This window comes from Aliidiomarina quisquiliarum, assembly GCF_023922585.1.
Taxonomy (GTDB): domain Bacteria; phylum Pseudomonadota; class Gammaproteobacteria; order Enterobacterales; family Alteromonadaceae; genus Aliidiomarina; species Aliidiomarina quisquiliarum.
Genome location: NZ_JAMFTN010000051.1, coordinates 1 through 57671 on the forward strand (window position 1 = coordinate 1; position 57671 = coordinate 57671).

The following is a 57671-nucleotide window of genomic DNA, read 5'->3' on the forward strand; positions in this document are numbered from 1 at the left end:
CGGTGTCGTACCTATGCGTGTTGTTTATACGCCCACCCGTACGGCGGTGCCGTACCTACGCGTGTTGTTTATACGCCCACCCGTAGGTCATGCATGGCATGACGAAGCATTGCCTGCCGCAACAACGCCGCCTTTTTTATTAACGGGTGCCGAATATTTTGTCGCCGGCGTCGCCGAGGCCGGGAATAATATATCCATTTTTATCGAGATGCGAGTCGAGGGCGGCGGTGTATATTTCTACCTCGGGGTGCTCTTGGTGTACATTGGCCACGCCTTCAGGGGCAGCTACAAGTACCAGTACTTTAATTTGGGTACAGCCTCTTGCTTTTAACATATCTAGTGTTGCGTTCATGGTGCCACCTGTGGCCAGCATGGGGTCGATCACTAAGGCTATGCGCTCTTCCATGTTGCCTGCAAACTTTTCGAAGTAGGCTACGGGTTGCAGGGTTTCTTCGTCACGGTACAGCCCTACTACGCTTACCCGAGCGCTAGGGATAAGCGTAAGCACGCCGTCGAGCATACCAATACCAGCCCGAAGAATGGGTACAACGGTAATTTTTTTACCTTTCAAGGTTTTTACTTCAATAGTGCTATTGCTCCAGCTTTTAATTTCTTTAGTAACCAACGGCATATTTTTGGTGGCTTCATAGGTAAGTAGGTTGCCAAGTTCATTGGCAAGTTCACGAAAGGCCTTGGTGCTAATATCTGCCTCGCGCATAAGGCCTACTTTATGCTGAATAAGTGGGTGGTCGATGACGTGAAGAGCCATGGTTTTCTCCGTTAGTAGTCGTATTGTCTTCGCTCATTATAGCGCTGTGCTACCATGAGTCACTGCTTTCCTATAGAATGACGCGTTTCTTATATAACATCCAATACGTCATCAGTGCGTTTTAAGCCCGTAGAGGAGAATGACATGTCTGCAGAAAAGCCGCAGCAACGCCCTAATATTGAACCACAACGTGGTTGGTTTACTCGTTTTTTAGACACGGTAGAGTGGTTAGGAAATTTATTGCCGCACCCTGTAACCTTGTTTGCAATTTTTGCCCTTACGGTTGTGTTGGCAAGTGGCTTGGCGGGTTACTTCAACGTAAACGTGCTTGATCCACGGCCAGGCTCTTTAGGCGAAGAAATTTATGTAAATAGCCTGCTAAGTGGTGATGGTTTACGCTGGATGGTGTCGAACCTGGTGAAAAACTTTACCGGTTTCCCTCCTTTGGGTGTGGTGCTGGTAGCTATTTTGGGTGTAGGTATTGCCGAGCGTAGTGGCCTGCTTGAAGCCATGATGCGCGGTATGGTAATGAATGCTTCGCCTCGCATGGTTACGGTAACCATTGTGTTTGCTGGTGTTATTTCCAATACAGCTTCTGAATTAGGCTATGTGGTGCTTATACCATTAGCTGCACTTATTTTTCATTCTTTAGGGCGACACCCACTAGCAGGGCTTGCGGCGGCTTTTGCGGGGGTTTCTGCTGGTTATAGTGCAAACCTATTCATAGGTACAGTAGACCCATTGCTAGCCGGCTTTACCACCTCTGCGGCGCAAATAATTGACCCAGACTACGTTGTTGGCCCAGAAATGAATTGGTACTTCATGTTTGTGAGTACATTCTTAATTGCAGCCATGGGGGCGTTCATAACAGAAAAAATTGTCGAGCCTAAACTGGGTAAATATAACCCCGACGATATGGACCCCGATGCAGATCTCGACAGCGACGTGTCGATGGATAAGCTAACCAAAGTAGAGCGTAAAGGCTTAATTATGGCGGGCTTAACCTTCGTGGCGTTGTTAGCTGTGCTAGCTATTACCATAGTGCCTGAAGGTGGCGTACTGCGTAACCAAGAAACCGGTGGTATTGCCCGCTCACCTTTCTTGAATGGTATTGTGGTATTTATTTTTATTACCTTTGCTATTCCAGGCTTTGTGTATGGCTTTGTTACCAAAACCATGACCAACGACCGCGACGTTATTAACGCTATGGCAGCCAGCATGAGTTCAATGGGGCTGTATATTGTGCTGGTATTCTTTGCTGCACAGTTTGTGGCATTTTTCGATTGGACTAACTTCGGCACCATTTTGGCAGTAAATGGAGCGAACTTTTTGCAGTTCATTAACCTAACTGGGCCTGAAGTGTTCGTGTTCTTTATTTTAATGTGTGGCTTCGTTAACCTAATGCTGGGCTCGGCGTCGGCGCAATGGGCGGTTACAGCACCCATTTTTGTACCCATGCTGATGCTGGTTGGCTATTCGCCAGAATTAATTCAAGCGGCCTACCGAATTGGCGACTCGGTAACCAATATTATTACACCAATGATGAGTTACTTTGGTTTAATACTAGCCGTTGCTGCGCGCTACCAAAAGAACTTAGGTATTGGCACCTTGATTGCAATTATGCTGCCCTACAGCATGGTATTTATGGTGGGCTGGACCCTGTTGTTCTATGTGTTTGTGTTTGTATTAGGTTTACCCGTAGGGCCTGGTGCGGAAACTTATTATAGTTTGCCGCCTGCACCATAGGCTTTACTTGCACCGCATGCATAAAAAAGGCAGTATTTAACTGCCTTTTTTTTGCCTAGCTTATAAGAGCTCAAGGGGGACCGTTGCGACTCAGTTTATTTTTGTGCCTTGCTGTCTTGCTCACACCATCGGTTGCTTATACTTTTGCAGCACAGCCGGTATACGTAGCTGTTTACGAATTTCCACCTTATTACTCGTCGCGCAGTTCGGTACATATTACCGGTAAGCTCGTTGAGGTATTAAATAAACAGCAAAATGACTATCAGTTTATTCTACGCGAAGTGCGGCCGGCAGAGCGCTATGGGGCAATAGCTGCAGGTGGTTGCTGCGACGTGATATTTTTCGAGTCGGAATTATGGGGCTGGCAAGAGTCGAACGATTACCATTGGGGTAGAGGTTTAACAGCCAGTGCAGAGCGGTTTTATGTTATGCGCGAAGCACTTGCAGCGGGCAAAGTTAATTTTGATCTTTTAGCAGCAAACCGCATTGGTGGCGTGCATGGTTATAACTATAACTTTGTCGATAACGTTACCAACGCTGAAGTGTTGGAAGAGCGGTTTAAAGTTTATACCGCCGATAGCCCCATGTCGGTATTGCATATGTTGGTGGGGAACCGTGTTGATATAGGAATTCTTAATGACGACTTTGTTGCTTGGGTGCGGCATTTAGAGTTTCCGGCCGTCGACGCCATTGTGGGCTCTGAATTTGTTGACCAGTTTTTTGTTACTCGGGTGGTGGTGAATGCGCAAGGGAAGTTGCCAGCCAGCTTCATTAACAACCAGCTGCAAGAATTAACAGAAAATGGCGGCTTAGAAGCAATTTTGAGTCAATTTGGCATTGCTAGCCTAATTTATAAAGGCACTAGCACCGAAGCAAGTGCTAACTAGCTATACACCGACAAGCCAAGCTCTTCTGCCACTTGGCGGATCATAAACATACCGCGATAGCTGTTGCCATAACTATTTAGCTTAGGGCTCCAAGCACAAATCACACCATAGTCGGGCACCACGGCCACTAAACCGCCGCCCACCCCGCCTTTTGCTGGTAAACCAACGGTAAAGGCAAATTCACCCGATTGATCATACATGCCGCTGGTCGACATCATGGCGTTAATGCGCCGAGTTGACCGTGGATCGCAAATAACTTCACCGGTACCTGGCTGCACGCCACGATTAGCTAAAAAGCCAAGGGAACGAGCAAGATCTACACAGCTCATGCTAATAGCACATTGGTAGAAGTAATGATCGAGCACATCAACTACGTTGGCTTCAATATTATTAAAGCTTTTCATTAAATACGCTAAAGCCGCATTGCGGGCACCGTGTTCGCGCTCCGACTCCCACACCACTTCATCGACAAAAATAATGGGGTTTTGCGCCAAGTTACGAATGAATTGGGTTAAGGCGGCGCGGCTAGACGAATAATGGCTTACCAAGGTGTCGGCTACCACAATTGCACCAGCATTAATAAAGGGGTTGCGTGGAATGCCGTGTTCCCATTCTAATTGCACAATAGAATTAAAGGCATGGCCCGAAGGCTCCATGCGCACACGGTTCCACAATTGGTCACCCACCCGCTCCATGGCAAGAGTTAAACCAAATATTTTAGAAATACTTTGAATTGAAAAAGGTATTTGGGCGTCGCCGGCAATATGTACTTTGCCGTCTAGTTCGGCCACAGCAATGCCCAAATGGTTCGGGTCAACCTTGGCTAGGGCCGGTATATAATTAGCCACAGCGCCTTCATTGGGCAAGGCCTGGGTGCGCTGCAGTATTTCTTGCAACAGTTCGGCCGTATGTTTCGGGCGCTGAGGTATACCTTCCATTGTTTAACGCTGCTCCAACAAAGGTTTTAAAAATTTAGCCGTGTACGAACCCGCGTGCTCGCTCACATGCTCTGGAGTACCTTCTACTAGAATTTCACCGCCACCGCTACCTCCTTCTGGGCCTAAGTCTATAATCCAGTCGGCGGTTTTTATTACGTCGAGGTTATGTTCAATAATTACAATGGTATTGCCGTGGTCACGTAAGCGGTGCAATACCGCCAATAACTGCTTAATGTCGTGAAAATGTAAACCAGTGGTAGGCTCGTCTAAAATATATAAGGTTTTACCCGTGTCGCGTTTAGAAAGCTCACGGGCTAGTTTAACTCGCTGTGCTTCACCACCCGACAAGGTGGTTGCCGACTGGCCCAACCGAATATAGGAAAGGCCTACGTCCATAAGGGTTTGCAACTTACGGGCAATGGCAGGCACGGCATCGAAAAATTCACGGGCGTCTTCTACGGTTAGCTCTAATACTTGATCAATGCTTTTGTTTTTATACAACACTTCTAAGGTTTCACGGTTGTAACGTTTGCCTTTACAAATGTCGCAGGGCACATACACGTCGGGTAAAAAGTGCATTTCTACTTTTATCATGCCGTCGCCTTGGCACGCTTCACAGCGCCCGCCCTTTACGTTAAAGCTAAAGCGGCCAGGTTTGTAACCTCGCGCGCGCGACTCGGGAACAGCGGCAAACAGTTCTCGAATAGGGGTAAAAATTCCCGTATAGGTAGCAGGGTTCGAGCGTGGTGTGCGGCCAATAGGGCTTTGATCAATATCTACTACTTTGTCTAAAAACTCTAAACCACGAATAGCTTTGTAAGGCGCTACTTTGTCGTGGGTGGCATGGTTTAGTTCTATTTGCGCTAAGGGCCACAAGGTGTCGTTAATTAAAGTAGACTTGCCCGAGCCAGAAACACCAGTTACACAGGTCATTAAACCAGTTGGTATGCGCAAGTTTACTTGTTTTAAGTTGTTACCACTGGCGCCGTCTATTTCTACCCAGTTGAGACCAGGGGCGTGGCGCTGTGCAGGAATGGCAATGCTTTTCTTACCCGACAAGTAGTCGCCAGTAAGCGAGCCTTCAGTAGCAATAATGTCGGCCATGGTGCCTTCAGCCACAATTTCACCGCCGTGCACACCAGCGCCAGGGCCAATATCAATTACGTGGTCGGCAGCACGAATGGCGTCTTCGTCGTGTTCAACCACCAGCACTGTATTACCTAAATCGCGTAGGTGTATTAAGGTTTCAAGCAGGCGCGCATTGTCGCGTTGGTGCAAGCCTATGGAAGGCTCGTCGAGTACGTACATAACCCCAACTAGGCCAGCGCCAATTTGGCTGGCTAAGCGAATACGCTGGGCTTCACCACCTGATAAGGTTTCAGCACTGCGGTTTAAAGTTAAATAATTTAGCCCCACGTTTACTAAAAAAGTAAGGCGGTCGTTAATTTCTTTTAGTATTTTTTCAGCAATTTGCGCCCGCTGACCTTCCAGCTTAATGTTTTGGAAAAACGCTAACGCGTCGCCAATTGAACGTTCAACCACAGCAGGTAAGGTCGTGTCGGCCACAAATACGTTACGCGACTCTTGGCGTAAGCGCGTGCCTGCACAGCCACGGCATGGCTGGGTAGCTAAGTACTTCGACAATTCGTCGCGTACCGCTGTAGAGTCGGTTTCGCGGTAACGGCGTTGCATGTTCGGTAAAATACCTTCAAAGGCATGGTTACGTATAACCGTGTCGCCGCGGTCGTTCACGTAAGCAAATTTAATTTCTTCCGTGCCACTACCGTTTAAAATCTTGTCGGTTATGTCGTCGTCAAGCTGTTTAAAAGGAATGTTTAAATCGAAGTTGTAGTGTTTGGCTAACGACAGCAACATTTGGTAATAGTAAAAATTACGCTTGTCCCAGCCACGAATAGCGCCACCGGTTAAGCTTAATTCGTTATTGGTAACTACTTTAGCGGCATCAAAGTATTGCTCTACGCCTAAGCCGTCACAGGTTTGGCAGGCACCCGCTGGGTTATTAAAAGAAAACATGCGCGGCTCAAGCTCTTGCATGCTAAAGCCACAATGGGGGCAGGCAAAATTAGCCGAAAATAGCAGGGTGCTAAAGCTGCTTTCGTCGTCCATGGGGGCCACCATGGTAATGCCACCACTTAGTTCAAGTGCCGTTTCAAATGACTCGGCTAAACGTTGTTGAATGTCTGGGCGTACTTTCAAGCGGTCGACTACCACTTCAATGTCATGCTTTTTATGTAGTTCTAACGCTGGTGGGTCATTTAAGTCGCACACGTTACCGTCGATACGGGCGCGTAAAAAGCCTTTCGCCGCCAGGGTTTCAAGGGTTTTTTGGTGTTCACCTTTACGGCCTTGTACCACAGGGGCCAGCAGCATAATTTTACTGCCTTCGGGCAAAGCCAATACTTGGTCAACCATTTGGCTAATGGTTTGTGCGGCCAAAGCCACATGGTGAGTAGGGCAACGTGGTTCGCCTACGCGGGCAAACATAAGCCGTAGGTAGTCGTAAATTTCAGTAATGGTACCCACTGTTGAGCGTGGGTTGTGCGAAGTCGACTTCTGTTCAATAGAAATAGCCGGCGACAAACCTTCAATGCTGTCAACGTCGGGCTTTTCCATTAGGCTTAAAAATTGCCGCGCATAAGCAGAAAGCGACTCAACATAGCGGCGTTGACCTTCTGCGTATAAGGTGTCAAAGGCAAGCGACGACTTACCTGAACCCGACAAGCCGGTAATTACCACAAGTTTGTCGCGTGGAATTTCAAGGCTAATGTTTTTTAGGTTGTGGGTGCGAGCACCGCGTACATCTATTGTCTTCATGGCGTCCTTATTACAACTGGCGCGAAAAATGATCGGGTATTATCGCATAAAAAACAGCGAACCACGAAGTGTTGGTTCAGCTTACGAGTTACAGCAATTTCTGTTAGAATAGCGGCCTTTCATAGAATCTAATTTTTGGGCTTATGCAGTCGTCAAAATTAAATAACACAGAAAAAAAATCAGCCTCCGCATTAGCCGCTATATTTGGCTTACGTATGTTGGGGCTGTTTTTGATCATGCCCGTGTTAGCTATTTATGGTCAAAGCTACCCCGACTACACTCCCATGCTGGTTGGTTTAGCCATTGGTGCTTATGGTTTAACCCAAGCGTTGTTGCAAATACCCATGGGCATGCTGTCCGACCGCTGGGGCCGCAAGCCTATTATTCTTGGTGGTTTAGCTATTTTTGCCATTGGTAGTGTGGTGGCCGCTATGGCCGACACCTTGGCCTGGGTAGTTGTTGGCCGAGTGATACAAGGGGCTGGTGCTATTGCAGGAGCAGTATTGGCGTTAGCCGCCGACAGTGCCCGAGTAGACCAACGACCCAAGGTTATGGCCATTATAGGCATGGGTATTGGCTTAAGTTTTGTTTTGGCCTTAGTAATTGCGCCTGTGCTAGGTGCGGTGGTGGGTATTTCAGGGTTGTTTTGGCTTACGGCCATTTTAACCGCTGCTTCTATGGTTGCGGTGGTTACTATTTTACCAGTACCACAACAGCGCGTGCCGGCGCGCGATATTTTGCCCGTACCAGAAGAAATGAAGCGTTTGTTTAAAAACCTACAACTGCAGCGGCTTAATGTTGGTGTATTGGTGCTGCATTTAGTACTTACCGCTTGGTTTGTTACCCTGCCCAGCCAGTTAGTGGCGGCAGGTTTAAGTGCCGAAAATCATAGTTGGTTGTATTTACCCACTTTATTACTTTCATTTACGGTTATGGTGCCCCTTATGCTGTGGGCCATACGTAAAGACAAAATATTAACAGGGCTGCGTTTTGCCATTGTATTACTGGCCGTGGGTATACTGGTTATAGCGGTATTTTCTCAGCAATTAACTGCACTTATTTTTGCCGTATGGTTGTTTTTTATTGGCTTTAATTACCTTGAAGCAAACTTGCCGTCGTTACTCAGCCAGCACGCACCCGCTGGAAACAAAGGCTCTGCGAGTGGAATTTATACCACCTTCCAGTTTACCGGAGCGTTTTTAGGCGGCACTTTAGGGGGCATTATTGCCCAACTCTGGGGTGCACAAGCGGTTATGTTTTTCTGTGTGGGGCTGCTAGTATGTTGGTTACTGTTCACCATCGGTATGCAAAAGGTTGATAGCACCAGCCGGGTAACACTACAGTTAGGGCAAATTAGCGTGGCACAAGCGGGTGAGTTGGCAACAATACTTACCCAGCAGCCGGGTATTGAAGAAGCGGTGGTTATTGCCGAAGAGCGCGCCGTTTATTTGAAAGTAAACAAAGAAAGCTATGAGTCAGCTGCAGTGGCGGCGCTTGTGGCTGAGTATGAATAAAGACAACAGGAGAGAACCATGTCGCGCGGAATAAATAAAGTTATATTAATTGGTAATTTAGGGGCCGACCCTGAAGTGCGTTACACCCAAAATAGTACCGCCATTGCCAATTTAAGCATTGCTACTAGCGAGTCTTGGAAAGACAAACAAACCGGCGAGCAGCGCGAGCAAACAGAGTGGCACCGAGTAGTATGTTATCGCCGCTTAGCAGAAATTGCAGGTGAATACTTGAAGAAAGGCTCTAAAGTTTATGTTGAAGGCAAGCTGCAAACGAGAAAATGGCAAGGCCAAGACGGCGTTGATCGTTACACCACAGAAATAGTGTGTAATGAAATGCAAATGCTTGATAGCCGCGGTGGCGGTGGTGGCTATGGTGGTGGTCAGCAGCAGTCTGCTGCTCAAGGTGGTTACGGCGGCGGCCAAGGCCAACAGCAGCAAGGCGGTTACGGCCAGCCAGCGCCACAGGCACAACCAGCCCAACAGGGTGGTTACGGCCAGCCGGCACCACAACAAGGTGGTGGTTACGGTGGTCAAGGCCAAGCAGCTCCGCAACAGCCTGCTCCAGCGCCGCAGCCAATGGCCCCAGACTCAGACTTTGACGACGACATTCCGTTTTGAATGATATAGAACTATAAGTGTTAAGAACTTAGTTTATTTAAACTCCTAATAATACTGTTTTATAAAAACATTTTTGAAATCGATGCCCTTTATGTGTGTAAACATGTAAGGGGCTTTTTTTATTTGACTTTCGGCTGCATCGATATAAAATCGTATAAAGTAAAATATGTAAAGATAGGGTTTTGTCTAGTATTACTTTGTAAACAAGGGCGGCACGATGCATGTAAAAGTTGTGACTCATAAAACGGGCGAACAAATACCAATCATGCTGGACGCACACGGTATGCCGATCACTTTGCCGAATGAGTTTGTTTTATCCAGAAGAGCACTGAGTACCAATACTCTTGTTAGAAACTTGAGAGAGCTGTCAGTGTTGTATGACTGGTTAGAAGTTTCTGGTTGTGACCTGTCGACAAAGTTACTAGCTCAAAACTCATTCAATGAAGCTGAGTTAAAAGGTGGCTTAATAGAGTCTTTAAGAGTTGATAAGGTTAGCGGTCGAGTAAAAGCGATATCACCAAACACGTTTAATCAGCGATTAACAACGGTCCGCCAGTTTTTTGGTTGGTATATGGATGTGTTGACAAGTCAGTTATCAATGTCCTCTTCTGATTACGAGCGTTTAAGAGAGCGGAAAACGTTCATTCTAAAAATTCTTGATAGCAGTTTTATGTCTGCTACACCAGCTCGAACCAGTGTTCGTAAAGGCTTGAACGATAACGAAGTAGACTTCTTGCTTGAGGTACTTGACCCAGACAATGAAAATGCATTTGGGCGCGCACCGGCAGTAAGATTCAGAAATTATGTATCAGTTGGACTCATGTTGTTTTGTGGCTTAAGACCGGGTGAACTACTTAGTCTCAGAGTAGAAGACATTCAGGTTGGGGCGATATCCTCCATTAAAGTTGAACGTAGGCCACCCGACTTGGCAGATACACGCCGACCTAAACCGCAAATTAAGCGAAACGGAAGGGTTATACCAGTCGATAATCGACGGTTTGCTGTCGCATTAAATGAGTACGTCACCACTTGGCGCGAGGAGCTCGAAAGCAAAAGTGATGTGGAATCACAATATCTAATATTAAGTGATGAAGGCGCTCCTTTGTCACAATCTTCAGTTACCCAGTTTTTTCAGCTTCTTCGCGCACAATATGCAAAGCATTTACCTGAAAATTTCACCGCCAAGTCTCTTAGGCATACGTTCTCTTCTCGTATTGAAAGAGCATTACGCAGTACTGGCATGGATGAACAACGACGCAGAGAAGCTTTGGCGTTGTTGAGAGGCGATAGTAGTTTAGCGTCCCAAGATACTTACATCGCCCAAGAAATCGAGCAACAGGCTCTCAAGTCGTTAAAACATTATCAGGCTGCAGTTATTTCAGGGAGTAAACTCTAATGGAATTAGCGTTACTGAACACAACCGACGATAGTCAGACGCAGCCTGAACAAGAGTCTTTAATCACTCGTGAAGGTAAAGAAGTCGATATTTCCGGTGATATTTGGCGGTTACCTTATTCTGCACGAGATAACGCAACGCTAAATTTTGAGAAAGTCGTCAATAATCAGGTAAAAGCAGCTCTTAAAATTCATATCGCTGATCGGGTTCGAAGAATATCAACACATGCGGGTTATGCAGCCTATCAGGATATTTGGAGGGAAGTCTTAAGGCATTGGGAATCTAATACCTCTGACTCTGATATTGATTCATATCTAATTAGTTTATTTGAAAGCGCCATCAATCGCGCACGTAAGCGTAAGCGGCTATGGGCGATGTACAGACCCATACAGTGGTATCTTTGGTGTGCTGAAAACTTACCAGATACGGTATTCTCAGAAGTGTATGCGCAAGAGCTTGAGGCGATCGAACTGCCGGGAAATCCAAAGGGTGAAGCCGTACGAATGGAAGATCCCGAGAGTGGGCCTCTTCATAAGAGTTTGGAGCTTCCTCTTCTTATCAATACACTTAAATCAGATGAAGGGAAATCCTTTGAATGTTTGCAACAAAAAGTTGTGGTTGCGCTTTCTATAGCCTTTGGTCGAAATCCGGCTAACTTAACTTTTTTGCGCGAGTCCGATTTGTTTCGGCTTACATCGAATCACGAAGATCCTTGCTACATCATTCGTATGCCAAGAATTAAAAAGCGATTTGTGAATCCGAGGGACGATCTTCTTGATGAGTACCTTGATCCGTATTTTGGATCTATGGTTGAACAACTAATCGAACTTAATCAGGCACTGCCTCTAAGCGTCGGGGAAAAGGCTTTTATCAAGCCGGAAGAGCGACCACTCCTGATTAATAAAAATGGTAATAAAGCTGCAGTTTTATCTGGCGATATTGATAACGCATTTAACTTTACAAGCAGAGATATATCGCGCTTACTCAATGCGTTTGTGCGGCGTCATAATATCATTTCACCCGTTACAGGTGCGCTTCTACGTATTACCCCTCGAAGACTGCGGTATACACTGGCCACAGGTTTGGCCGCTGAGGGAATTAGCAAGCGTGAGCTTGCGAGGATTCTTGATCATACGGATACCCAGCATGTGCAGGTCTATTTTGAAATGGCTGGCAGAATTGTCGAGCACCTTGATAAGGCAACCACAAAAGCCTTTTCGAATTACCTAAACTTTTTCAAAGGGAAAGTCGTCGATAGCGATATGGAGGCGGTCAATGGTGATCGTGACGACAAGCACCTAATCTTCGTTGACGAACAAAATCCGACAGTACATGCCGATATCGGCGTTTGTGGAGAGTCTAGCGTTTGCCACCTAGACCCGCCATATTCTTGCTATTTATGCCCTAAATTTCAGCCCTATCGACATGCCGACCATGAGCAGGTGTTGGATTGCCTATTGGCGAGTCGGAAAGAGCGACTTGAAAAATACGAAAATTCTCGCCTAGGGATTCAACTCGACGAAGTGATATCGGCGGTAGCACAAGTTGTGAAAATCTGCGAAGAGGGCCAAGAGCATGTCTGACGGTCGCTCGCAACGCAAAGCTAAAGTTATTCCCTTTATTGATCGATTAGAACGGGATCGGAATGCAAATTTACAAGCCCTAGTTAGCAAAGCCCAGCTTTTGAAGTTAGATGGTTTCGAGTCGGTTAAATGGCATGAATCGAATTGGAAGATAACATCTGGCAGACTTGTGAAGCTGACTGGAAAAAATATTAAAGCCGCGACTTTTGCCTTTACCTTATCACCAAAATTAGGCGCCGAGCCTCTAGTGGACAGTTGGAGTGAAGTTTGTAAGGCATTATTCGTTTTAAGGTTTCATAGGAAACATCAGTCAACGCCCAATCAGCGTAACTTCATAACAGCAGTCGGTTATGTTGCCGCGGCAGCAACCCAATTGGGCCAGAAGCTACTCAATCTGACTCCCGAAGCACTTGATAATGCATGCGCGTTAATTTCAAAACATTATCGCGAGACGACGGCATATAACCTCCATAAACATGTTGCAGAGTTTGCAGCACATTGCGATGCCAACGGTTTGTGCCGAGTTCTGTTGCAATTTAAATACGCGCGAATGAAGCGTCCAGCGAGCACGGGCGGTTTAAGCTACAAGCGGCTTGATGATCCAGAGGTTCTTGAGACCAAATCGGACAAACTGGTTGATCCAAAAGTATTCCGTGTAATAGGAGAGCTTTATCAAAATGTACCGAAAAGTCATAAATACCGGCTGTATGTTTTGTTACTGACTTTGCTTGCTTGCACGGGGCGACGGTTTAGTGAGGTTTCACTTTTACCAAATCAAACGCTATCTGTTGATGACGAAGGGAACGGTTATATCGAGTACTTCCCGCGTAAAGCAAGTCGAGGAGAGGTATTCACTCCGAAACGCAAATTGTACCTACCGTCAGAGGTGAAACCTATCGTTGAAGAAGTGCTCAACGAATTAGCAGATCTCACCGCTGCGGCTCGCGAGACGGCAGAAGAGATGCATAAAACACGTGGGCCGAATTTACGCTTTTTGGAGCAAATTCCGAGTGAACAGCGGCTCTATGCTAGCGATCTAAAGGAATTGGAGATTAGTGACGCAGCATTAATTTCAACGGGTTGGCTTCGCAATCAAAACCTCGCTTGGCCAGACATCGATGCGTTAACCAAACAAGAAAAACGCCCACGAAATCCAATTCATTTCACAACTAAGGAAGGTTTGAAAAAATACTGCGCTCGTGACTTTTCAGACGCCTGTCTATCAGCCATTCATACCGACCAATTTGGTAAAGAATATTACCTGAAGGATTTACTATTTCTCCGTCCGCTCGGCCTTTCGAGTGGCACTTATGCTCATTGGCTTGCTACCAGTTGCAGTCAGTCAATGTTTTCGACATTCCTTCGTTATTTTCCTGACCTCGCCGCAGAATACGCATCTGCTAGCGTCGAGGTGGATTTCACCAGTCATCATTTTCGACACACTCTCAATAACTTACTTGATGAAGGAGGTCTGAGTGATCTGCTGCAGACCGAATGGTTTGGTAGAACGAATCCACGCGACACAAAAGCGTATCAGCATACGTCACGAGAAAAGAGAGCCCTTATGTTACGCCAAGACATCAAGAAAGGGCTCGTGGGCGGACAAATAGCGGACCAGATTCAAGCAGTTCCGGTTGACGTTCAGGATGCCTTCCTCAAAGCAAGGGTGCAGGCGGTGCATGATGTCGGCACTGGTATTTGTATTCATAATTTCTCGCAAACGCCTTGTGAGCGTCATTTGCAATGTTCAGCAGACTGCAAGGATTATGTGTGGGCGAAAGGCGATGCTGGTCGATTAGAAGACTTAAAACGGCAATATGCACTCACGGCAATTGCTCGCAAGAGCGCTGAGCAGCAAATGGGTAGTCAAAAGCCAAAGAGAAGTGCCGACTGGCTTGCGCACAATGATAAAAAACTTAAAACCCTAAAAACCCAATTAACGGACAATGGGGTTGAGCATTTTGACCCTGAGCAATATCTAATAGAGGTGCATCATGGCTAAGCGTTTCAGACGTATGTCGGATAGTGATATTAATACCATTGTGGCGGATTTAGATCGTTGGGCTTTGGGAGAACTTGGTTCAAAGTTAACTTGGGCAGTGCTGGAAGAGCGTTTCGGGTTTAGTCGCCAATCACTTCAAGCAAAATCAGAAATTAAAGCAGCCTATGACAACGCCAAAAGAGCATTGTCAGGTGGCTTGGTTAAAACAAAAGAACAAGCAACCAAAGAGGCCGAAGAGCTACATGTGGAGCTAGCACGCCTTAGAACAGAACTCGAAGCATATAAGCAACGTGAAGAGCTATGGCAGCGCCGGTGGCAGCAAATTGCCTTTCATGTGCGGCAGAAAGGTATACAAATGGCTAGTGTCGATAAAGCGCCACCTGACGGCGCAGATTTGCCGTCAAACACCGAGTCAGCCAAAATACTGAAAATGTTTGATAAGGAAATACCGCCTTCGGGGCGTATTTAGCGAAAAGCTAACTCTACTTGATGGATTGGAGACAAAATGAACTTGATTGAAGAGCTGTCAGGTGATGCTGAAGTGTTATTTGGCGACGAATCTTATAACGCATCGGTTAGGGTGTCTGCGCGTATTGATCAAGTATATGATTTCCATATCTTAGTTGACGGGTTGCCTGAGTTTTTAGCGTTCAGGTTAGCAGCCGAAGACTCAAGCTTCGTTGCTAGGCTTGGTTTTGAAAGGGAAGTCGAGCTTCGAGCTTATAAGTTAAAGGGTGGTGTTCTTTGGTGTAAGCCTATAAAGGCAGAGATAGAGTTAATTACAGGGAATTCCCCCAGTATTGTCAAAGTTCATGCAAACTTGGTGAATTTTAAGTTTCAATTAAGCCAAGGCGCTGGTGAAAATTACTCAGTTCGTGATTCTCGAAGTGTTGCTCGTTATGGGTCTACTAAATTTTCTCTGCGCTCGGCTAGCATTGAAATCCGATGCACTGAACAGACCAAGTTAGCGCGGGAAAAGCTTAATCAAGATGGTGGGTTCGCTATTACTCACAACATAGTGATTAATTTTAATAACGCCAAAGGGGTGCAGATTGATGAGTTAAAACGAATCCTTTTGGATATTCATCGTGTTTTGGCATTTGCAAACGGTGCGTGGGTGGGTATCCATTTAGTTCGAGGCTTCAACAACGAAATCAATTTAAGTTACCTGTCACTTACCAACTCACTATGTACTCGGCATCAAGGCCGCTTTGGTTGGTTTGATGCACATCATGGACACGTATTGGCATCAGTTGGTCCAAAGTTAGTCGGAGCGTTTGATAACTCAAATTCAGCAGACACTTTTGATCGCGCTTTATACTGGTATATCCGTGCAAATAACTCCGCTGGAGTAGGTATTGATACGGGAATTATTTTAGCTACAACAGCATTGGAACTCTTAGCTAAATTTGTGAAACAAAAGAACACGCTAAAAATTCAGAGTACGGGAGAGCATAAACATCCTAGTTTAGGGGATAAAATCCGCGCTGCGGCGTTGCATCTCAAAATCCCCACACTGATTGGAGAGAGTACCTGTCCTGAATTCTGGGCAATAAAGACCGATGGACTGTGGTCTGACATCCCAGAAGCTATAGCCAAATATCGTAACGACTTAGTGCACCCCAAAGCGAGGATAAAATCACAGAACCAACACGCGCTTACTATTGAGATGTGGCGATTATCTGTTTGGTATCTGGAGCTCTTTATGTTGCGCTTGATTGGATATCAGAATGTCTATTCAAACAGGCTAACGGCTAAATGGCTTGGTGAGGTCGAGCATGTCCCATGGGCCGGTAGCAAATCATCCTAGCAACTAATTTGCATTCTATTGCTATCGCAAGGAAATTTAGCTAGTTTAGCTAAATTATAAAAATCAGCCGTGGCAAGTATCCAAATGAACGAGCAAGAAATCTACACACAAATCAAAAAAGCCCTGCAAGAGGCACCTCGCAAGCAATACACCGCTGAGCTGCATTTGCAAATGATCAAATACGCTGATGAGCTGAAGAACATCACAGCCAAAGAGTTTTGTGAAGGGGTAAGCCTGCGAAGCAGCTTTGGCACCGAATTTAGCAAAATGCGCAATCTGACTCAGCGCTTGAAAGCGGCCGGGCTCGATACAAACAAGCTATAACTACTCAAATTTAAACGTGCCGGGCTAATACTCGGTACTGAAAGGAAACAACCATGGCCATTAAGAAAACCGAACTCTACTCCTCCCTTTGGGCCAGCTGCGATGAGCTGCGTGGCGGTATGGATGCCAGCCAGTACAAAGACTATGTGCTGACCATGCTGTTTATTAAATACGTATCCGATAAGTATAAAAATGATCCCTACGGCATGATTGTAGTGCCGCAAGGTGCCAGTTTTGACGATATGGTTGCGCTGAAAGGCGACAAAGAAATTGGTGACAAAATCAACAAAGTCATCAGTGCGCTGGCCGAAGAAAACGACCTCAAAGGTGTCATCGACGTTGCCGATTTTAACGATGAAGACAAGCTTGGCAAAGGTAAAGAGATGGTTGACCGGCTAGGTAAGCTAATCGGCATTTTTGAAGGGCTAAACCTTGGCGATAACCGCGCCGATGGCGATGACCTACTGGGTGATGCCTACGAATACCTAATGCGCCACTTTGCTACTGAATCGGGCAAGTCCAAAGGACAGTTTTATACCCCATCGGAAGTGTCACGCATCCTTTCTAAAGTGATTGGTATTGATAGTAATACTCCGCAAGATGCCACCGTCTACGACCCCACCTGTGGTTCTGGCTCGCTGTTGCTAAAAGCCAGTGATGAAGCGCCGCGTGGTTTGAGTATTTTTGGCCAAGAGATGGATAACGCCACCAGCGCATTGGCGCGCATGAACATGATCCTGCACAACAACGCCACCGCCAAAATCTGGAAAGGCAACACCATTGCTGACCCGCAATGGAAAGAGGCAAACGGCCAACTTAAGACTTTTGATTTCGCCGTGGCCAACCCACCGTTTTCCAACAAAAACTGGACCAGCGGCATTAACCCGAACGACGACGAGTTTGGCCGTTTCAGTTGGGGCATTCCGCCGGAGAAAAACGGTGACTACGCCTTTTTACTGCACATCATTAAAAGCCTAAAAAGCACCGGTAAAGGCGCGGTTATTCTGCCTCACGGCGTATTGTTCCGTGGCAATGCCGAAGCCCGTATTCGTGAAAACCTCATCAAGCAAGGTTACATCAAAGGCATAATCGGTTTACCGGCCAACCTGTTTTACGGCACCGGCATTCCTGCCTGTATTATCGTGATTGATAAAGAGCACGCGCAGCAAAGAGCCCTCAGCGCCACTGGCGAAGCCAGTGATACAGAGAGTGGCATTTTTATGGTCGATGCCAGCAAAGGCTTTGCCAAAGACGGCAATAAAAACCGCCTGCGTGCGCAGGATATTCATAAAATCGTCGATGTTTTTACCAAGCAGCTAGAACTGCCGCGCTACTCGCGTATGGTGCCGCTCAGTGAAATCGCCGGTAACGACTACAACCTCAATATTCCGCGTTATATCGACTCCAGCGAACCGGAAGACCTGCACGATTTAAGCGCCCATCTGCAAGGCGGTATTCCAAACCGCGATATTGATGCGTTAGAACGTTACTGGCAAGTATTCCCCAGTATTCGAGCGACTTTGTTTGAACCTGCCCGTGAGGGTTATAGCAAAGCCTTGGTCAAAGCCTCCGAGGTGAAAAGCACCATCCTGAACCATAACGAGTTCAAAACCTTCGCCGCACAAAGCCTAGTGCCCTTTACAGAATGGGCGCAGCGTTCAAACCTCCACGCCATAGCGCAAGATGAACCGCCAAAACAGATTATTCATCGTATCAGCGAAGACCTGTTGCAAAGCTATGCCCAAACGCCACTGCTGAGTAAATACGATATTTACCAGATCCTGATGGACTACTGGGAAGAGGTGATGCAAGACGATGTGTATGTAGTGGTGCAAGACGGCTGGCAAGCAGGCAAAGTGCTGCGTGAGTTAGTCGTCAAAAAAGGTGAGAAGCTCAAAGAATCGCCCGATTTAGTGATTGGCAAAGCCAAATACAAAGCCGAACTGATACCACCGGCGTTGATCGTCGCGCGCTTTTTTGCCGCTGAACAAGCCAAAGTGGATAACCTGCAAAGCGCGCTGGATAGCGCCAGCCAAGAGCTTGAAACCTACCTTGAAGAAAACTCGGGCGACGAAGGCTTACTCAACGATGCGCTGAACGACAAAGACAAAGTCACCAAAGCCACAGTCACGGCACGTTTGAAACTCGCCACCGATCCCGATGAAAAAGCCGCGCTAAAACAAGCCAAAAAGCTGTTTGATCTTGAGGCCGATGCTAAAAAAGCCCTAAAAGAAGCGCAAGAAGCCCTCGATTTAGCGGTATTTAAGCAATACCCCAAACTTAGCATCGATGAGATCAAATCTCTGATTGTTGACGACAAATGGCTGGCAACACTGCAAAGCAATATCGTCGCTGAAATCGAGCGCGTCACCCAGCAACTGGCGAATCGTGTCAAAGAACTGGAAGAGCGCTACAGCGAGCCACTGCCTGCCCTTACCCAATCAGTAGAAAACTTGAGCGATAAAGTCGCAGGTCACTTAAAAGCCATGGGCTTGGAGTGGACAGTATGACAAATTTTTCGGGAAAACCTCTTTCTCCAAAAACAGGGAACGCCGCTTGCGGCGGCCCGCAGGGCGGAGGCATGGATAGCCGACGTAATGGAGTAGCTGAAGTCAGTTCGAAGTATCTGGCAGAAGCGGCTTCGAATGCAATTCCTGTTGGTTATAAACAAACGGAAGTTGGGCTTATTCCTGAGGATTGGGATGTTTTGTCAGTCGATGAATGTTCAATCAAAGTTGGTAGTGGTAAGACCCCAACTGGTGGAGCATCAGTGTATGTTGACTGTGGCCGTCCATTTATTCGTAGCCAGAATGTTGGTTGGGGTAAATTGGACCTGTCAGATGTTGCATTTATCACTGATGAAATTCATCTGACTTTTACTGGTTCCGAGATTCAAGAGCATGATGTTTTACTAAACATCACTGGAGCATCAATTGGTCGATGTGCCAAAGCTGACAAGCGAATATCTGGTGGAAATGTTAACCAGCATGTCTGCATAGTCAGAACAGACTTTACGAAGCTGATTCCTAAGTTACTGGTTGAGCTAATTAACTCATCCATCGGTCAAAATCAAATAGATAGTTATCAAGCTGGAGGGAATAGAGAAGGACTTAATTTTTCTCAAGTTCGTCAGTTACGTTTTGCGATATCCAAAAATGAAAAAGAACAAACCGCCATTGCCAATGCCCTATCCGATGTCGATGCCCTAATCATCGAGCTGGAAAAACTGATTGCAAAAAAACAGGCCATCAAAACCGCCACCATGCAACAACTCCTCACCGGCCGCACCCGCCTGCCGCAGTTCGCCCTGCGTGAAGATGGTACGAAAAAAGGTACAAAGAAAAGTGAGTTGGGCGAAGTACCTGAGGATTGGGAGGTTGTTGAGTTTTCAAGTATTGTTTGGTTTCAGGAAGGTCCTGGAGTTCGGCAGTATCAGTTTACAAGCTCTGGCATAAAACTTCTAAATGGTACGAACATTGAGAATGGATCGTTGTTACTAGAAAAAACCCAGCGATTTATTTCCGAAAAATTGGCTTATGGACAGTATTCACACTTCATGATAGATGCTGGAGATATTCTTATTGCGTGCTCTGGAGTGACAATTGCAAGGTTCGACGAGAAAGTAACAGTTGCTGGAGATGGAGATTTACCTTTGTGCTTAAACACAAGCACCATGAGATTTAAAATTCGCTCTGATAATACAGACAAGTTTTTCATTAAGAATTTTTTGAAAAGCTCATTTTTTAAAGATCAAATTGGTGGTAAAGCAACGGGGTCAGCTCAACTTAATTTTGGGCCGTATCATGTTAATCAGGTAAAAATCTCTGTACCAAACAAAAAGGAACAAACCGCCATCGCCACCATCCTCTCCGATATGGATGCAGAGATTCAGGTGCTGGAACAACGCCTTGGTAAAACCCGCCAAATCAAACAAGGCATGATGCAAGAGCTACTGACTGGTAAAACGCGGTTAATCAAGCCATCAAAGGAGGTTATTCATGAGTGAATCTGTATTTGCATACGGAAGCCGCTGGTTAAAGGCAGACTTCCACCTCCATACGCGCGCTGATAAAGAGTTTACTTATACTGGTGAAGAAAATGACTATGCTAACCAGTATGTTGCGGCGCTTACGAAGGCTGGCATTGGTCTTGGGGTTATCACCAACCACAATAAATTTGATGCAGATGAATTTAAAGCGTTACGCAAGAAAGCCAAAAAATCAGGCATTGGTTTGTTGCCGGGCATTGAGTTATCCATCAAAGATGGTCAGGCTGGTGTGCATACTTTGGTGGTATTTTCCGATGAATGGTTTAACAACAAAGAACAGACTAACCATATTCAAACGTTCCTCAGCCTGACTTTTGCGGGTATTGCGAACTTCGAAGATGAAAATGCGCGTTCGAACCATGATATTGTAGAGACAGTTCGAGAGTTAGATAAATTTCACAAAGATTACTTTCTCATTTTTGCTCATGTGGAAGCTCCAAAGGGCTTATGGAAAGAACTCGCGCCTGGTCGAATAAAAGATTTGTTTGATAATGCGACAGTACGAAGTAGAACCTTGGCATTCCAAAAAGTACGCACCCGTGACGAGCGAGCAAAAATCCAGCAGGCATTAGGTAATTTATATCCGGCTGAAGTGGAAGGTTGTGATGCCAAGAACCTTGCGGACATGTCGGCCCGTAAAGAGGCAAGCTACTTAAAGCTTGGCTCATTCAGCTTTGAGGCGGTGAAGTTTGCGTTGCGCGATAAAGCTTCCAGAGTCCGTGCAGAGTTACCTAGCTATAAGCATTCTTATATTCAAAAAATCGGCTTTGAAGGGGCTGGTACTTTAGGTGGCACGGAAATTTGTCTTTCGCCGGAGCTTAATACCCTGATCGGTATCCGTGGCAGTGGCAAATCATCTGTGTTGGAAGGGGTGCGTTACGCGCTGAATATTCCCTTTGGTGATAAATCGTCGGATGTGGAATACAAAGAGGGACTGGTAAAGCACTTACTGCGTAGTGGTGGCAAAATTACCATCGACGCCATTGACCGCCGTGGTCAGCCCTATCAAATCCGCCGCATTTTGGGTGAACGCCCCGATGTGTATGTGAATGGTCAGTTACAACCGGGCGTGTCGGTGCGTGAAACGGTATTGCATCAGCCGATTTACTTTGGCCAGAAAGACCTTTCCAGCACGGGCGCTGGCTTTGAAAAAGATTTGATTGAAAAGCTGCTTGGCGAAGCGCTGGTGCCCGTTCGACAAAAAATTGAGCAGGGCCGGCAGCGGGTGGTGGATGCGATTAATCAGATTAAGCGTCTTACCCGAGCGGCAACGCAAAAGCAAGAATGGTTGCAGAAAAAGCAAGATGCTGAATTTAAGCTCAAGTTCTATCAGCAACACGGTGTTGAAACTAAGCTACAAAAGCAAATTGATTTTGAGCGCGATGAGCGCAAAGCACAGCAAGTCATTCAAGGTGCTGAGCATTATCTTTCTGAGCTCAATAGTTTTGTCGCCAGTTTTGAAGATGAGCTAAAAAACCAGGCTTTGTATAAATCTGCCCAGAATCAGATATTTTTTGATGACTTTTTTGCGACCTACCAGCAGTTGATTACTGGCTTTGATGGCATCAAGCAAACAGTGCTCAAGGGTCACAATACGGTTGCTGTATTACAGCAGAAGCTGGCTAGCTTTGTGCAGCAAAAGCAGGCGCTAAAAGAAGAGTTTGCCGAGATTGAACGCAAACTGGCCACCGAGCTTAAGCAAGCCGGTGCACAGGCAATTAGCCCGCAAGAGTTTAAGCAGCTTAAAAGCCTATTAGACCAAGCCGATCAAATGTTAGCCGTACTCGCCAAAAGCGAGCAGCAGTATGCAGATTTGAATCAATCCCTAGAGCGTGAATTAGCGCAGCTTAATAATCTATGGTTGGAGGAGTACCGCGCCATTGAGCAGGTACTGAACAAAATCAATCGAGTTGATTCGCCCCTTAAAATTGTGCCGCAATTTAAAGCGAATAAGGCTGCCATGCTTAAGCACATTCAAGATTTGTATCGCGGGAGCCGTATTCGTGAAGCAACCTTGCAAAGTGTGGTGGATGAATACAGTGATTTCGCATCGGCCTATCGCGACGTTGAAAAACTGAAAAGTACGCTTAGCGGATCTTTTGATACCTTCTGGCAGTATTTTGAAGACAACCTAGAAGCCTTGTTAACCTGGCAAGTGCCGAATGTATTTACTATCGAGTATCACGGCAAAGCACTGGCGCACCACTCGTTGGGGCAACGGGCATCGGCGTTGATGCTGTTTGTGTTAAGTCAGCAAGAAAACGACGTGGTGATCATTGATCAGCCAGAAGATGATTTGGACAACCAAACCATCTATGACGATGTCATCAAGCTGATTAGAGAGCTTAAGCCTTCTACCCAGTTTATCTTTGCGACACACAACGCCAATATTCCGGTGCTGGGTGATGCCGAACAGGTGATTGCCTGTGAGTATCAAGATGACCATATCGCGTTAGTTAACGGTAGCATTGACTGTGCTGACGTTCAGCAACGCATTGTAAGTATTATGGAAGGTGGTGCCGAAGCCTTCGAGAAACGTAAGCAGGTATATGAAGCATGGAAACCGAAGAACTCTTAGCCATTATTGCACGTGATGAAGATAGTCGACATCAGTTTAAAGCCGATGTTAATAACGCCTCATCTTTGGGGGCTGAGATGGTCGCATTTTCCAATAGTGCCGGAGGGCTAATCCTAATTGGCGTTAAGAATGAAGATGGTTCGCGGTCTGGATTAACTAGAGATGATATAGGTCGAATCAATCAAATCGTCGCTAATGCGGCGACAAATAATGTCCGCCCCCCTATAAACCCAGTGACAGAAAATATCCTGCTACCTGATGGGTTAGTAATAGTTGTTCATATAGAACAAGGTATTAGCAAACCTTATATGGATACTCAGGGGTTTGTTTGGGTTAAAAATGGATCAGATAAACGTAGAGTAACTGCACGCGAAGAACTCCAAAGAATGTTTCAAGAAGCTGCACTGATACATGCTGATGAGACCCCTGTAGGCGGAAGTTCAGTTGCAGACATTGACCAAGAGTTTTTTGATGCATTTTTCGAGAGGGAATATGGCGAACGAGTTGAAGACCAAGACGTATCTCGCGTTCAACTGCTTGAAAACATGAATTTGGCAAAGAACGGGCAGCTTAATATCTGCGGCACTTTGCTGTTTGCTTCAAGACCCCAAATACGCCTCCCTGTTTTTATTGTAAAAGTGGTGGCTTTTCCGGGTGTTGATATCGAAGACGAGCACTATATCGACAGCCAGGATATTAACGGCAAGCTATCGGATGTATTCCAAAAGGTTCTGGGTTTTGTGTTGGCTAACATTCGCTATGTACAGAATGAACAAGGCTTCAACTCGGTAGGTGAGCCTGAAATTCCGCGAATCGTGCTTGAAGAGCTTATTGCCAATGCGCTTATTCATCGCGATTACTTTGTATCCGCGCCGATTAAGGTTTTAGTGTTTGCAGATCGAATTGAAATCGTGAGCCCCGGTCACTTGCCTAATAATTTAACAATAGAAAATATCAAAATGGGTAACTCGAATGTTAGAAACCCAATTTTGGCCTCGTTTGCTCCAAAAGTGTTGCCATATCGGGGCTTGGGGAGCGGCATAAAACGAGCGATAAAAGCGTATCCAGACATTGAGTTTGTTGACGACAGGGCTGGAAATACATTTAAAGCCATTATCAAGAGACGCATAGAATAAGGACGTTAAAATGAGTAACGTTGGTCAGCGTGAGCGCGCTACCCAAAATCGTATTGTTCAGTTTTTTCAAACAGACTTAGATTATCGCTATTTAGGCGATTGGCAGGATCGCGCTAATAATAAAAATATTGAAGTGGATATCCTCGTTAATTGGCTAAAAAAACGCGGTGTTAGCGAGGCGTTGATCAATCGTGCTATTCGCCAATTGGATACGGCAGCGGCACTGGGCGAAGGTAAAAAGCTCTATTACGCCAACAAAGAGGTTTATCGCTTGCTGCGTTACGGCGTGAAAGATAAAGAAGGCGCAGGTCACTTAAACGAAACTGTATGGCTGATTGACTGGAAAAACCCAGAAGCAAACGATTTTGCCATTGCCGAAGAAGTCTCTATCAAGGGTGAAAACAAAAAGCGCCCAGATATAGTGTTGTATGTCAATGGTATCGCGCTTGGTGTGATTGAGTTAAAACGCTCTTCGGTGTCTGTCTCCGAAGGTATTCGCCAGAGCCTCGATAACCAGAAGAAAGATTTTATCCGAAACTTCTTTACCACTATGCAATTAGTGATGGCGGGTAACGACACGCAAGGCTTGCGTTACGGCACCATTGAAACCCCGGAGAAGTATTATCTTGAATGGAAAGAAGAGATAGAGAACGGGTATAGCCATAAGATCGACTTTCACCTGAGCCGCGTATGCAATAAAGCGCGTTTTTTACAGATCATCCACGATTTTATTGTTTTCGATGCGGGTATTAAAAAGACCTGTCGCCACAATCAATTCTTTGGTATTGAAGCGGCAAAACGCCATATCGCAAGGCGAGAAGGCGGCATTATTTGGCATACGCAAGGTTCTGGCAAAAGCCTCACTATGGTATGGCTGGCCAAATGGATACGTGAGAATGTCAAAGACGCTCGTGTATTGATTGTGACCGATCGCACTGAGCTGGATGAGCAGATTGAAAAAGTGTTCACTGGTGTTGAGGAAGATATTTATCGCACCAAAAGCGGTGCCGATTTGGTGGCGACGCTCAATCAGCCCAACCCTTGGTTGGTATGCTCTTTAGTCCATAAATTTGGTCGGCAGTCTGATTCGGAAAACGATACCGCGACGGATGAGTTTATTGCCGAGTTAAAGAAATCCCGACCATCGGACTTTAAAGCCAAAGGCGACCTATTCGTATTTGTTGATGAATGCCACCGTACTCAATCGGGCAAGTTGCACGAAGCGATGAAGGCCATCCTGCGAGAAGCCATGTTTGTCGGCTTCACCGGCACCCCCTTGATGAAGAAAGACAAGAAAAAATCGGTTGAGGTATTTGGCCCTTACATTCATACCTATAAATTTGATGAAGCCGTGGCCGATGGTGTTGTGCTCGATTTACGCTACGAAGCACGAGACATTGACCAAAACGTCACGTCGCAGAAAAAGGTCGATGAATGGTTTGAAGCCAAAACTCGCGGTTTATCTCGCTTGGCTAAAACTCAGTTGAAACAGAAATGGGGCACCATGCAAAAGGTGCTGTCCAGTAAATCGCGTTTGCAGCAGATTGTGAATGATATCTTGCTGGATATGGACACTAAGCCACGCCTGATGGATGGCTACGGCAATGCCATGTTGGTCTGCTCTAGTGTCTATCAAGCTTGTAAAGCTTATGAAATGTTCAGCCAAACAGATTTAGCCGGTAAGGTGGCTATTGTCACCAGTTTTCAGCCGACTGCTGCGAGCATTAAAGGGGAAGAAACCGGTGAGGGTTTAACGGAAAAGCTCTTTAAGTACGATATTTACCGCAAGATGCTTGCGGATTACTTCGAGCAACCGGAAGACAAGGCCGCTAACCGAGTTGAAGAGTTTGAAAAAGAAGTTAAAAAGCAATTTATTGATGAGCCAGGACAAATGCGCTTACTGATCGTGGTCGATAAGTTGCTGACTGGCTTCGACGCCCCTTCGGCTACCTATTTGTATATCGACAAACAGATGGCTGATCACAACCTGTTTCAGGCCATTTGCCGCGTGAACCGCTTGGATGGCGATGATAAAGAATACGGTTACATCATTGATTACAAAGATCTGTTCCGCTCGTTGGATAAAGCGATTTCTGATTATACTCAAGGCGCATTTGATGGTTATGACAAGGAAGACGTTGCAGGGCTGCTGAAAGATCGTTTAGAGCAAGCCAAGCTCGATTTGGATAATGCGCTGGAAATGGTGCGCGCCTTGTGTGAGCCGGTAAAAGCGCCACGCAACACGGAAGACTACATTTATTATTTTTGTGGTAAGTCAGGTCTGAACCAAGACGAGCTCACCGAGAAAGAAGCACTGCGTTTAACGCTTTATCAGAACGTTGCCAAACTGCTGCGTGCGTTCGCCAATATCGCCAATGAAATGCCTGATGTAGGCTATTCTGCGCAAGATGTAGACTTGATAAGAGCAGAAGTTGCTCATTTTGAAAAAGTCCGTGACGAAGTAAAACTGGCCAGTGGCGATTTGGTAGAAATGAAACGCTTTGAGCCTGCCATGCGCCATTTGTTAGATATGTATATTCGTGCGGATGACAGCGAAGTACTGATGGATTTTGAAGAGCTAGGGCTAATTGAGCTCATTGTCGAAAAAGGTGCTGATGCCATAGAGGCTTTGCCTGAAAGTATTCGTAAGAATCAGGAAGCCATGGCCGAAACCATCGAAAATAACGTGCGTAAAACCATCGTTGATGAAAACCCGGTTAACCCTAAGTATTACGAGCAAATGTCGGTGTTATTGGATGAGCTGATCGAGCTTCGTCGCCAAAAAGCGATTGAATATCAAGAGTATCTGGAAAAAATCCGCGAGCTATCTCGTAAGGTTATACGTCCGGAGCAGACAGCGGCTAACTATCCGCCATCGATGGACTCTAATCCAAAACGCGCGTTTTACGATAATTTTGGTCAAGATGAAGTGCTGGCTACCAAAATAGATAGTGCCATTCGTTATACCAAAAAAGCGGATTGGGTGGGAGATCGATTTAAGGAGCGAGAAATTGCCAATGCGGTGCGAGAAGAAACGACGGGGTATGATGTGGATATTCAAAGCGTGATGGAACTGGCTAAAGCACAAAAAGAGTACCATTGATGCCTAAGGTAGAAATTGGTTCTATTGCGATGCAGTTAAATCGTAAGGCAATTAAAAACCTTCATATCAGCGTGTTGCCACCTGATGGGCGTGTGCGTGTTTCTGCTCCTGAATCTATGACAGAAACCGCAATCCGTATGGCAGTGATCAGCCGCATTCCTTGGATCAAGAAACAGCAGAGTGATTTTGCCAAACAACCTCGCCAATCTGATCGAGAAATGGTTAGCGGTGAATCTCATTACCTGTGGGGCAGGCGTTATCGTCTGAATCTTATTGAGCGTTCCGGAAAGCATGAAATCAAGCTAGGTCGTGGTCGATTGCATTTATATGTCAATCCCGCAACAACGCTTGAGAACAAGGCACTGGTACTGAACTCATATTATCGAGATGCACTTAAAGCGCGAATCGCTGAGTTATTGTCTGTTTGGGAAGATAAGATCGGCGTTAAAGCTGCCGATTGGGGAATTAAAAAGATGAAAACCAAGTGGGGCAGCTGCAACACGCAGGCCAAGCGTATTTGGCTGAATTTAGAACTTGCTAAAAAGCCACCGGAGTGTTTGGAGTACATCCTAGTGCATGAATTGGTGCACTTGCTTGAGCGTAATCACAATGAACGCTTCAAGGGGTATATGGACAAGCTACTTCCCGATTGGCGAGAGCGCCGTGATTTGTTGAATCGGATGCCCTTGGCGCACAACGATTGGGTGTACTAGGAAAATTATGCAGAGTTTGCATGGTTAGCCTGATTATGTATGTGGCGCGTAATTTGAGATAAACTTGATAGTAAAAGCGGGAAATGGATTTCATTTCTCCGATATTTTGCTCAGGTGCTGTCGCTAAAAGTGTCAAGATTCTATCTTTACGCTTGGCGGCCAATACTCCCGCAGTACCTGCCCATAAAATAGCCAATATTGGGATCAACTTAACAGTTTTGGCTTTGTTTATTATAAAAGCCAGCATTTTCAATTAGTTGAGTGGTTTGCTCCCTTGTTTATGTGAACTACCGTTTTAGTAAACCTTTAAAAACAACCCAACCCATGATCTAGATCAATAAAACGGTAACTCATAAGCCAAAGCCCTTGTAATCAAGGGCTTTGTTGTTAACGTCGAGTATCACTAATAACCTCTGTTTCTCGCCTTAAAGCTTAAGCTCGAATGACTATAATTATAGTTATTTCATTACCGTTAAATGCCACTATAATAATGAGTTAGATAATACTTTACCTTTGGGTAATGTAATAGGCGTATACTTAGGCGTTATTACGCTCTTAATAATGGGTGTCTATGAAGCGTTACTTATTGATTTTATTAATTTTTTTAATTGGTTCGGCGGCAGTTTTTGTCAGCTCTTGCTCACCACGGCAAGAACCATTTCATATTGGCAGCGGGCCATATTTAGGTTACCAACCCTTTTTTCTTTCCGATGAACTTTTTCTTTGTAAAAACTGCCCTCCACCAGGTAAGTTCATTGATGGCAGCCCTTACCAAATTAGCCTATTACCCTCGACCTTGTCGGCTATTCGATTATTTCAAGCTGGCGAATTAGACGGTGTTATTCTTACTTTAGACGCAGCAGTGGCGTTTCAGCAGCAAACCACAGTAGACGTTTGTATTGCTGAAGTAATGAGCCATTCAAAAAATGCCGACGCTCTTATTGTCGGCGCCAACTTTGACCCCACCCAACCCATTGTGGTTGGCTATGAACAAACCCCTTTCGGGGCTTATTTGTTGTCGCAAGCGGTGGAAGCTTTAGGTTGGCGGCCAGAATTAATTGAAGTGCGTTATGTAACCCCTAAGGCGCAAGTGGCGGCTCTTATGAATCAGGAAATTAACGCACTTATTACCTACGAACCCTATATAACGGAATTATTAGCATTAAATAACCAAGTAGCATTTAGCAGCAAACAAATGCCAGTAAAAATTTTAGACGTGCTGATCGTTACTCGTGCTGCCTATGAAAAACAAACACCGCTGGTTAAATGGATAACTACTGACTTTTGGGAAGCGGGAGTGCAGGCACTAAAAGCGGGCGAGCCAGAAACAATGGCGCTACTTCAAGAGCGCAGCGGCATATCTAGCCTAGACTTAGAGCAAGCACTTGCAAAGATAAGTTTTTTTGATCGCAGTAACCGAGCTGAAGTAAGTGCAGCCGAATTAAGTGAATTAGTGGCATATTTTACTGAAAGAAAAGGCATTACCGTGAATGGGCGGGCATTACAACGTTGCGACGCTACGCTAGGTGGCGCCCAATGAAAACGACAACAAACAAAATAAAACGCCGGCTAATGAGCCTACGCAGTCAATTTCTTGTTCTTATGTTGCTGCTAGGTGCTAGTAGTGTTGCCTTGTCTATTTATGCATTTACCCAAGAGCAGGTGCGCCATTCCCATGAACATATTGAGCGGGAAATAAAGTCGTTAATGACTTTATCGCAAGGGGCGTTGCAGCGGTCGTTACGCTACCAAGCATTGTCGGCCTTCGATGAAATAATGTCCGAGCTTGAAGCGCACCGGCGTATACGTGCGGTTGGTATATTTAACACCGCAGGCGAAGAGGTGTTTAGCTTTGGTGCGAATGGCAATATGCAGCCACTGTTACAGCAATTTCCACATATAAACATGAAAACCTTTTTGCGTACGCACAGTGAATTGCAGCTGAACCTAGAGCACAATAAAAGTTCGAATAGTTACTTTGCTTATATTCCCATTGCGTCGGTGCCCGATGCGTTTCAAGAAACCCATTACGACATATTAGTACTTGAATATTTAGTGCCTATTACGTGGTACGACGCTTTTTTAATACAGCTGCCTTACTTGCTTACTTGGATTGGCATATTTTTAACCGCACTAACCTTGTTGCTGCTGTATTTAAACTACAAGGTAGCTCGGCCGGCGCGGTCAATTGTGGATAATATTGCAGCCGTTGAACGGGGTGATGTAGGGGCATTAAAGCCGGTTTATGGTGCCGACGAGCTGGTGCAAATTGATCAAGCATTTGCTGCTATGGTGGCAGAGCGGGCTAAAAATGAAGCGCAATTAATTAAGCTTTCAACAGCAGTAGAACAAAGCCACGAGGGCGTGGTGATTACCGATCGGTCAGGTAATATTGAATATGTTAACCAAGCCTTGGTGGATAATACCGGCTATAGCCGAGAAGAGCTGCTAGGTAGCAACCCACGCATGCTAAGTTCGGGCAAAACACCACGGGCCACCTTCATTGCTTTGTGGAACCATATAACCAGTGGTAAGGCATGGACCGGCGAGCTCCATAACCGGCGTCGCGATGGTACCGAGTTTATTGAATTACAAACCATAAGCCCGCTAAAAAATGCACAAGGGGACATTACGCACTATGTGGGTGTGCGCCAAGACATTACTGAACAAAAGTCGATTCAAGAGCGGTTGAACTTTTTAGCCTACTTCGATGTGCTAACCCATTTACCAAACCGTGTGAGCGTACTAGAGCAACTTCAAGCTCAAGGCGAACAAAGTATTGCCCATGGCACCATTGGGGCGTTTTTACTTATTAATGTCGATCGGTTGAAAGTAATTAACGACGGCCGTGGCTTTGAATTTGGTAACCAAGTAATTGTAGCCTTAAGTAAGCGGTTACTTAACTTAAAAGACAAAGGCATGCTACTTGGCCACTTAGGTGCCGACACCTTTTGTATTATTTTACCGGCGCGCTTATCGGACCCAGCACAAGCCCGCACTTTGGCAGAAGAGTTTGCTACTTTTTTAGTAAAAAAATGTGCCGAACCGTTCCAGATCGAAGATGAAGAAATGTCGTTAACCATTAGCATAGGCATTCGCTTAATCGACGAAGGTGAAAGCGCTGAAGGCTGTATTCGAAGTGCGGAAACAGCGGTTCATAACGCCAAGGAAAAAGGCGGTAATCAGTGGTTTTTTTATCGCAGCGTTGACGGCAAACATGCAGAATTTGTATTTAGTATTGAAGGTGAATTACGCGAAGCAATTAAGTCGCACCAATTACGTTGTTTTTTACAGGCGCAAGTAAACGAGCAGGGCAAATTAACTGGGGCCGAATCTTTAGTGCGCTGGCACCACCCAGAGCGCGGCATGGTGTCGCCAGGCGACTTTATTACGGTAGCAGAACTTTCCGACTTAATTGTAGACATAGACCGTTGGATGCTAGCGCGAGCGTTGCAAATATTAGCACAATGGCAATACGACAAACGCAATTTAACTATGGCTGTAAACATTAGCCCACGGCATTTACGCCGGCCTGAGTTTGTTCAAGAAGTACTTGCTTTAGTGGAGCAAGCAGGGGCCAGCACGGAAGGGTTGGTACTAGAGGTAACCGAAGGCCTATTGGTTGAAGATATGGTTGGTAGCATTGAAAAAATGAAAACATTAAAAAGTCATGGGGTGCAATTTGCTATTGATGACTTTGGTACTGGCTATTCGTCATTATCGTATATTCGGGAATTACCTGTCGATGAAATAAAAATAGATCAAAGCTTTACCCGTGGCTTGCCAAACAGCCCTGTAGACGTGGCCATGGTGAGTAGTATTATTTCTGTGTCGCAAAATTTAGGCTTGCGGGTGCTTGCCGAAGGCATTGAAACTGAAGAGCAAGCTGATTTTTGCCGCAAGAACCGCATGTGGGGGCAGGGCTATTATTATGACCGCCCCGTAGACGAGGCGGCCTGGCAAAAAAAATGGCTTAAATAAATCCGTACTTGCGGGCGATAGTGTCGAAATACTCAAGGGAGTGCTTCGCATAGGCGCGCTTTTTAATATAGTTGCCGGGGAAAAAGTTCTTCTTAAAGCCATAAGCTACCATGTCTTTTAGGCGTTTAAGGGGAATAGGGAAGTTATCTAACGCCAGCTTATATTCGTCGCTTAACGTAGTACTCGACACCAGCCGATTGTCGGTACAAATAACCGTTACAATGCGGTTGTCGAGCATGTGGCGGAAGTTATGGTTCTTTATATCGCCAATAGTGGGGTTGGTTTGCAAGTTACTGGTTAAGCAAACTTCAATGGCAATACGGCGGTCAGCAATAAAGGAAGCTAAGTGGGTGCTGTAAGCTTCTTTGTCGGTTATGGCTGGGTCTTCAATCAGTTCTGGTGAAAATAATGAATAGCCATGGCCAAGCCGGTCGGCATAACACAGGGTAAGTGCTTCAAATATACTTTCTGCACCGTAAGCTTCGCCCGCATGCACGGTTTTCAATAAAAAATTCTGGTGGGCATATTCATACACTTCTTTGAAGCGGTGGGCTGGGTAACCATTTTCTTGCCCGGCAATGTCTAAACCAACAATAGGCAAGTTGTCTTCGTCGCGCATACGTACGCTGGCGCGAATCATTTCCATGGCGGCGGCTTTAATAACAGAAATTTCGTCGTGGTCGCTTAGTAAAGAAAACAACTGGGTGTAGTAAGGCGAAAAGCCTTTTTTGCCAAACATACGCATAGCACAGTTTATAATACCGTATTCAAAAGGAGGCTTTAGCCCAGGGCTTAAGCCCACGTCGCTGCGGCGGTTGTATGCTTGCTTGGCCCGTAATAAGCCATTGTTTACTGCGTGCATAACGTCGTCGAAACCTACGCCGTTGGCGGGGTCCATTAACAATTGTGGGGCAAAGCGCACCTCAATGTAGTTTACCCCCTCGGCTAAATTGTCTTCGGCCAACTCAAAGGCGGCGCGTTCTAGGTTCACTAAGTCGCGCAATACCGCACAGGTATACTGAAAACCATTTAAGTACTCACCTAAATTGGCATAGGTAGGTTTAAACACCTGTTCTTTTAACCCTTCAACCGTGTCGGCAGGAAGCTTAACATTCACTCGCTTGGCCATGTCGATCAAGCTTTCCATGCGTAAGCTTCCGTCGAGATGTAAATGCAGGTCGGCCTTGGGCATTTCACGAATAAAGTCGAGTGAATATGTGGTTGGTGCCAAACGAGAAGAAGATGCTAACGCCATGAAGTGCTCCTGTGGTTAATATAACTCCGCATTATATCGCAAATTTACCGCCGTTGCGCTGTAAACGAATTGCGCACAACTTCACCCTTAGGTAAGGTTCAGCACCAAATTATAATTTTTTGCCCTTGGTTAGAAATGGAATCTAAAGCTTATGGCATCCTTATATTTTACTTACTCGGCCATGAATGCGGGTAAAAGTACGTCGTTGTTGCAAGTGGCCCATAACTACGAAGAGCGTAACCAACATGTACTACTACTTACCCCCGCCCTTGATAACCGCGCAGGTGTAGGCAGGGTTCACTCTCGCTTAGGCATTGAACGCGAAGCGCTAGCCTTTTTGCCTAGCGAAAATTTATTTGCCCTTATAGCCGCTGCCCATAAAACCCAAGCGCTCGACTGTGTGTTGCTCGACGAAGCCCAATTTTTGTCTGCGGCGCAGGTGTGGGAGCTTACCAAAGTTGCTGATCAGCTAAATATACCAGTAATGTGCTACGGCTTACGTACCGACGCCTTTGGCCAGGCTTTTGCGGGCAGCGCGGTGTTATTAGCGGTAGCCGATAAAATATCGGAAATGAAAACAATTTGTCATTGTGGCCGCAAAGCCACCATGAGCTTGCGCGTTGACCAGCATGGAAATGCGGTTAAAGCGGGGGAACAAATCGCCATTGGCGGGAACGAACGTTATATCTCGTGCTGTCGGAAGCACTGGGCAGAAGCATTAGCCGATGTAGGCGAGCAGCCTGCAGACTTGGAGTAATAAATGTATGAAAAAATGGATCTTAAGCATCCTTGGTTTAGTTGTTGTGGCGGCCTTAGCCACGTGGTGGCTATTGCCAAAAACCGATAAAAATGAAGGTCAGCAACCAACTGCAAAAGTAGAGGTGCGTACCATTGAACAAATTGTTACCGCTACCGGTAGCATAGAGCCCCGCGACTACGTAGACGTAGGTGCACAGGTTTCTGGGCAGCTAGAAGTGCTGCATGTAAATGTAGGCGACACGGTTGAAGCAGGGCAGTTGCTAGCAGAAATTGACGCTACGGTTTTAGCCGCCCGGCTAGACGGTGTGCGCGCGCAACTAAAATATCAACAGGCACAGCTGGCCGAGCGGATAGCGTTGCACCAACAAGCGCAGCTTAATTTGCGTCGCCAGCAGCGTTTACGTGAAGACCGCGCCACCTCAGAAGAGGCTCTTGAAGCCGCCGAAGCACAAGCAAAAGCAGAAGCAGCCCGAGTAGACGGCATTAAAGCGCAAATTGAACAAACCCAGTCGTCGTTACGGGCCGACGAAGCGAACTTAAACTACACCCGTATTTTTGCCCCCATGAGCGGCACTATTGTGAATATGGTGGCACGCCAAGGGCAAACCTTAAACGCGGCACAAACCACACCAACTATTTTAACTATTGCTAATTTAGCGGTTATGCGGGTGCAGGCACAGGTTTCAGAAGCCGACATTAGCCGCCTAAAGCCAGGCACAGAAGTGTACTTTACTACCTTAGGTAGCCGCGGCGAGCGTTGGCACAGTAAGCTCGACCTAATTGAACCAACCCCTAAAGTTGAAAACAACGTGGTGTTATATAACGCTTTGTTTGACGTGGAAAACGCCAGTGGCCGCTTATTACCTAAAATGACCACACAAGTATTTTTTGTGGTGAATAAAGCCGAGCAAGTGCTTTCTGTACCGGCCGCTGCCATTAGCCCACGCGGGCCGAACCGTGCCGAAGTACAAGTGCGGCGCAATGGTATGGTAGAAAAAGTTATAGTTGAAGTAGGCTTGTCTGACCGGGTGCATGTGGAAGTTAAGTCGGGCTTAGTCGAAGGCGATGTGGTGTTACTTGGTGGCGGAGCTAACCAACCAGCCCGACCAAACGGTGCCCCTAGCGGCATGCGTCGTGGATAAGGGACAACCATGAAAGAGTCACAGCAGCCATTAATTCGGTTACGCGGTGTAACCCGAAGCTTTCAAACCGGCACGGTGCTTACGCAAGTGTTGCATGGTATCGACATTGACGTTTATCCCGGTGAATTTGTTGCCATTATTGGTAGCTCGGGCTCGGGTAAGTCAACCCTAATGAATATTTTAGGCTGTTTAGACCAAGCCAGCTCAGGCGACTATTGGTTTCGGGGCGAAAAAGTGGCCGACATGGCGGCCAACAAGCTGGCGCAATTACGCCGCGAGTCGTTTGGCTTTGTGTTTCAACAGTACAACTTACTTTCGGGCGTAACGGCCCAAGCCAATGCTGAACTGCCCGCCAATTACACCCGCGCCTCACGGGCCGAACAGCAAGAGCGTGCCACAGGCTTACTTACTCGGCTTGGGTTAGCGGACAGAACCCACCATAAACCCAGCGAGCTTTCAGGTGGGCAGCAACAGCGGGTGTCTATTGCCCGGGCGTTAATGAATGGCGGCGACGTTATTCTTGCCGACGAGCCCACCGGGGCGCTTGACAGTGCTAGCTCGGCGGAAGTTATGGCACTGTTGAAACAGCTGTCGGAAGAAGGCCACACCATTATTTTAATTACCCACGAAGCAGAAGTGGCTGCACACGCCGACCGCGTTATAGAATTAAAAGACGGCCACATACTGTCTGACAAAATGGCCGAACATGCCAAACCGGAACAGCGCCAAGCCAAGCCTTCGTTAGTTCACAAAGCACCTTCGTGGGGCCAAAGTACCTGGCGCTCGTTAGTAACGGCCTTAAATTCATTGCGCACCAACATATTCCGTACCGCACTAACTTTGTTAGGCATTGTTATTGGCGTGGCGGCAGTTATTTCTATGCTTGCCATTGGCCAAGGGGCACAGCAAGAAGTAGTAGATCGTATTAGCGCTATGGGCTCGAACCTGTTGTCGGTATACCCGGGGGCGCCGAATATGCGCGGCCGCTGGCAAGTAGCCACGCTTATGCCAGAAGACGTAGACGCCATCAATACCTTGCCCAATATTTTAGCTGCGGTGCCTGAACTAACCGGTAGCCGCACCTTGCGCCGAGAAGGGTTCGACAAAGAAGCCCAAGTAAATGCCACCTACGCCGACTTTACCAAAGCGCGGCAATGGGGCTTAACCCAAGGCAGCTTTTTTACTAAAGAAGACGAAGAGCTATATGCCACGGTGGCGGTTATTGGTGAAACAGTACGTAAGCAGTTGTTTCCTGACAGAAACCCACTGGGTGAAGTTATGCTTATTCATAATGTGCTGTTTCGGGTTATTGGTGTAATGGAGGAGCGCGGTGCCACGCCGTGGGGGCAAGACCAAGATGACGTGGTGTTTGTGCCCTATAGCACCGGTAGCCTGCGCCTGTTTGGTCAACGCCATTTACGCAATGTTACCGTGGCGGCGCTAACTTCCGACGCCCAGCTAATGAAACAAGTACAAGACGACGTGCACGCTTTGTTGTTAGAGCGCCATGGCGTTGAAGACTTTATGATTCGAAATATGGCGTCAATTATTGAAACCGCCACCGAAACCCAAAACACCATGACAGTGCTACTTGGCGTTATTGCCGTTATTTCATTGGTAGTGGGCGGTATTGGTGTAATGAATATTATGCTGGTAAGCGTAACCGAGCGTACCCGTGAAATAGGCATACGCATGGCCGTTGGTGCTAAGCCGAGCCTTATTCAGCAGCAGTTTTTAATTGAAGCAGTTACGGTTTCGCTGATTGGTGGCGCCTTGGGGGTTGCTATTGGCCTAGGTGTTACCTGGGTGCTGGCAAGTTTAGGTACCGCGGTGGTGTATTCAACGGCACCGGTGGTGTTAGCCTTTGGTTGTGCGTTCATTATTGGCTTGGTGTTTGGTTATGTACCGGCCCGAAAAGCAGCCCAGTTAGATCCAGTACAAGCACTTATGAATGAGTAATATTGCAACAGCAGGTAAATGAACTAGGGCCGCTAAGTGTGTTGTACAAGTAATGAGCATAAATTCGCGATATAATAAGCAAGTTATTTGATTTCAACCATTTGGGCTGATGTACTACTTACGGTATAGTAGGTAGTACATCAGCAAATAAAGGAAACTACGGCTATGCAGTTGCAGCGCATTACTATTTTACGCCCCGACGATTGGCATTTACATGTTCGCGACGGCGATGTGCTAAACGATATAGTGCCCGAAACTTCAAAGGTATTTCACCGTGCGGTGATTATGCCCAACTTAGTGCCCCCGGTAACCAGCCTTGAAGCCGCAGCAAGTTATCGTGAACGTATTCTTGCTGCCGTGCCAAGCCAGCATCAGTTTCAACCACTGATGACCCTTTATTTAACTCAAAACACCTCGCTAGACTTAATTAGGGCCGCAGCTAAAGCGCCCCATATTATTGGTTTTAAACTTTATCCTGCGGGCGCTACCACTAACTCGGCGGCAGGCGTTACCAATGTTGCCAATATGGCAGAAGTATTTGAAACCATGTCAGAATGTGGCGTACCACTGTTAGTGCATGGGGAAGTAACTGAAGCCGATGTAGACATTTTCGACCGCGAGAAGGTATTTATCGACCGTTACCTACGCCATTTAGTTGAACAGCATTCGCGTTTAAAAGTTGTGCTAGAACACATTACTACGGCAGAAGCCGCACAGTTTGTAATGGCAGCACGGGAAGGCGTGGCGGCAACCATAACACCACAACATTTGCTAATGAATCGTAACGATTTATTGGTAGGCGGTGTGCGCCCGCATAATTTTTGCTTACCCGTATTAAAGCGTCGTACCCACCAAGAAGCCCTACAGCAAGCAGCCGTTAGTGGTAGTTCACGGTTTTTTCTCGGCACCGACTCGGCTCCACATTCACAATCGAATAAAGAAAATGCCTGTGGTTGTGCCGGCTGTTATTCTGCCCCAGCCGCCATTGAACTGTATGCGGAGTTTTTTAGCCGCATGAATTCATTAGATAAACTAGAAAACTTCGCGAGCCGTTTTGGCGCTGAATTTTACGGGTTGCCAGTAAATGACAGCAAAATAACCTTAGTGAATGAAAGTTGGCAGGTGCCTAAAACAGTTCAAGTTGCAGGGCAAACTTTTGTACCTTACTGGGCTGGGCAGGAATTACAGTGGCGGCTACAAATCTAAAGGCGTAGCGCTTGAAGTTTAATGGTGGGGTATTCAATATAAATTGATGTACTACTTTTTGCATTAGAGTATGATTATAGTGTTTTTTTGCGCCCTTTTTCTTTTAACTTGGTTGTTAAAGTAGGGTAAGGGAGGTTTTTCGCGTGTAATGGCAAGCAAGAAAGCAAACAAGGGAAGCGTTATTAAGGAATAGAGGCAGACGTATTGAAGTGGCCCAATAAAAAGAAAAACCAATATGCATACTCTATTAGTGTGCACAAGGAAGCGGTTCACATTGCTATTTTAAAAGCGGTGCCTGCGGCCGTGCCTGCCGATAAAGGAATTGATTGGCAAAATACCCATTGGGAGCTTATTGTTAACGACGACATAAGCGTTGAGAACGAGAACGTGCCTGAAGCGTTAAGCGCCTTGCTGAAACGTTATGAAAAGTTTGCCACTAAACGTCAAGCCCTACAATTAGTGTTAGGTACCGACCTTACAGAAGAAGTAAGCGTAGAAAAGCCCGAGCTTGCCAATGAAGAAATAGCTGCGGCGCTACAGTGGACCCTAAAAGATTTAGTTAAAACCCCAGCTGCCGACATTATTGCCGACTTCTACGATCCGGCCATACACGCCAGTGGTAGTAAAAAAATTCAAGTGGTGGTTGCTAGTCGAACGTTTCTTCAACCTTTACTCGATGTATTGCATGCCGCCCAGTTCGACATTCAAGGTATTGTGAACGCCACGCTTGCCTTTAGCCGTTGGTTTAACCCCGACGAAAAGCTAGTGGTGTTAACCCAATCTTTCCGTGATGTGAATCAATTACATATTATTGCCAATAATATGTTGGTTATTAGTCGCGACTTAAATCGAATTCAGCCTTTAACCAAAATTGCTATTGACGACACCAGCGAACTTGAAGTGCTGGCGCTTGAAGTACAGCGGTCTATTGATTATTACACCGGGCAGTTACGGCAGGCACCGTTAAGCGAAATTTGTATTGCCACAGCGCATCCACAAGCGGCAGATTTAGTAGCTGTTTTAGGGGCGCAGCTGGGCCTGAACAGTGGTGTGCTGCCTTATCCTGCTTGGGCGCAAGAACTGAAAGCCAGTGACTACAGCGACTTGCCCGTATTGTCTGGGTTAGTGTGGCTAACTAGGCCCGTTGCAGAAAATAGCGGGGAGCCAGCATGAAACGCGATATAAACTTATATCACGATTCGTTGCGGCCCTCGAAAGAGCTGCTTACCACAGGGCGCTTGCTAATTAGCCTGCTGATTGTGGTGGTGGTTAGCGCTTTCGCCCGCGGTGGGTACGAATACGCTACAACAACATTAACCAAAACGCACAATGAAGCGCGTAACGAGCAAACCGCTTTAAGCACTCACATGGTTGAATTAGCAAGCCAACTTAGCCGCCAGCAGCCAGACAGGTTATTATTACGCCGTACCGAGCGTATTGAATTAGACGCCGATTCAAGGCGAGCGCTGTTAGACGAGTTTAATCGGCGCGGTAAAATACGCCGCGACAATTTGTCGCCCGTATTACAAGAGCTAGCGTCAATTCACATGGCTGGCCTATGGCTAACGCGTATTAGTATTCAGGCAGGTGGGGTTGAGCTTGAAGGGCATACCCTTGCGCCGGGGCTTATTCCCCGTTGGATGGCCAAGTTTGATGCGGCCAGCACATTAACAACCCATAAGTTTTCGGTAGTAGAGCTGCGCCGCGACAGCCGCGATATTTTAAGTTTTGCGTTGCTAAGTAAACCGAAAGCACCTATTGCAACAGAAAGCGCTGCAAATAGCGGCAACTTGCTCAATCAATTTAACGAACAACTTCAAGGTGAGGTGCCAGATGAAAAACCTATACCTTAAGTTTGATCAGTTTTTTAAAGCCCGAGTTGAACGCGAACGCTGGTTGCTGAGTATTGTGCTGGTAAGCATGTTGAGCTGGCTAAGTTGGTTGTTAGTCATAGAACCAGCAAAACTAAGCTATGAGCAACTTATTGTCGACCACACAACATTACAAAGTGAAACGGAAAAATTAGCCGTAGAAATACAAAATATAGAGTTACAGCTGGCACAAGATCCGAATGCGTTATTGCGCGAGCGTTATCAGCGTTCAGTAGAGCGTCGTGATCAGCTCGGCCGCTTACTCGACGAGAAAGCAGAATTCACCCAGCCAGAACAGCTACTCGGTTGGATTCAAGCATTATTAGAGCCAGGTACCGGTTTAACATTAGAAGCGCTTTCGGCGTTGCCCTTAGCATTTTATTGGCAAGGGCTAGATTACCAAGTAATGGAACATCCCAAGGCGCATATTACCTTGGAATTATTTACTTTAAGCTATTCGGCGGCGAACGATGAAACGTAATATGCTGTTACTCAGTTTGGGCTTGTGTTTAGGCGTGGTGGCCACACCAACCCTAGCCGAACGGCCTGCTGTAGACCCAACTCGGCCACCGGCAGATATACATAACGATGAAGCCGCTGGCTCAAGCAGTATGCCCAAGTTGCGGTTACAAAGTATTTGGTACAAGGAAGGTTACTCTCGTGCACATATCGACGGCCAAGTTTACCGAGTAGGCGACAGTATTGGCCAGTGGCGAGTTGAAAATATTAAAGCGTCGGAAGTAAAGCTTACGCAAGGTAGTGAAAAACTAGTGCTTACAGTTTTCGAGCGAACGCAGATGACAATACGCAGGGACATTGAATGACGAATAATAAGCTAATTAAAGTTGGAGTATCGGTATTAATAGCAGGCCTGTTGGCAGCATGCGTAAGCCGTAGTCCGGAGCAGTTATCAGCCGATGCGCAAGAAATGCTACGTTCAGGCACGCCTGTGGCTACCGAAGAAGAGCGCCAAGTGCCGGCCAGCGTTCGAGCCGAGCTACGAGAAAATATGGGCGCGCGCGACGCATCTATTCGTTCGTTACTTGAAGAGCCACGCTTTTCAGTGCAGGCGAAACAAATGCCGGCAGCCGACTTTTTTGCCCAGCTAACCGACGAGTCTCCCTATAGTTTGGTGGTACACCCCGACGTACGTGGCTTAATTAGTGTGACTTTACGCGACGTAACCTTGCAAGAAACCCTCGACGTAGTACAAGATATTTATGGCTTCGACATTCGTAAAGAAGGCCGGGTATTTCGCGTTTATCCTGCGGGCTTACGGGTTGAAACGCTAACGTTAGACTACCTAGCGTTGCGCCGTTACGGTATTAGCCAAACTCAAATTACCGCAGGTGGCGTGGTCGACAGTAATAGCAACAATAGTAACAATAGCCGTAGCCGGTCGAGCTCAAGCTTTGATAATAATTCTTCGGGTCGCGACAATTCTAATAATCAAGGCTTGCAAAATAACAACAGTGCTTTAGGTAGTGGCCAGGCGGGTAGTTCTATTAGTACCACCTCAGAAACCGACTTTTGGCAGGGCTTACAAGAAATTCTACAAGGCATTATTGGTACGGGCGAAGGTCGGCATGTGGTGGTTTCTCCGCAAGCGGGTTTGGCCACCATACGCGCCTTGCCTGCGGAAATACGAGCCGCCCGCGACTTTTTGAAAATGGCCCAAAGTAGCCTGCAGCGCCAAGTTGTACTGGAAGCCAGAATTGTGGAAGTAACCCTAAGCGATCAGTATCAACAAGGGGTTGATTGGTCGCGCATTACCAGTAAAATAGGCAGCGGGGTAACTGAATTTACCTTTAGCGGCGCCGATGTGGAAAACGGTAGCTTGGGCGGTGTGCTGGGGTTAAGTTTTACCAACCAAACCTTTGGCGGCATGGTTGAATTGCTGTCTAGCCAAGGCCAAGTGCAAGTGCTTTCAAGCCCACGGGTGACAGCAACTAACAACCAAAAAGCGGTGATAAAAATTGGTGAAGACGAATACTTTGTTACCGACATTTCCACCACCACGGTAACGGGTACCGCCACCACTTCAACGCCAAATATTCAATTAACACCGTTTTTCTCTGGTATAGCGCTCGACGTTACCCCGCAAATTGGTGAGTCGGGGCAAATTACCCTACATATTCACCCGTCGGTAACCGAAACCACCGAGCAAGAAAAAGTAATTTCCTTAAACAACGAACGTTTTGTATTGCCCTTAGCCCGCAGTAATATTCGCGAGTCGGACACCATTATTCGGGCCCGCGACGGCGAAGTGGTTATTATTGGTGGCTTAATGCAAACCGGTTATTCGGAAGACGTAAGCCAAGTGCCTTTATTGGGTCGGGTACCATTTTTAGGCGAATTGTTTACCAACCGTCGCCAGCTGGAAACGAAAAAAGAGCTAGTGATTATGTTGCGGCCAACCATTGTAGGCGCCGACACCTGGGACGCCGAGTTAGAGCGCTCACGCGACTTATTGCGCCGTTGGTATGAGGCAGACTAAGTAGCCTATGTATTTATATCATTTTGGGCTTAGGGAACTTCCTTTTACGCTAACCCCAAACACCAGTTTTTATTGCGACCTACAAGTGCATAACGAAGCCTTGGACGTACTACTAACGGCATTAAAAACCGGAGAAGGCTTTATAAAAGTAACGGGCGAAGTAGGTACGGGTAAAACCTTACTGTGTCGAAAATTATTAAATGAAATACCTGACCATTTTGTAACTGCTTATATTCCGAACCCTTACCTTTCACCCGCCGAGCTGCGCCAAGCTATAGCGGTTGAACTGGGTATTAAAGGGGTCGACAATTTCGATCAGCACAAATTAACCCAAGCGCTCGAAAATGAATTGTTGCGAATAAACAAATTGGGCCGCTCGGTGGTTATTTTGCTCGACGAAGCCCAGGCTTTACCGCAAGAAAGCTTAGAAGCCCTGCGGTTGTTTTCTAATATTGAAACCGAAACTCGGAAATTAGTTCATTTAGTGCTGTTTGGGCAGCCCGAGCTAGACGAGCGCTTAGCTACGCGCGAGTTACGCCAGCTACGCCAACGAATTTCCTTTTCGTATCGGCTTAGCACCTTAAGTGAAGAAGAATTTGGCCGTTATTTGCACCATAGGTTACAAGTGGCAGGCTACCGAGGCCCGCCTATGTTTACCCCGCGATTAACGCACCTAGTGCATAAAGCAAGCCGTGGCGTGCCGCGCCTTGCTAACGTTATTAGCCACAAGGCACTGCTTTCTGCTTACGGCGCAGGGCGGTTTTATTTGGAGCGGAACGATATTATAGCCGCCGTAAAAGACACGGAAGACGCAAACAGCTTGGGCTACAGCCCTTGGGTTTGGACCACTACCGGCATTGTAATAGGCGTATTGTTGGTTGCTACGCTGGCCTATGGACTTGGTTGGGTGAACCTATGAGCTTGATTAATCAAATGCTAAAAGACATCGACAAGCGCGAAGGCGAACAGCAACAGGCTGGTCGCTCTACGTCGCGCTACGAAACAGGTAAGCGGGTTTGGCCTGCTTGGCTGTTTATGGCGTTGGGTGTAATTAGCACGGTCGTTGTGTTGCTGCTGGTGCTGTGGGTTTGGCGGGTTATGAATACGCCTGCCACTGTGGCAGTTGAAGCAGTAACAAACCCCGTGGAAGAAACCGTTAACCTGCCACCACAGGCGCAGCCGCAGAGCCTGGCCCAACCACGCCAAGCGCGGCCACCAATGGCCGAAACTCTAGCTAAGCCAGTTGCTGTACCCGTGGTTGAAGCAGCTACGCAAGCAAAGCCTGCGCCCACACCTAAGCCCGTAACAGAGCCGCAAACAGCCGCAGCAACACCCGAGCCAGTGGTTACCCCTGTGCCAGAAGTTGAGCCAGAGCCGGTTGGTGAAATGGCCATACAGCGTTCAAATACACCACCTAAAGTATTAGCCGAGCGCCGTTTTCAGCAGGCCATGAGCGACTTGCAAGGCGGGCGAACGCAACAAGGTGCCCAGCGGCTGCAAGAAGCGCTACTTATGGCCCCCGATTACCATGAAGCGCGGCAACAATTAGCAGTGTATTATTTTAGTTATGGTTTTTTAACCGACGCCTTAGCTGTATTAGAGCAAGGGCTGGAAGAGTTTCCTGGTGAAACCGGTTTAGTATTGGTACAAGCCCGTATTTTAGAACGGGCCGGCGAGCCTGCTATGGCGCTAAACGCTTTACGTAATGTGGCAAATGAATTACCCGCCAATGCCGACTTATTAATATTACGGGGTGCGTTAGCCAGTGAATTGGAAGACTACCAAGTAGCCAGCGAAACTTACCAAGTGCTTACTAGCTGGCGGCCACGAGAAGGGCGCTGGTGGTTGGGGCTTGCTTTAGCGCAACAGCAACTACAGTTAACCGAGCAAGCCTTGCAGGCGTTTCGGCGTGCCCTCGACGACCCCAGCATAGGCACCGCCACCCGAGAATTTATTCATCAACGTGTTGAGGAGCTACGATAATGCGTCGACCACGATTACGCATGCGCCTTGGCGACTTGTTGGTACATGAAAGTATTATTACTGAAGCCCAACTAACGGAAGCACTCACAGCTCAACGAAGCAGTGGCCGCAAGCTTGGTAATGCCTTGGTCGAGCTTGGCTTTATAAGCGAGCAGAAGTTACTTGAATTCTTGTCGCAGCAACTTAACGTACCTTTGGTCGACATTCGTGAACTACGCCTCGACCCCAATGTGGTGCGTTTACTGCCAGAAGTACAAGCCCGCCGCCACCGCGCCTTGGTGCTAAAAGCCGACGCCGACAGTGCTACTATTGGCATGAGTGATCCTGCCGACCTTAGTGCCATTGATGCCATTAGCGATTTATTGTCGCCGCGACAAATTGATTTAGCGGTGGTACCCGAACAGCAATTAATGGAGTCGTTCGACAACCTGTACCGGCGCACGCAAGAAATTGACAACCTTGCGCAGCAGTTACAAGAAGAAAGCGGCACCACAGAAGAATTTTCACTAACCTCGTTAAGCGACAGCGACGATGAAGGCGACGTAACGGTTTCACGGCTGTTGCAATCAATATTTTTAGATGCCATTCAGGTACGGGCGTCGGACATACATTTAGAGCCAGACGCCAAGGGCCTACGTATTCGGCAGCGGGTAGACGGTCAGTTACAAGAAAACATGCTCGGCGAAATGAATATAGCTGGTGCAGTGGTGTTAAAGCTAAAGCTCATGTCGGGGCTCGACATTTCTGAAAAACGTTTGCCACAAGACGGCCGCTTTCAAATGCGTATTCGCCATCGCCAAATAGACGTGCGGCTTTCTACCATGCCTACTCAATACGGCGAAGCCTGTGTTATGCGTTTGCTCGACCAGTCGTCGGGGTTACTTAATCTCGACGAAACCGGTATGCCCGCCGACATGATCAAGCGTTTCCGCCACCACTTAAAACGCCCCCATGGCTTAATTCTAGTAACCGGGCCAACGGGGTCGGGTAAAACCACCACCTTGTATGGCGCTTTAAGTGAACTGAACGAGCCGGCAAAGAAAATTATTACCGTAGAAGACCCGGTGGAATACCGCTTGCCGCGAATTTCGCAAGTGCAGGTAAATAGCAAAATTGGCCTTACGTTTGGCCGCGTACTGCGCACCACCTTGCGCCAAGACCCCGACATAATCATGGTGGGGGAAATGCGCGACCAAGAAACCGTAGAAATTGGTTTGCGGGGCTCTATTACAGGTCACCTGGTGTTGTCGACACTTCACACCAACGACGCCGTTACCAGTGCCATGCGGCTAATTGATATGGGTGCAGCACCTTATTTGGTGGCCAGTGCACTACGTACCGTATTAGCCCAGCGGTTATTACGCCGGGTATGTAAAGACTGCGGTGCCCCCCATGTACCCGATGCTCAAGACTTAAACTTAGTTACCGTGCTTATTGGGGCAATTCCGGCGGGTGCAACCTTAATGAAGGGCCGCGGTTGCCAGCGCTGCAACTACACCGGTTACCGAGGCCGAATTGGTATTTTTGAATTACTCGAAATAGACGAAGCCATGATGAAGGCGTTGCGGTTAAGCGACACTCAAGCATTTGCTGAAGCGGTAAGTGCCGACAAAAGCTTTACCACACTAGCACAAACCGCCTTAAACTATGCAGCACAAGGCATTACCACCATTGAAGAAGTAATGACTTTAGTGGCGGGTTTACCTTATTTAGACGACGCAGAATTAGACGCACAACACGCTTTACAGCAGCAGTTAAGCGAGCAGGGCGAAGGTCAGCCAAGCTCAAGCGAGCTAAGCAATGATTAACTACAGCTATCAAGGGCGCGACCAGCAAGGCAATAAAGTACAAGGTAGGCTTGCGGCTGCAAGTGAAACGTCGGTAGCAGAACAACTGGTGCGCCGCGGCATAGTACCCTTAAGTATTATTGCGGGCGGCCAAGCGGGTGGCTCTTTATTTGGTAATGTGGACTTTAAAGCCCTGCTAGAACGGCCATTACCTTTGCCCGACTTAGTGATGTTTATTCGGCAAATGTATGCCCTAACCAAAGCAGGGGTGTCGATGCTGCGGGCAGTGCAGGGCTTGGCAGAAAACTCTACCAACAAACAGTTAGGTAAAGCGCTGCATGGTATTAGCAACGAGTTAGAGCGTGGCCGCAGCCTTTCTGCCGCCATGGCCGACTACCCCAAAGTGTTTCCGCGCTTAGTTATTGCGGTGGTGCATGTGGGTGAAAATACCGGTCGGCTAGAAGAAAGCTTTCAGCAATTAGCTTTTTATATTGAAAACGAACAAGAAACTCGTAAGCGTATTAAGCAAGCCACTCGCTACCCAAGTTTTGTAGTAATAAGCTTATTTATAGCTATTTTCGTGTTGAATATGTTTGTTATTCCAAACTTCGTAAGCATGTTTGCCAGCATGAACGTAGAACTGCCCTTAGTTACTCGTATGTTATTAGTGAGCTCAAACTTTTTTGTTAATTACTGGCACCTGTTGTTGCTTTCCATAGCGGCGGGTATTGGTTGGCTAAAATACTGGATGCGCCAAGACTCAGCGAAAGAAAAATGGGATTACTGGAAAATACGCATCCCTATTATGGGCGACATTATAGAACGGTCGTTATTAGGCCGTTTTTGCCGCAGTTTTAGCGTAATGCTAAGCGCAGGGGTGCCACTAACTCAGGCCCTTAACTTAGTGTCTGAAGCGCTTGATAACCGCTACATGGGCAAACATATTATTGAAATGCGCCGTGGCATAGAACGGGGTGAATCGCTTAGCAGGGTAAGCCGAGCCAGTAACATGTTTAGTGCGCTAGTGCTGCAAATGATAGCCGTAGGGGAAGAAACCGGTAACCTCGACGACTTATTATTAGAGTCGGCCGAATACTACGAGCGCGAAGTAGACTACGACTTGAAAAACTTATTGTCTAAAATAGAGCCCGTACTTATTGGGGGGGTAGCTATTATTGTGGGCATATTAGCTATGGGTATTTTCCTGCCTATGTGGGGTATGATGGAAATGACAGGTAGCATGTAGTGGCCTTATCGAAGAGTAATTCTCGGCAAGGTAAAAACAACGAAGCTAAAACCAAACGTTTTTATATTACCTTGCTGGCGTTTTTATTGGTGGCATTGTTTGCTAGTTGGTTTATTCGCGCCATGTTTAGCCCAAATGCCAGCTGGCGCGACGTTGAATTTGATACCGCTTTAAGCCGCTTCGATTATAATATAATGCTGGCGCGGGTTGAATGGATGCGCCAAGGGCAACCCAGCGACGTGTATTTGTCGCTAGCGGAATGGGACAGCGCAGGCAACCCCAGCATAGAAGCCCAAGGCACAGTACGAGTGTTAATGAGCCGCACCGGCTGGCCCATGGCCCGCAGTAAGGGCGTAAATGGCTGTGTTGAGCTTTGGCATTTACTTGGGCAGGCCGGGCAATTAAAACGCGAGCTAAAAGTTGAATACGACGCCACAGGCCAAGCACCATTGTGTAAATTTTATTATGGCGGCATAGAAGGGTTTCACTATTACCCAAACAGCGGGAAAGTTGATAAATTGTACTAAAAGGTAGATATTAATAGCTACATTAGAAAAAAATAGTGATAAACTATATTAGTATTTAGGTATATAACGTGCGTTAGGGAAAGCTGATAATGGCTAACAAAAGAAGTAATGGATTTACCTTAATAGAATTAATTATAGTAGTGGTAATATTAGGCTTATTAGCCGCTGCTGCTTTACCGCGCTTTACCAATGTGGCCCGCGAAGCGGAAGACGCATCAGTAGAAGGCGTGGCAGGTGGCTTTGCCAGTGCTGTAGGTATAGTGCGCGGCCAATGGGAACTCGACGGCCGGCCAGCGGGTAATAACCCAAGCACAGGCGCAGGCGCCAGTGTTATAATAGATTTAGTGCAAGTAAACGTCGACGGTAACCGCGGTTACCCAGTTAGCGGCAACAATAACGCCGCGGCACATGACCAAAACATGAATGCCACCGACTGCCGAACGTTATTTGCAGCAATTCTGCAAGGTGCACCAACAGCAAGCACAAACTTTGCAGATGTAAACCGAGTTCGCTTCTTTGTTACGGCAGAGAATAATGGTACGAACGACCTTTGTGTTTTCTACCAAACGAACACCATAAAGGGGTTGGCGGCAGCGCCAAGTGGTAATGATTATCTTACTGTGGGGAATAGTTTTGTATATAATCCACGCACAGGTAACGTTAATGTGAATTTAAATCGCAATTAGCATTTGAAACAACAATTCTCGGCATCGCGTTATTTAACGAGGTGGCCAGCTTAGCTGGCAAGGGAATATAAAATTTATTTTAACCATAGGTAGAGAAAATATGAAACAACAAAAAGGTTTTACCCTGATCGAACTGATCATCGTGATCGTAATTTTAGGTATTCTAGCCGTAACAGCAGCACCACGTTTCTTTGATTTTTCGAAAGATGCGCGTATTAGCACGATTGGTGGATTAAAAGCGGCTATTCAAGGTGCTTCCCAAATTGGATATGCAAACAATGCAATTACCAACGGCAGCGCTACCTACCCTACAGCAGCGGAAATTGCTGACGCAGCGCAAATTAGTGCAACAGACTGGAATATAGGTGCAGTAAGTGGTACTACTCCTGCAGTAATTATAATTTCTGCTAAAAATAACGCTGGTACAGGTGCCAGAGCTGATTGCAATGTAACTTATACTGAAGGGGCGACATTAGCAGATGCGCCCACAATAGTGGCAACTGTTTCGGGCTGTTAATCGGCAGTAGGTCATGCACTGCATGACGCCGAGCCGGAAGTGAACTTAAAGGGGCTTTGACCCCTTTTTAATACCTGAATGAAATTTTGGTCATGCACCGCATGACGCTGCTGCGGCAAACAGATGATGTACCAACGGCAGGCTATGCCTGCCCTACGGTGAAGGCTTAGATTTTACGCATACAAAAAAGGGCTTCGGCCCTTTTTTTATAATTCGTAGGGCAGGCATGGCCTGCCGTTGCGATAATGAATTTAAATAGGTAATAAAATGAAACAACAAAAAGGTTTCACCCTAATCGAACTGATCATCGTGATCGTAATTTTAGGTATTCTAGCCGTAACGGCAGCACCACGTTTCTTTGATTTTTCTTCAGACGCACGTAAAAGCACAGTAGGTGGTTTGAAAGCTGCTATACAAGGTGCTTCGCAGATCGTATATGCGAAAGCAGCTCTTGATGGTCAATTAGGTGCTACAGGCTCTATTGGTAGCGGCTCCTCGGCAATCGCTACAGTATATGGGTATCCAGCTGCTACAGCCGCTGCTGTTCAATCAGCTGCTTCACTAACCGCAACAGACTGGGTGTTTGACACTACAACAACATCTAATACAGTTTACGTTTTGCCAATAGGCTATACACACTCAAATACAGCTACAGAACAGTGTCATGTCGCATATACACAGTCAACAGGTGCAAATTTAGCCCCTGTTATTACTTCAAGCACAGGCGGTTGTTAATAATCCGTAGGTCATGCACCGCATGACGCTGCTGCGGCAAACAGATGATGTACCAACGGCAGGCCATGCCTGCCCTGTGGTGAAAGTTTAAAATCCACGCATACAAAAAGGGCTTCGGCCCTTTTTTTATAATTCGTAGGGCAGGCATGGCCTGCCGTTGCGATTTTTGATATTTAAAGAAGATGTGAAATGGACAATCAAAAAGGATTTACTCTAATAGAGCTTATCATCGTTATCGTTGTATTAGGAATTCTGGCAGTTACAGCCGCGCCGCGTTATTTTGACTTTTCTAGAGACGCACGTATAAGTACTCTAAATAACATGAAAGGCGCAATAAATTCAGCAGCCACTATTGAGTATGCCCGAACTGCTATGAAAGGTGATGCAAAGTATCCGCGATCGTTCGATGGGCAAGGCCAATCTAAGCGGGATAGCATTGTTGATGCAGTACGCGCAGACGGAAAAAAATGGTTTATCGAGCGAGTTGTTGACGAGTCCGTTACCTTTAGTGTTCGTAAAAGCTCTTCATCGAAATTTGATAATTGCTTTGTTAAGTACCACATGGACGCTACCCGCAAAACACCGCCAACATTAACAATGGAAACGAGCGGCTGTTAATTGTACGAGATTAATTCCAAAACTTAATATTCCTTCGTAGGGCAGGCACAGCCTGCCGTTGCGGTGTTTAATATAAAGAAGAAGTAAAAAATGTATAAGCAAAAAGGATTTACTTTAATAGAGTTAATCATTGTAATTGTTATATTAGGAATTCTAGCTGTAACAGCAGCACCTCGCTTTTTTGACTTCACCAAAGCCGCCCGTATAAGTAGCCTTAATGGGTTAAAGTCTACTATGGTTAGTGCTGCAAATATGATTAACGCCCGCGCAGTTATTGAAGGGAAATTAAACTCAATAATTGCTGACAATGTTTATGTTGAAGGTGTGCATCTTGTTTATAGCTACCCAACTGCAACACCAGAAGGCATATTAAAAGCTGTTGAATTACAAAAAAGCATTAGCTTAATTGATAATGATGAGTGGGTTTACCATCATGCCCCCGGAGTGATTTACATTACTCATGCCAGCTTTAAAAAAGAAGGCACAGCCATTCAGGCTATAGACTGCTATGCATTCTATGTGGCTGCTGAATCGCTAGGTGGAAGCCCTAGAGTTGGTGCGCATACCAACCATTGTTAAATATAATGCCTTAGGAAAAAATGTCGTTTACCACAAGTGCAAGTGGCCGTAACGATAGTATATATTTGAAAAGGAATTTAATATGAACCAGCAAAAGGGATTTACCCTAATAGAACTTATTATAGTCATTGTTGTATTAGGAATTTTAGCTGTAACAGCAGCACCTCGCTTTTTTGACTTCTCAAAAGACGCCCGAATAAGCACATTAGCTGGTGTGAAAGCAGCACTGCAAGGTGCGGCACAAATTGAATACGCTAAAAATGCAGTACAAGGTAACCCCCTGAACTACCCAGAGCCAACGTTAGCCGGCATTGCGGCTGCGGCGGGCCTAACAGAAGACGATTGGCTTATTCTTGTTGCCACAACGCCACGCAAAATAGCAATAGCACCGAAGAGCTATAACGGCTGCTAGCTTTACCATTGAGCTTATTACTAACGAGTGCTGATTAATCATTGAGGTTTGGGCGTAATTTTTAACTCAAAGGCGCTTTAAGCAATGCATGACCTAGCGTTATGATAGTGTTAATATCTTGTTTATATAATATCTGTCTGTGCGGACGGCTGCTTCGTTCGTCCATTAGGAGTAGCAATGCTAAAAGTTAAATCATGGATGAAGTCTGCGACTGTCATCACTTTCCTTTTTGCCAGCATGATGTCGCTGACAGCTTGTAATGAAGTTCACCCCGATAACGAGCCTGGCGCAGTAAACAACCCTTATCCTGAGCTTTCTGTTGCTGCAACTTCCACCGTGTCAATTGATGCTGCGGATGCCAGTATGGTTTATTCCATTCCGGTAAACTTATCAGTGGCTGCTCCTGAAAATGGCCAAGTTAATTTTCGTTTAATATCAGGCACCGCAATTCAAGGCCGCGATTATGAAGCCAGCAGCGGCAGTGTTGCGTTTAATAAAGGCGACCGACAAGCCAATATTGAAATAACCTTACTTAATGATGCAACACGCAGCCAAGCTCGCGACTTCCGAATTGAACTCATTCCTTCTACTAACGCCAGGTTAAGCTCGAATGTGAATCATAGTGTAACTATTGCTGCTATTGAGTCTACTGGTGGAACAGGCCCATTAAGTGTTTTAACTTTACCGGCGACCCTAGAGTTTATAGCGCCTGCTGTGGGCGAAGCGAATTACTCGGTTGTGTTGCCCTTATCAACACGTTTAAACACCGACGCTTCAGTTCAAATAAACAGCCTTGCGGGTACAGCCCGTGAAGGTGTGCACTACCGGCCTGTTTCAGGGCCTAACTGTGTTGAAGGTATTTGTAGTATTGCCAAAGGCGCTGCCGAGCTTGTGTTTGCACTTCCTGTTATTGGGCAAGCAATAGAAGACACCCGCTCGTTTAAATTGCAGTTTCTAGCAGCCACAGGCGTTGAGCTAGACAGCAACCGTGAAATTGAGGTGTCATTAAAATATACTGCCGAAGCGGTTGTACCAACGTTAAATGTGCCAAGCAGCTTAAGCTTACGTATGCCTTCCATTGAACGTGGCACTGTTACCTACCCAGTTATTATTACTTTAAGCGATATGTTACAGCACAGCGCTAAATTACAGTGGCGCACAGTAGACGATTCAGCCATTGCCGGCGTACATTACCAAGCAGTAAACGCTACAGGTGCTAATGCCGTTATGTTAAGCGCAGGGCAAAGCGAGTTCGAAATTGAACTAGAGTTACTGCATGATCAAGCCACCAATGAAGACATACGTTTTCAATTACAGTTAGTGTCGGCAGAGGGCTTAACTTTGCCTTCTCAACGGGTCATTAATGTTGAAGTGTTGCATAGTAATGAACAAGACACAGGTTATCCGCGAGTGTCGATGCCTGACACCTTTGTATTGCACGAGCCAGCCGCAGGTAGCCAAGACTACAACTTGCATTTTGCGCTTAGCGAGGCCTTACCAGAAGCGGCCGAAGTTGGCATTCGCTTTATTGCCGGTAGCGCAGAGCAAGGCCTCGATTTTGACGTGGTTAAAGAAACGCTAAGGCTCGACAAGGGTACCAGTGTTATAGCGCTACCCGTGCGTTTAATGGCAAATGCTACGGCGACCAACGAAGTAAGCTTTCAGGTTGAACTGCATAGCCCGTTAAATATAAATTTGCCGCGTAAGAAAACATTTGAAGTGCGTGTGATCGATCAAGCCGATGTCGCGCCCGAGCCACAATTAACCTTAAGCCCACAGCTTATTAAGGTGCCTGTGCCAAGATGGAACCTAGCTGAAGATATTACCCTGTATTTTCAACTTACAGACGTAGCTGTTGGTGCCACAGTGAACGTGCAAAGCCGTAATGGTACAGCCGTAGCAGGGGTCGACTTTAGTAGTGCAATTGCTACCAGCGTTAATGGCAGCCAACTAAATGTAGACCTTAGGTTGTTACCACAAGATTTAGGCGATGAACCACGCGAGTTTGACCTGATATTCACACAGGCAAGTGGTGTGCAATTACCAGAAAGTAGAGTCGTGACAATACAAATAGAGCCACGAGAAACGCCTGCGTTACCCGACTTGGTTCCACCTCAAGTGGGAACTCCTGTCGAGTTTAATGCGCCCGCTGTTGGTGCTCCTAAAACGCGTAAAATAGTATTGCCGTTAAGTAATGTTGCGCCCTTAGCCGGTACCTTAACCGTATTTATTGAAAACGGTTCAGCCCAAGCAGGAGTAGACTTTTCGCTTGCTAATGTGAAGTCTGAATTTGGCATTGGCGCCCAAGAGGTTGTTGTAGAGTTTGAAATAGAGCCTACCGCTGCCGGTAAAGGCTTCCGGGTTATTCTGGAAAGCGCAGAGAACCTTGCATTACCAGCTACTTATGAAGCGCGTATTATAGAGGTGATTATTCTGTAGGGCTAGCAATGCCTAGCCTTCGTTGTTCTCTGATTGCCCACACAAGCGGGCAATCAGTACGTTTGTACATATATCTAGGCTAAAAGTTACGCTCTAAGCTGAAGATTATTTTGTCGTTGCCTCGATACAAGCCAAAGCCTGCAGTGGCCTGTGGGTTTTGGTTGGTACCATTTAGGTCGCCAACCCGGCCCCAATCAAACCTTAGCCATTCTGGCGCGTTGTATTCAAAGTTGAACTGACCAGGTAGGGTGCCGCCGGTAGGCTCTTGCCAGTATAATTCGCCGGGCGTAACAGAGCCGCTGTGGACAACCCCTGCTATGAGGCCAGGAGCAGACTCAATGCTGTTAGGGTTTGTGCCAGGAATAATTGCCAACTCAGCAGGATCAAAATCTGTGCAGCGGTCGGATGAATTTATAACAAAGCTAGTGCCATTCCAAAACTCGGTATTAAGCACCACGTTAAGGTTTTGGTCTTCTGGGCCACTAACACTTTCCAAAACCATACGGCCGTATTTTAAACTTAACGAGCCCTGTAGCTTCTCATTATTGCTACTAACAAAGCCACGACCGTCTTCTGCGCCAGACATTTCAATGTATACTTCAAGGTTATCGAAAGGCCCGTCGGGTGTAGTTGAAGCAGGGCGGGCAAAGGCAACGGTAGTAAGGTCTTCAATAAGTATGCCTTTATCCCAAGCGGCGTTAAATACCGAGTTTAAACGCCCAAGCAGCGGGTAGACTGTTTGGTTTACGCCAGCGACAGCACTGCCCACATAATGGCCAGTAGTACTAGAGTCGCCATTACCATAGTTGGTAAGTAGGCCATCAGTTTTATTCACCGCATGTATTTCAAAGTTAATACCAATATTAGGGTCGGCCATATAACTGAAGTCGCCAACAGAGCAGCTATTACGTACTTCCGACGACTTAAGAATAAAGTGGTGCGGATAAAAACGCCCAACAGGTCTAGCAGGGCGTTCAAAGGCATCGCCAGCGCCAAGATAAGAATTACCCGTTAGGGCAGCAGTTAAGTTCACGGTACCAGCCTCGTTCCAAACCACGCCTTGGTTCACTAGCGCACCTTCAACATTGGGCAGGGGCACAAAGGTTTGTCCAAACGTTAAATGACTCGCCATGCTAGGGTCGTGTGCAATGGTTGGAAACTGTATTGAGTGGAACGCTACTGAGCCTTCAGCGGCGGCAATTTCATTGCCGAAATTTGGGGTAGGGTTGCCCTGAGCATTTAATGACTGGATAGCCAAGAAGAAATTTTCACCCGCAGCTTTAAACCCGTCACCCGTTGCCGCTGTGGCAGTCCACGGCGAGAGGTCATCGTTTAGGCCTTGGGCAATTAGCGTATAGGGGCGTACTACAACACCACCTGTTCCCGTTAAGGTTGTGGCTGGCTCAGGCACGTTAGGATCGCTGGCATCGGCGGCTATGTCTAAGGAAGCATTAAATTTTAAAAGCCCTACATCGGTGTAGTTTGCATTGAAGGTGGCTTCGCCAGCGGCATTGAAGATTAAACTAACACTAGTACTGGGAACTGAAGAGCCTTGATTGTATAAATCGACTGATGTGCCGTTGGCATTGAACACTTGATCAGTCATGCAACTAGAAGGATTGACACATTCAACCCCTAAGTTCACAGTTTTAGACCCTTCAACACGAGCTTCACAAGCGCCTGTTTCGGTGTTAGTTTCGACTGCACGAATAGTTACATTGAAATCGTCACCAGCAAAAGGGGAAAGCGCGCTAACCAGCAAGCCCGCGGTTTTGAAGGTAATGTTGCAATTAGGAAGTGGCGTACCGGTACTGTCTACACACTGAGTAGTATTTGTGGTGGCAGGGGCTAGATTGGAAAGGGAAACGGAAGTGGTGCCACCTACAATTAAATCGAGCCCTAAGGTGGCTTCACCACCGGAAAAGCTAAATCCAGCAGAGTTAGCTGCAACACCCTTCCATTTAGAGTTGGCTGCCGTTGAATTTACTTCACCTGTTACTGCGCCTACAAAAGGCGACGAACAACTAGCGTTCTCGCAGGCTTTAATAGTAACCGGCGCTGCATAACAACTAACAAGCTCTTGTTCATGCAACACTATTCTGTAGTGGTCTAGAACGGGATCTGGCGGTAAAGCACTACAGCCTGCCGCCTCAAGAATTTGTTCTTTAGTAGTAACTGCGTCAAAATCTATTTTAACTTTATCACCTAACTCAACCGTACCAGCACTAACAATACCACCTTCGTAATGTGTTTTTTCGCCAATGTTAATAGTAGTGTTGGTGAAAGGGCTATAAATTAAACCAGTAAATCTATTATTATGGTCCCCCTGATCTTTCGCGAGAGTGAAGCTTGCGCCAGAATATAAAAAAATGGCCAACCCAGAAACGGTACCATTTTTATTTATTTTAGAGTTCGTGCCTGAAGCCAGAGAAGTTCCGAGAAAAATATTAACGGAAGCACCTGGAACTAGGTTTATCTCTGCCTGATCTGCTATGTCTACGGTATTAATAAAGTAGTTGCCTGAATCCAACAGCAGCTCTGACTGACTATCTAATACCACACTATTAATATAATACTGGCCAGCTGCGAGTGTCATCTTAGCGCTGCTACTAGTTAAACTAACTTTATCAATATAATAAGTCCCTCCCGAGGTGGAGGAATGATTACTAGTGCTTATTTCCCCATAACTACCAGGTGCAATGTTTGTTGCATTGTTTTTATTTGTGGAACCAGTGTTAAAGGAAGGGAAGCTACTTGGTTGAAGCCCTGGAAATGAAGTAGGAACCGGAGCTACTTGTCCTGATGGAGTTGGTGAATTACCGATGGAACCAGTGATATCTGTATTGTTAATAGTGGCTTTATTGCCATAAGTGAAACTAGTATCACCAATAACGCCATAGCCCATCATGTCACTAAAGGCTTGGGAACAGCTATCAATGCCTGCAGAACCAGAGGTGCCTCCAGAGGATGCAGTCAAACACTCTCGGATTAAACCAGTGCGGGTGTCACAAAAAATATCACCAACAATAGTTCCACCATTATTTTCAATATGTGGGGCGGTCACATTACCTGTAATAATACCTTGCCAATTAATGGTGACTAAAGCCGTGGCGGTGGCATTGCCTTCAATACCCGCATTAGAGCTTGCTAAGGTGATAGTGGTCCCGTAAACATCGCCAATAATATTGTTACCACTACCAAGGACTACATCATTAGCGGCAGACACATCGCCAGTAATAAGAGAGTTGGAAGGCGCCATAGTAATATTCTCAGCGTCCACATTACCGACTACGGAGCTGCCACTGGCTAAGGTAAAGTCTCCACCAGCACTCATATTGCCAACTAAAGTTACCGGGCTATTGGTAGTAATATTACCACCTGCAGAGATATTGCCGTTAATGGCAGCGCCACTACCAAGAGCAATGTTGTTTGATGCCGTTAGGTCACCATTCACTACACTATTACTTGCTTG

43 protein-coding genes and 1 pseudogene (1 of these 44 running past the window's edge) are annotated in these 57671 nt (G+C 46.5%); 39 read left to right on the forward strand and 5 right to left on the reverse strand.

The features are described from left to right. Window positions 1–139: 139 nt before the first annotated feature. Window positions 140–769 (reverse strand): uracil phosphoribosyltransferase, encoded by a 630-nt coding sequence (upp, locus tag M1L23_RS13400; RefSeq protein ID WP_252627944.1) that lies wholly within the window; start codon window positions 767–769, stop codon window positions 140–142. Between the two features lie 144 nt (window positions 770–913). Between upp and M1L23_RS13405 the strand changes: the two genes are divergently transcribed. Together M1L23_RS13405 and M1L23_RS13410 are read left to right on the forward strand one after the other, a co-directional pair. Continuing rightward, entirely contained in the window at window positions 914–2515 is a 1602-nt protein-coding gene (locus M1L23_RS13405; RefSeq protein ID WP_252627945.1) for an AbgT family transporter, read from the forward strand. A 116-nt stretch (window positions 2516–2631) separates the two neighbouring features. After that, window positions 2632–3402 (forward strand): hypothetical protein, encoded by a 771-nt coding sequence (locus M1L23_RS13410; RefSeq protein WP_252627946.1) that lies wholly within the window; start codon window positions 2632–2634, stop codon window positions 3400–3402. On the opposite strand, the gene M1L23_RS13415 is transcribed toward M1L23_RS13410, so the two are convergent. Beyond that, window positions 3399–4340: a glutaminase gene (locus M1L23_RS13415; RefSeq protein WP_252627947.1), complete on the reverse strand. Its 942-nt coding sequence runs from the start codon at window positions 4338–4340 to the stop codon at window positions 3399–3401. The two genes, M1L23_RS13410 and M1L23_RS13415, sit on opposite strands and share 4 nt — an antisense overlap. A gap of 3 nt (window positions 4341–4343) precedes the next feature. Then, window positions 4344–7175 carry an excinuclease ABC subunit UvrA gene (gene uvrA / locus M1L23_RS13420; protein WP_252627948.1) on the reverse strand — a complete coding sequence of 944 codons (2832 nt, stop codon included), beginning with the start codon at window positions 7173–7175 and terminating at the stop codon, window positions 4344–4346. A gap of 143 nt (window positions 7176–7318) precedes the next feature. On the opposite strand from uvrA, the gene M1L23_RS13425 reads away from it, so the two are divergent. The 16 genes from M1L23_RS13425 (at window position 7319) to M1L23_RS13500 (ending at window position 31981) form a co-directional block, all read left to right on the forward strand. Beyond that, window positions 7319–8689 carry an MFS transporter gene (locus M1L23_RS13425; protein WP_252627949.1) on the forward strand — a complete coding sequence of 457 codons (1371 nt, stop codon included), beginning with the start codon at window positions 7319–7321 and terminating at the stop codon, window positions 8687–8689. 18 nt (window positions 8690–8707) lie between these two features. Then, complete coding sequence (gene ssb / locus M1L23_RS13430; protein ID WP_252627950.1) at window positions 8708–9307, forward strand: single-stranded DNA-binding protein; 600 nt, start codon at window positions 8708–8710, stop codon at window positions 9305–9307. A gap of 217 nt (window positions 9308–9524) precedes the next feature. Then, window positions 9525–10703 carry a tyrosine-type recombinase/integrase gene (locus tag M1L23_RS13435; protein WP_252627951.1) on the forward strand — a complete coding sequence of 393 codons (1179 nt, stop codon included), beginning with the start codon at window positions 9525–9527 and terminating at the stop codon, window positions 10701–10703. Then, complete coding sequence (locus tag M1L23_RS13440) at window positions 10703–12286, forward strand: tyrosine-type recombinase/integrase (protein WP_252627952.1); 1584 nt, start codon at window positions 10703–10705, stop codon at window positions 12284–12286. The genes M1L23_RS13435 and M1L23_RS13440 overlap by 1 nt, the downstream gene beginning before the upstream one ends. Continuing rightward, a complete protein-coding gene (locus tag M1L23_RS13445) occupies window positions 12279–14288 on the forward strand; it encodes a hypothetical protein (RefSeq protein WP_252627953.1) in 2010 nt (669 codons plus the stop codon). The genes M1L23_RS13440 and M1L23_RS13445 overlap by 8 nt, the downstream gene beginning before the upstream one ends. Further along, complete coding sequence (locus tag M1L23_RS13450) at window positions 14281–14757, forward strand: protein kinase (RefSeq protein WP_252627954.1); 477 nt, start codon at window positions 14281–14283, stop codon at window positions 14755–14757. Before M1L23_RS13445 ends, M1L23_RS13450 begins: the two co-directional genes overlap by 8 nt. 36 nt (window positions 14758–14793) lie before the next feature. Next, window positions 14794–16098: a YopA family protein gene (locus M1L23_RS13455; RefSeq protein WP_252627955.1), complete on the forward strand. Its 1305-nt coding sequence runs from the start codon at window positions 14794–14796 to the stop codon at window positions 16096–16098. Window positions 16099–16182: 84 nt separating this feature from the next. After that, the gene (locus M1L23_RS13460; protein WP_252627956.1) at window positions 16183–16422 is read left to right on the forward strand and encodes an HTH-like domain-containing protein; all 240 of its coding nucleotides are present in this window, start codon (window positions 16183–16185) and stop codon (window positions 16420–16422) included. 53 nt (window positions 16423–16475) lie between these two features. Further along, entirely contained in the window at window positions 16476–18932 is a 2457-nt protein-coding gene (locus M1L23_RS13465; protein ID WP_252627957.1) for a type I restriction-modification system subunit M, read from the forward strand. Next, window positions 18929–20428: a restriction endonuclease subunit S gene (locus M1L23_RS13470; RefSeq protein ID WP_252627958.1), complete on the forward strand. Its 1500-nt coding sequence runs from the start codon at window positions 18929–18931 to the stop codon at window positions 20426–20428. Before M1L23_RS13465 ends, M1L23_RS13470 begins: the two co-directional genes overlap by 4 nt. Continuing rightward, window positions 20421–23048, forward strand: coding sequence for a TrlF family AAA-like ATPase (locus tag M1L23_RS13475; RefSeq protein ID WP_252627959.1), 2628 nt, complete (start codon window positions 20421–20423; stop codon window positions 23046–23048). The genes M1L23_RS13470 and M1L23_RS13475 overlap by 8 nt, the downstream gene beginning before the upstream one ends. Beyond that, window positions 23027–24184, forward strand: coding sequence for an RNA-binding domain-containing protein (locus M1L23_RS13480; protein WP_252627960.1), 1158 nt, complete (start codon window positions 23027–23029; stop codon window positions 24182–24184). The genes M1L23_RS13475 and M1L23_RS13480 overlap by 22 nt, the downstream gene beginning before the upstream one ends. Window positions 24185–24194: 10 nt before the next feature. Next, window positions 24195–27287, forward strand: a complete 3093-nt coding sequence (locus M1L23_RS13485; protein WP_252627961.1) for a type I restriction endonuclease subunit R — start codon at window positions 24195–24197, stop codon at window positions 27285–27287. Then, window positions 27287–28000 carry a M48 family metallopeptidase gene (locus M1L23_RS13490; protein ID WP_252627962.1) on the forward strand — a complete coding sequence of 238 codons (714 nt, stop codon included), beginning with the start codon at window positions 27287–27289 and terminating at the stop codon, window positions 27998–28000. The genes M1L23_RS13485 and M1L23_RS13490 overlap by 1 nt, the downstream gene beginning before the upstream one ends. Window positions 28001–28571: 571 nt before the next feature. Next, window positions 28572–29540, forward strand: a complete 969-nt coding sequence (locus M1L23_RS13495) for an ABC transporter substrate-binding protein (protein ID WP_252627963.1) — start codon at window positions 28572–28574, stop codon at window positions 29538–29540. After that, window positions 29537–31981 (forward strand): putative bifunctional diguanylate cyclase/phosphodiesterase, encoded by a 2445-nt coding sequence (locus M1L23_RS13500; protein ID WP_252627964.1) that lies wholly within the window; start codon window positions 29537–29539, stop codon window positions 31979–31981. Before M1L23_RS13495 ends, M1L23_RS13500 begins: the two co-directional genes overlap by 4 nt. On the opposite strand, the gene M1L23_RS13505 is transcribed toward M1L23_RS13500, so the two are convergent. Further along, complete coding sequence (locus M1L23_RS13505) at window positions 31974–33236, reverse strand: adenosine deaminase family protein (RefSeq protein ID WP_252627965.1); 1263 nt, start codon at window positions 33234–33236, stop codon at window positions 31974–31976. The genes M1L23_RS13500 and M1L23_RS13505 overlap by 8 nt on opposite strands. Before the next feature lie 151 nt (window positions 33237–33387). Between M1L23_RS13505 and M1L23_RS13510 the strand changes: the two genes are divergently transcribed. From M1L23_RS13510 to M1L23_RS13610, 21 genes and pseudogenes are all read left to right on the forward strand, one after another. Continuing rightward, the gene (locus tag M1L23_RS13510; RefSeq protein ID WP_252627966.1) at window positions 33388–33993 is read left to right on the forward strand and encodes a thymidine kinase; all 606 of its coding nucleotides are present in this window, start codon (window positions 33388–33390) and stop codon (window positions 33991–33993) included. 7 nt (window positions 33994–34000) lie between these two features. Further along, window positions 34001–35137, forward strand: coding sequence for an efflux RND transporter periplasmic adaptor subunit (locus tag M1L23_RS13515; RefSeq protein WP_252627967.1), 1137 nt, complete (start codon window positions 34001–34003; stop codon window positions 35135–35137). Between the two features lie 9 nt (window positions 35138–35146). Then, window positions 35147–37096: a MacB family efflux pump subunit gene (locus M1L23_RS13520; protein ID WP_252627968.1), complete on the forward strand. Its 1950-nt coding sequence runs from the start codon at window positions 35147–35149 to the stop codon at window positions 37094–37096. 171 nt (window positions 37097–37267) lie between these two features. Beyond that, window positions 37268–38302, forward strand: coding sequence for a dihydroorotase (gene pyrC, locus M1L23_RS13525; RefSeq protein ID WP_252627987.1), 1035 nt, complete (start codon window positions 37268–37270; stop codon window positions 38300–38302). Window positions 38303–38506: 204 nt separating this feature from the next. Continuing rightward, on the forward strand, window positions 38507–39475 hold the full coding sequence (locus tag M1L23_RS13530) for a type IV pilus biogenesis protein PilM (protein ID WP_252627969.1): 969 nt from the start codon (window positions 38507–38509) through the stop codon (window positions 39473–39475). After that, the gene (locus M1L23_RS13535) at window positions 39472–40155 is read left to right on the forward strand and encodes a PilN domain-containing protein (RefSeq protein WP_252627970.1); all 684 of its coding nucleotides are present in this window, start codon (window positions 39472–39474) and stop codon (window positions 40153–40155) included. Before M1L23_RS13530 ends, M1L23_RS13535 begins: the two co-directional genes overlap by 4 nt. Continuing rightward, entirely contained in the window at window positions 40136–40654 is a 519-nt protein-coding gene (locus tag M1L23_RS13540) for a hypothetical protein (protein ID WP_252627971.1), read from the forward strand. Before M1L23_RS13535 ends, M1L23_RS13540 begins: the two co-directional genes overlap by 20 nt. After that, the gene (locus M1L23_RS13545) at window positions 40644–40997 is read left to right on the forward strand and encodes a hypothetical protein (RefSeq protein ID WP_252627972.1); all 354 of its coding nucleotides are present in this window, start codon (window positions 40644–40646) and stop codon (window positions 40995–40997) included. The genes M1L23_RS13540 and M1L23_RS13545 overlap by 11 nt, the downstream gene beginning before the upstream one ends. Further along, window positions 40994–42670, forward strand: coding sequence for a pilus (MSHA type) biogenesis protein MshL (mshL, locus tag M1L23_RS13550; protein WP_252627973.1), 1677 nt, complete (start codon window positions 40994–40996; stop codon window positions 42668–42670). Before M1L23_RS13545 ends, mshL begins: the two co-directional genes overlap by 4 nt. Window positions 42671–42677: 7 nt before the next feature. After that, window positions 42678–43589 (forward strand): ExeA family protein, encoded by a 912-nt coding sequence (locus M1L23_RS13555; RefSeq protein ID WP_252627974.1) that lies wholly within the window; start codon window positions 42678–42680, stop codon window positions 43587–43589. Continuing rightward, a complete protein-coding gene (locus tag M1L23_RS13560) occupies window positions 43586–44653 on the forward strand; it encodes a tetratricopeptide repeat protein (protein ID WP_252627975.1) in 1068 nt (355 codons plus the stop codon). The genes M1L23_RS13555 and M1L23_RS13560 overlap by 4 nt, the downstream gene beginning before the upstream one ends. Continuing rightward, the gene (locus M1L23_RS13565; RefSeq protein WP_252627976.1) at window positions 44653–46461 is read left to right on the forward strand and encodes a GspE/PulE family protein; all 1809 of its coding nucleotides are present in this window, start codon (window positions 44653–44655) and stop codon (window positions 46459–46461) included. The genes M1L23_RS13560 and M1L23_RS13565 overlap by 1 nt, the downstream gene beginning before the upstream one ends. Further along, window positions 46454–47686, forward strand: a complete 1233-nt coding sequence (locus M1L23_RS13570; protein ID WP_252627977.1) for a type II secretion system F family protein — start codon at window positions 46454–46456, stop codon at window positions 47684–47686. The genes M1L23_RS13565 and M1L23_RS13570 overlap by 8 nt, the downstream gene beginning before the upstream one ends. Continuing rightward, the gene (locus tag M1L23_RS13575) at window positions 47686–48213 is read left to right on the forward strand and encodes a hypothetical protein (protein WP_252627978.1); all 528 of its coding nucleotides are present in this window, start codon (window positions 47686–47688) and stop codon (window positions 48211–48213) included. Before M1L23_RS13570 ends, M1L23_RS13575 begins: the two co-directional genes overlap by 1 nt. Window positions 48214–48302: 89 nt before the next feature. After that, entirely contained in the window at window positions 48303–48899 is a 597-nt protein-coding gene (locus M1L23_RS13580) for a type II secretion system protein (protein ID WP_252627979.1), read from the forward strand. Window positions 48900–48999: 100 nt separating this feature from the next. Then, complete coding sequence (locus tag M1L23_RS14955) at window positions 49000–49416, forward strand: prepilin-type N-terminal cleavage/methylation domain-containing protein (protein ID WP_274707216.1); 417 nt, start codon at window positions 49000–49002, stop codon at window positions 49414–49416. Window positions 49417–49683: 267 nt separating this feature from the next. Beyond that, entirely contained in the window at window positions 49684–50151 is a 468-nt protein-coding gene (locus M1L23_RS14960) for a prepilin-type N-terminal cleavage/methylation domain-containing protein (protein ID WP_274707217.1), read from the forward strand. A gap of 189 nt (window positions 50152–50340) precedes the next feature. Next, window positions 50341–50769, forward strand: a complete 429-nt coding sequence (locus M1L23_RS14965) for a pilus assembly FimT family protein (protein ID WP_274707218.1) — start codon at window positions 50341–50343, stop codon at window positions 50767–50769. A 90-nt stretch (window positions 50770–50859) separates the two neighbouring features. Continuing rightward, a complete protein-coding gene (locus tag M1L23_RS14970; protein ID WP_274707219.1) occupies window positions 50860–51348 on the forward strand; it encodes a prepilin-type N-terminal cleavage/methylation domain-containing protein in 489 nt (162 codons plus the stop codon). Window positions 51349–51430: 82 nt separating this feature from the next. Continuing rightward, window positions 51431–51622: pseudogene (locus M1L23_RS13605) on the forward strand (type II secretion system protein); the annotation flags it as partial. Window positions 51623–51937: 315 nt separating this feature from the next. Next, window positions 51938–54199 (forward strand): Calx-beta domain-containing protein, encoded by a 2262-nt coding sequence (locus tag M1L23_RS13610; protein WP_252627980.1) that lies wholly within the window; start codon window positions 51938–51940, stop codon window positions 54197–54199. A 79-nt stretch (window positions 54200–54278) separates the two neighbouring features. On the opposite strand, the gene M1L23_RS13615 is transcribed toward M1L23_RS13610, so the two are convergent. Beyond that, a protein-coding gene (locus M1L23_RS13615) for a DUF6701 domain-containing protein (RefSeq protein ID WP_252627981.1) crosses the window boundary here: on the reverse strand, window positions 54279–57671 show its 3' portion. It continues 762 nt past the right edge of the window; only the last 3393 of its 4155 coding nucleotides appear in the window; its start codon lies off the right edge, out of view — the gene reads right to left on this strand; its stop codon occupies window positions 54279–54281.

Coding starts and splice junctions, on each gene's coding strand:
- M1L23_RS14970 (WP_274707219.1), top strand. CDS start 50,860: ATGTATAAGCAAAAAGGATTTACTTTAATAGAGTTAATCATTGTAATT.
- M1L23_RS13425 (WP_252627949.1), top strand. CDS start 7,319: ATGCAGTCGTCAAAATTAAATAACACAGAAAAAAAATCAGCCTCCGCA.
- M1L23_RS13490 (WP_252627962.1), top strand. CDS start 27,287: ATGCCTAAGGTAGAAATTGGTTCTATTGCGATGCAGTTAAATCGTAAG.
- M1L23_RS13495 (WP_252627963.1), top strand. CDS start 28,572: ATGAAGCGTTACTTATTGATTTTATTAATTTTTTTAATTGGTTCGGCG.
- M1L23_RS13445 (WP_252627953.1), top strand. CDS start 12,279: ATGTCTGACGGTCGCTCGCAACGCAAAGCTAAAGTTATTCCCTTTATT.
- M1L23_RS14965 (WP_274707218.1), top strand. CDS start 50,341: ATGGACAATCAAAAAGGATTTACTCTAATAGAGCTTATCATCGTTATC.
- M1L23_RS13475 (WP_252627959.1), top strand. CDS start 20,421: ATGAGTGAATCTGTATTTGCATACGGAAGCCGCTGGTTAAAGGCAGAC.
- M1L23_RS13565 (WP_252627976.1), top strand. CDS start 44,653: ATGCGTCGACCACGATTACGCATGCGCCTTGGCGACTTGTTGGTACAT.
- M1L23_RS13485 (WP_252627961.1), top strand. CDS start 24,195: ATGAGTAACGTTGGTCAGCGTGAGCGCGCTACCCAAAATCGTATTGTT.
- M1L23_RS13500 (WP_252627964.1), top strand. CDS start 29,537: ATGAAAACGACAACAAACAAAATAAAACGCCGGCTAATGAGCCTACGC.
- M1L23_RS13440 (WP_252627952.1), top strand. CDS start 10,703: ATGGAATTAGCGTTACTGAACACAACCGACGATAGTCAGACGCAGCCT.
- M1L23_RS13405 (WP_252627945.1), top strand. CDS start 914: ATGTCTGCAGAAAAGCCGCAGCAACGCCCTAATATTGAACCACAACGT.
- mshL (WP_252627973.1), top strand. CDS start 40,994: ATGACGAATAATAAGCTAATTAAAGTTGGAGTATCGGTATTAATAGCA.
- uvrA (WP_252627948.1), bottom strand. CDS start 7,175: ATGAAGACAATAGATGTACGCGGTGCTCGCACCCACAACCTAAAAAAC.
- M1L23_RS13560 (WP_252627975.1), top strand. CDS start 43,586: ATGAGCTTGATTAATCAAATGCTAAAAGACATCGACAAGCGCGAAGGC.
- M1L23_RS14955 (WP_274707216.1), top strand. CDS start 49,000: ATGAAACAACAAAAAGGTTTTACCCTGATCGAACTGATCATCGTGATC.
- upp (WP_252627944.1), bottom strand. CDS start 769: ATGGCTCTTCACGTCATCGACCACCCACTTATTCAGCATAAAGTAGGC.
- M1L23_RS13570 (WP_252627977.1), top strand. CDS start 46,454: ATGATTAACTACAGCTATCAAGGGCGCGACCAGCAAGGCAATAAAGTA.
- M1L23_RS13580 (WP_252627979.1), top strand. CDS start 48,303: ATGGCTAACAAAAGAAGTAATGGATTTACCTTAATAGAATTAATTATA.
- M1L23_RS13510 (WP_252627966.1), top strand. CDS start 33,388: ATGGCATCCTTATATTTTACTTACTCGGCCATGAATGCGGGTAAAAGT.
- M1L23_RS13520 (WP_252627968.1), top strand. CDS start 35,147: ATGAAAGAGTCACAGCAGCCATTAATTCGGTTACGCGGTGTAACCCGA.
- M1L23_RS13555 (WP_252627974.1), top strand. CDS start 42,678: ATGTATTTATATCATTTTGGGCTTAGGGAACTTCCTTTTACGCTAACC.
- M1L23_RS13480 (WP_252627960.1), top strand. CDS start 23,027: ATGGAAACCGAAGAACTCTTAGCCATTATTGCACGTGATGAAGATAGT.
- M1L23_RS13505 (WP_252627965.1), bottom strand. CDS start 33,236: ATGGCGTTAGCATCTTCTTCTCGTTTGGCACCAACCACATATTCACTC.
- M1L23_RS13415 (WP_252627947.1), bottom strand. CDS start 4,340: ATGGAAGGTATACCTCAGCGCCCGAAACATACGGCCGAACTGTTGCAA.
- M1L23_RS13470 (WP_252627958.1), top strand. CDS start 18,929: ATGACAAATTTTTCGGGAAAACCTCTTTCTCCAAAAACAGGGAACGCC.
- M1L23_RS13465 (WP_252627957.1), top strand. CDS start 16,476: ATGGCCATTAAGAAAACCGAACTCTACTCCTCCCTTTGGGCCAGCTGC.
- M1L23_RS13435 (WP_252627951.1), top strand. CDS start 9,525: ATGCATGTAAAAGTTGTGACTCATAAAACGGGCGAACAAATACCAATC.
- M1L23_RS14960 (WP_274707217.1), top strand. CDS start 49,684: ATGAAACAACAAAAAGGTTTCACCCTAATCGAACTGATCATCGTGATC.
- M1L23_RS13515 (WP_252627967.1), top strand. CDS start 34,001: ATGAAAAAATGGATCTTAAGCATCCTTGGTTTAGTTGTTGTGGCGGCC.
- M1L23_RS13545 (WP_252627972.1), top strand. CDS start 40,644: ATGAAACGTAATATGCTGTTACTCAGTTTGGGCTTGTGTTTAGGCGTG.
- M1L23_RS13610 (WP_252627980.1), top strand. CDS start 51,938: ATGCTAAAAGTTAAATCATGGATGAAGTCTGCGACTGTCATCACTTTC.
- M1L23_RS13540 (WP_252627971.1), top strand. CDS start 40,136: ATGAAAAACCTATACCTTAAGTTTGATCAGTTTTTTAAAGCCCGAGTT.
- M1L23_RS13535 (WP_252627970.1), top strand. CDS start 39,472: ATGAAACGCGATATAAACTTATATCACGATTCGTTGCGGCCCTCGAAA.
- M1L23_RS13455 (WP_252627955.1), top strand. CDS start 14,794: ATGAACTTGATTGAAGAGCTGTCAGGTGATGCTGAAGTGTTATTTGGC.
- M1L23_RS13460 (WP_252627956.1), top strand. CDS start 16,183: ATGAACGAGCAAGAAATCTACACACAAATCAAAAAAGCCCTGCAAGAG.
- ssb (WP_252627950.1), top strand. CDS start 8,708: ATGTCGCGCGGAATAAATAAAGTTATATTAATTGGTAATTTAGGGGCC.
- M1L23_RS13450 (WP_252627954.1), top strand. CDS start 14,281: ATGGCTAAGCGTTTCAGACGTATGTCGGATAGTGATATTAATACCATT.